At 58.3% G+C, this 57,671-nt stretch carries 43 protein-coding genes and 2 tRNA genes (2 of these 45 cut by a window edge); 21 read left to right on the plus strand and 24 right to left on the minus strand.

The features are described 5' to 3' along the window. The 10 genes from ASE71_RS30995 to ASE71_RS31040 form a co-directional block, all read right to left on the minus strand. Window positions 1-28, minus strand: a tRNA-Phe gene (locus tag ASE71_RS30995) (it extends 66 nt beyond the left edge of the window). 341 nt (window positions 29-369) lie between these two features. Continuing rightward, on the minus strand, window positions 370-582 hold the full coding sequence (gene yacG / locus ASE71_RS31000; RefSeq protein WP_034797000.1) for a DNA gyrase inhibitor YacG: 213 nt from the start codon (window positions 580-582) through the stop codon (window positions 370-372). 4 nt (window positions 583-586) lie between these two features. After that, the gene (locus tag ASE71_RS31005; protein ID WP_034797002.1) at window positions 587-1,207 is read right to left on the minus strand and encodes a Maf-like protein; all 621 of its coding nucleotides are present in this window, start codon (window positions 1,205-1,207) and stop codon (window positions 587-589) included. Between the two features lie 147 nt (window positions 1,208-1,354). Beyond that, on the minus strand, window positions 1,355-1,573 hold the full coding sequence (gene infA, locus ASE71_RS31010) for a translation initiation factor IF-1 (protein WP_004435948.1): 219 nt from the start codon (window positions 1,571-1,573) through the stop codon (window positions 1,355-1,357). Between the two features lie 271 nt (window positions 1,574-1,844). After that, on the minus strand, window positions 1,845-2,312 hold the full coding sequence (locus ASE71_RS31015) for a low molecular weight phosphatase family protein (RefSeq protein WP_034797006.1): 468 nt from the start codon (window positions 2,310-2,312) through the stop codon (window positions 1,845-1,847). Between the two features lie 14 nt (window positions 2,313-2,326). Next, window positions 2,327-2,803, minus strand: a complete 477-nt coding sequence (locus ASE71_RS31020) for a UPF0262 family protein (RefSeq protein WP_034797007.1) — start codon at window positions 2,801-2,803, stop codon at window positions 2,327-2,329. Further along, window positions 2,800-4,104, minus strand: a complete 1,305-nt coding sequence (gene hisD, locus ASE71_RS31025; RefSeq protein ID WP_060522280.1) for a histidinol dehydrogenase — start codon at window positions 4,102-4,104, stop codon at window positions 2,800-2,802. The genes ASE71_RS31020 and hisD overlap by 4 nt, the downstream gene beginning before the upstream one ends. A 43-nt stretch (window positions 4,105-4,147) precedes the next feature. Further along, complete coding sequence (locus ASE71_RS31030) at window positions 4,148-4,588, minus strand: DUF2948 family protein (protein ID WP_060522366.1); 441 nt, start codon at window positions 4,586-4,588, stop codon at window positions 4,148-4,150. Between the two features lie 106 nt (window positions 4,589-4,694). After that, complete coding sequence (murA, locus tag ASE71_RS31035) at window positions 4,695-5,987, minus strand: UDP-N-acetylglucosamine 1-carboxyvinyltransferase (protein ID WP_060522281.1); 1,293 nt, start codon at window positions 5,985-5,987, stop codon at window positions 4,695-4,697. A gap of 259 nt (window positions 5,988-6,246) precedes the next feature. Then, a complete protein-coding gene (locus ASE71_RS31040; protein WP_060644096.1) occupies window positions 6,247-6,498 on the minus strand; it encodes a hypothetical protein in 252 nt (83 codons plus the stop codon). Window positions 6,499-6,649: 151 nt separating this feature from the next. Between ASE71_RS31040 and ASE71_RS31045 the strand changes: the two genes are divergently transcribed. Both ASE71_RS31045 and ASE71_RS36310 read left to right on the plus strand, forming a co-directional pair. Further along, a tRNA-Thr gene (locus ASE71_RS31045) sits at window positions 6,650-6,724 on the plus strand. An 89-nt stretch (window positions 6,725-6,813) separates the two neighbouring features. Further along, entirely contained in the window at window positions 6,814-8,388 is a 1,575-nt protein-coding gene (locus ASE71_RS36310; protein ID WP_060522283.1) for a tyrosine-type recombinase/integrase, read from the plus strand. A gap of 215 nt (window positions 8,389-8,603) precedes the next feature. On the opposite strand, the gene ASE71_RS31055 is transcribed toward ASE71_RS36310, so the two are convergent. The 3 genes from ASE71_RS31055 to ASE71_RS31065 all read right to left on the minus strand — a co-directional run bounded on the left by ASE71_RS31055 (window position 8,604) and on the right by ASE71_RS31065 (window position 11,238). After that, window positions 8,604-9,980, minus strand: coding sequence for a hypothetical protein (locus ASE71_RS31055; protein ID WP_060522284.1), 1,377 nt, complete (start codon window positions 9,978-9,980; stop codon window positions 8,604-8,606). A gap of 132 nt (window positions 9,981-10,112) precedes the next feature. After that, entirely contained in the window at window positions 10,113-10,775 is a 663-nt protein-coding gene (locus ASE71_RS31060) for a DarT ssDNA thymidine ADP-ribosyltransferase family protein (RefSeq protein ID WP_060522285.1), read from the minus strand. Window positions 10,776-10,857: 82 nt separating this feature from the next. Continuing rightward, entirely contained in the window at window positions 10,858-11,238 is a 381-nt protein-coding gene (locus ASE71_RS31065; protein ID WP_060522286.1) for a hypothetical protein, read from the minus strand. 412 nt (window positions 11,239-11,650) lie between these two features. On the opposite strand from ASE71_RS31065, the gene ASE71_RS31070 reads away from it, so the two are divergent. Then, on the plus strand, window positions 11,651-12,604 hold the full coding sequence (locus ASE71_RS31070; RefSeq protein WP_060522287.1) for a hypothetical protein: 954 nt from the start codon (window positions 11,651-11,653) through the stop codon (window positions 12,602-12,604). After that, entirely contained in the window at window positions 12,597-13,523 is a 927-nt protein-coding gene (locus ASE71_RS31075; RefSeq protein ID WP_060522288.1) for a hypothetical protein, read from the plus strand. The genes ASE71_RS31070 and ASE71_RS31075 overlap by 8 nt, the downstream gene beginning before the upstream one ends. A gap of 244 nt (window positions 13,524-13,767) precedes the next feature. On the opposite strand, the gene ASE71_RS34725 is transcribed toward ASE71_RS31075, so the two are convergent. The 4 genes from ASE71_RS34725 to ASE71_RS31090 all read right to left on the minus strand — a co-directional run bounded on the left by ASE71_RS34725 (window position 13,768) and on the right by ASE71_RS31090 (window position 16,412). Continuing rightward, complete coding sequence (locus ASE71_RS34725) at window positions 13,768-14,343, minus strand: DUF2293 domain-containing protein (RefSeq protein ID WP_063978237.1); 576 nt, start codon at window positions 14,341-14,343, stop codon at window positions 13,768-13,770. A 343-nt stretch (window positions 14,344-14,686) separates the two neighbouring features. Beyond that, window positions 14,687-14,848: a hypothetical protein gene (locus ASE71_RS36095; protein ID WP_156400777.1), complete on the minus strand. Its 162-nt coding sequence runs from the start codon at window positions 14,846-14,848 to the stop codon at window positions 14,687-14,689. Window positions 14,849-15,195: 347 nt separating this feature from the next. Then, window positions 15,196-15,621, minus strand: a complete 426-nt coding sequence (locus ASE71_RS31085; protein WP_156400778.1) for a hypothetical protein — start codon at window positions 15,619-15,621, stop codon at window positions 15,196-15,198. 335 nt (window positions 15,622-15,956) lie between these two features. Beyond that, a complete protein-coding gene (locus ASE71_RS31090; RefSeq protein ID WP_156400779.1) occupies window positions 15,957-16,412 on the minus strand; it encodes a hypothetical protein in 456 nt (151 codons plus the stop codon). A 103-nt stretch (window positions 16,413-16,515) separates the two neighbouring features. Between ASE71_RS31090 and ASE71_RS31095 the strand changes: the two genes are divergently transcribed. Next, window positions 16,516-17,730, plus strand: a complete 1,215-nt coding sequence (locus tag ASE71_RS31095) for a hypothetical protein (RefSeq protein ID WP_244496981.1) — start codon at window positions 16,516-16,518, stop codon at window positions 17,728-17,730. Between the two features lie 409 nt (window positions 17,731-18,139). Here ASE71_RS31095 and ASE71_RS31100 read toward each other — a convergent pair whose 3' ends face one another. From ASE71_RS31100 to ASE71_RS31125, 6 genes are all read right to left on the minus strand, one after another. After that, on the minus strand, window positions 18,140-18,805 hold the full coding sequence (locus ASE71_RS31100) for a HEPN domain-containing protein (protein WP_226020656.1): 666 nt from the start codon (window positions 18,803-18,805) through the stop codon (window positions 18,140-18,142). Window positions 18,806-18,993: 188 nt separating this feature from the next. Continuing rightward, window positions 18,994-20,190 (minus strand): DUF4268 domain-containing protein, encoded by a 1,197-nt coding sequence (locus tag ASE71_RS31105; RefSeq protein WP_060522293.1) that lies wholly within the window; start codon window positions 20,188-20,190, stop codon window positions 18,994-18,996. Window positions 20,191-20,351: 161 nt separating this feature from the next. Continuing rightward, window positions 20,352-20,651 carry a hypothetical protein gene (locus tag ASE71_RS31110; RefSeq protein ID WP_060522294.1) on the minus strand — a complete coding sequence of 100 codons (300 nt, stop codon included), beginning with the start codon at window positions 20,649-20,651 and terminating at the stop codon, window positions 20,352-20,354. Window positions 20,652-20,684: 33 nt separating this feature from the next. Next, window positions 20,685-21,062, minus strand: a complete 378-nt coding sequence (locus tag ASE71_RS31115) for a hypothetical protein (protein WP_060522295.1) — start codon at window positions 21,060-21,062, stop codon at window positions 20,685-20,687. A gap of 68 nt (window positions 21,063-21,130) precedes the next feature. Continuing rightward, window positions 21,131-21,703, minus strand: a complete 573-nt coding sequence (locus tag ASE71_RS31120) for a hypothetical protein (RefSeq protein ID WP_060522296.1) — start codon at window positions 21,701-21,703, stop codon at window positions 21,131-21,133. A gap of 18 nt (window positions 21,704-21,721) precedes the next feature. Further along, complete coding sequence (locus tag ASE71_RS31125) at window positions 21,722-21,958, minus strand: hypothetical protein (protein ID WP_060522297.1); 237 nt, start codon at window positions 21,956-21,958, stop codon at window positions 21,722-21,724. A gap of 273 nt (window positions 21,959-22,231) precedes the next feature. Here ASE71_RS31125 and ASE71_RS31130 point away from each other — a divergent pair, with 273 nt between their 5' ends. From ASE71_RS31130 to ASE71_RS31200, 15 genes are all read left to right on the plus strand, one after another. Then, entirely contained in the window at window positions 22,232-23,212 is a 981-nt protein-coding gene (locus ASE71_RS31130) for a helix-turn-helix transcriptional regulator (RefSeq protein ID WP_060522298.1), read from the plus strand. A 73-nt stretch (window positions 23,213-23,285) separates the two neighbouring features. Beyond that, on the plus strand, window positions 23,286-25,847 hold the full coding sequence (locus tag ASE71_RS31135; protein WP_060522299.1) for a PD-(D/E)XK nuclease family protein: 2,562 nt from the start codon (window positions 23,286-23,288) through the stop codon (window positions 25,845-25,847). Next, on the plus strand, window positions 25,840-28,995 hold the full coding sequence (locus tag ASE71_RS31140; protein WP_060522300.1) for a UvrD-helicase domain-containing protein: 3,156 nt from the start codon (window positions 25,840-25,842) through the stop codon (window positions 28,993-28,995). The genes ASE71_RS31135 and ASE71_RS31140 overlap by 8 nt, the downstream gene beginning before the upstream one ends. Next, window positions 28,995-30,161 (plus strand): DUF6361 family protein, encoded by a 1,167-nt coding sequence (locus tag ASE71_RS31145; RefSeq protein ID WP_060522301.1) that lies wholly within the window; start codon window positions 28,995-28,997, stop codon window positions 30,159-30,161. The genes ASE71_RS31140 and ASE71_RS31145 overlap by 1 nt, the downstream gene beginning before the upstream one ends. Continuing rightward, on the plus strand, window positions 30,151-32,019 hold the full coding sequence (locus ASE71_RS31150) for a phospholipase D family protein (protein ID WP_060522302.1): 1,869 nt from the start codon (window positions 30,151-30,153) through the stop codon (window positions 32,017-32,019). Before ASE71_RS31145 ends, ASE71_RS31150 begins: the two co-directional genes overlap by 11 nt. Then, window positions 31,956-35,129 carry a C-terminal helicase domain-containing protein gene (locus ASE71_RS31155; RefSeq protein WP_244496982.1) on the plus strand — a complete coding sequence of 1,058 codons (3,174 nt, stop codon included), beginning with the start codon at window positions 31,956-31,958 and terminating at the stop codon, window positions 35,127-35,129. Before ASE71_RS31150 ends, ASE71_RS31155 begins: the two co-directional genes overlap by 64 nt. 285 nt (window positions 35,130-35,414) lie before the next feature. Further along, a complete protein-coding gene (locus ASE71_RS31160) occupies window positions 35,415-38,612 on the plus strand; it encodes an AAA domain-containing protein (RefSeq protein ID WP_082620429.1) in 3,198 nt (1,065 codons plus the stop codon). Then, entirely contained in the window at window positions 38,581-40,029 is a 1,449-nt protein-coding gene (locus ASE71_RS31165) for a hypothetical protein (protein WP_060522305.1), read from the plus strand. Before ASE71_RS31160 ends, ASE71_RS31165 begins: the two co-directional genes overlap by 32 nt. Window positions 40,030-40,054: 25 nt before the next feature. Then, the gene (locus tag ASE71_RS31170; protein ID WP_060522306.1) at window positions 40,055-42,238 is read left to right on the plus strand and encodes a hypothetical protein; all 2,184 of its coding nucleotides are present in this window, start codon (window positions 40,055-40,057) and stop codon (window positions 42,236-42,238) included. A 15-nt stretch (window positions 42,239-42,253) separates the two neighbouring features. Next, on the plus strand, window positions 42,254-43,837 hold the full coding sequence (locus tag ASE71_RS31175) for a DUF2357 domain-containing protein (RefSeq protein WP_060522307.1): 1,584 nt from the start codon (window positions 42,254-42,256) through the stop codon (window positions 43,835-43,837). A gap of 9 nt (window positions 43,838-43,846) precedes the next feature. Next, a complete protein-coding gene (locus ASE71_RS31180; protein ID WP_060522308.1) occupies window positions 43,847-46,234 on the plus strand; it encodes a hypothetical protein in 2,388 nt (795 codons plus the stop codon). A gap of 1,380 nt (window positions 46,235-47,614) precedes the next feature. Then, the gene (locus tag ASE71_RS37225; RefSeq protein ID WP_244496983.1) at window positions 47,615-48,142 is read left to right on the plus strand and encodes a hypothetical protein; all 528 of its coding nucleotides are present in this window, start codon (window positions 47,615-47,617) and stop codon (window positions 48,140-48,142) included. 70 nt (window positions 48,143-48,212) lie between these two features. Further along, entirely contained in the window at window positions 48,213-52,742 is a 4,530-nt protein-coding gene (locus tag ASE71_RS31190; protein ID WP_244496984.1) for a RecQ family ATP-dependent DNA helicase, read from the plus strand. 94 nt (window positions 52,743-52,836) lie between these two features. Continuing rightward, window positions 52,837-53,622, plus strand: a complete 786-nt coding sequence (locus ASE71_RS31195) for a DUF429 domain-containing protein (protein WP_060522310.1) — start codon at window positions 52,837-52,839, stop codon at window positions 53,620-53,622. Further along, window positions 53,612-54,367, plus strand: a complete 756-nt coding sequence (locus ASE71_RS31200; protein WP_060522311.1) for an NYN domain-containing protein — start codon at window positions 53,612-53,614, stop codon at window positions 54,365-54,367. Before ASE71_RS31195 ends, ASE71_RS31200 begins: the two co-directional genes overlap by 11 nt. A 752-nt stretch (window positions 54,368-55,119) precedes the next feature. Here the strand turns inward: ASE71_RS31200 and ASE71_RS37230 are convergent. Beyond that, on the minus strand, window positions 55,120-55,389 hold the full coding sequence (locus ASE71_RS37230) for a transposase (protein ID WP_320410646.1): 270 nt from the start codon (window positions 55,387-55,389) through the stop codon (window positions 55,120-55,122). A gap of 773 nt (window positions 55,390-56,162) precedes the next feature. Here ASE71_RS37230 and ASE71_RS31210 point away from each other — a divergent pair. Then, window positions 56,163-57,671, plus strand: partial view of an SNF2-related protein gene (locus ASE71_RS31210; RefSeq protein WP_244496985.1) — the 5' portion only. It continues 1,395 nt past the right edge of the window; the window shows 1,509 of its 2,904 coding nt (coding positions 1-1,509); its start codon is at window positions 56,163-56,165; its stop codon lies off the right edge, out of view.

The following is a 57,671-nucleotide window of genomic DNA, read 5'->3' on the forward strand; positions in this document are numbered from 1 at the left end:
GCTGCTCTACCAACTGAGCTATCCGGGCATCCTGCCGTTTCGGGCATCGGCTCCTTTCGGAACCATCGGGGCGCTTGTGTTTGCCCCGGGAACGAGCGGGGTTATAGCATCTTGTTCGGCGGTGTCCAGCGCCAAATGAAAGTTTTTTGACCGAAATCCTGTGGACAATCGAAACGCCGAAAAAGCGAGGAGTTTCAGAGAGATCGCATCCTCTCCCTGGTCCATTTTTCGTGGAAAGTGGCCGTTGGAAGCCGAAAAAGATGATCGCACGCATCCGGTGACGCGCGAGGATCTTCGAGGCGTCGTTCGCGGCAAAGAGGATGTGGGGAAGGAAAAGCCGGACCGGCCGGTCCGGCCGCAGCGGTACGCCTAGCGGTCGTCGCCGTCGTCGGCCTTCGCCTCGTCGTCGGCGACCGGAATAGCGTAGGAGCCGGAGAGCCAGCGATTGAGGTCGACGTTGCGGCAGCGGTCGGAGCAGAAGGGATAGTGTTCCCGATGCGACGGCCGGCCACATTCCGGACATGGGCGCGGTGCGCGCAGGGGCGCAACGTTCGAAGCGCTTTTCTTCGTTTCGTCGGTCACTCGTTCAGCCTTCCAGCCAACGATTGTGCACGTCATAGCCTTCGCCGACAAGCAGGCTGACGGTTTCGTAGAGCGGCAAGCCAACGACGTTGCTGTAGGAGCCGACGAGCTTGACCACGAAGCTGCCGGCGATGCCCTGGATGCCGTAGCCGCCCGCCTTGCCGCGCCATTGGCCCGACGCGAGATAGCTTTCGATATCGAAGCCGGACAGGCGCTTGAAGCGCACCTTGGTGTCGACGACCTTCTGGCGCACGGTCTTGTCCGGGGTGATCAGGCAGACGCCGGTGTAGACGCGATGACTGCGGCCGGAAAGAAGATGCAGCGCGCTCGAGGCTTCGCTGACGAGTTCCGGTTTCGGCAGGATGCGGCGGCCAACGCAGACGACCGTATCGGCTGCCAGAATGTAGCTTCCGTCCCAGCCGGCCTCGCCCTTGACTGCAGCAAGCGCCGCTCGCGCCTTTTCTGCCGACAGGCGCCTTGCGAGCGAACGCGGATGTTCGGCACGCTTCGGCGTCTCATCGAGATCCATCGGCATCAGGCGCGCGGGCTCGATGCCGGCTTGCGCCAGAAGCTCGACGCGACGCGGCGAACCGGACGCAAGTATCAGTTTCTTGGCCACTGTCATCGGAACGAGCCGTCACTCCAGAGCAATTCCAGCAAAATGCGAAAGGCGGTTTACGTCTGGAATTGCAATCCAACCAAAGGTTAGAGCGTTTTCGCGATTCGAAGAAGAAGCGGAAATGCTCCAGGAATTGCTAAGAGCCGGAGCGGCTTACTTGAAGCGGTAGGTGATACGGCCCTTGGTAAGGTCGTACGGGGTCATTTCAACGAGAACCTTGTCGCCGGCAAGCACGCGAATGCGGTTCTTGCGCATACGACCAGCAGTGTGAGCGATGATCTCATGCTCGTTTTCGAGCTTCACGCGGAAGGTCGCATTCGGAAGCAATTCGGTGACCACGCCCGGAAATTCAAGGACTTCTTCTTTCGCCATGTAGGACTGTTCTTTCTATCTTTGTTTAGGGAACCGTCAGGTATCCCGAAAAATTCGCCGGAAACTACACAATCGACGAGGATTTGTGAACCATCTAAGACCGGCTTTTGCGCTTTTGTGACGGGCTACTGTGCCGCGCGTCGGATCAGAAGCGCGAAGCCGCTATAGCACTTCGTACCGCTCCATGTCTCTAGTCTTAAATCGATCGAGATTTACGCCGGCATGGAAGCGACGGAGACTGCAGACCGCGCGGGGATTTTTCGCAACACTCTCAAGCGTCTTCCGACTTCCTGGAGCCGATCAACCGATGATTGATCAGCGTCGACAGGTGATCGCGCACGGCGCGGTAGGCATCGACGATCTGCTCGCGCGTGCCGGCAGCCACCGTCGGATCCGGCGTCGGCCAGTAGACCACGTCGACGGCCATGGAGCGCGTCAATTCGAGCGCCTTGTGATGCGCCTCCGGCGCCAGCGTGACGATAAGGTCGAAATAGTCATCCTCGAGTTCATCGAGCGTATGCGGCTGGTGGCGACCGAGGCTCAGGCCCACTTCGGCCATGACCACGTCGACGAAGGGATCGCGTTCGCCATGCCGCACGCCGGCAGAGGCGACATAGGTTCCGGCCGGCAGCGCCGCCTTGGCGAGCGCTTCGGCCATCGGCGAGCGAATAGCGTTCATGCCGCACATGAAGAGGACCGAGCGGGGCATTTTCAAGCGCTGAGCCTCGGTTCCCGCCATGCCGGTCGTCGCCCTCACCCGCGCCAGTAGAGCACGCAGACGAGCGTGAACAGGCGGCGGGCGGTATCGAAGTCCAGCCGGATCTTGCCGGAGAGGCGATCCATCAGCGTCTGCGAACCCTCGTTGTGAATGCCGCGGCGCCCCATGTCGATCGCCTCGATCTGACTCGGTGTCGCCGAGCGGATCGCTTCGTAGTAACTCTCGCAGATCATGAAGTAGTCCTTCACGATCCGGCGGAACGGCGTCAGCGACAGAATATGGGTGGCGACGTCGCTGCCCTTGTCGGTCGAGATCGCAAAGACGAGCTTGGCGTCGACGAGCGAGAGATTGAGCTTATAGGGGCCGCCTGGATGGCCGACCGGCTCGAACAGGTTTTCTTCGAGCAGGTCGAAGATCGCAACCGCGCGCTCATGCTCCACGTCAGGGGTCGAGCGGCCGATGGTCTCGTCCAGAACGACATCGCAGAGACGCTGGTTGCGGTCCGCCTTCATCCAGCGTCCCCGAGATTGAGGCGAATGGCGACGGAGCGCGCATGGGCCTCAAGGCCTTCGGATTTTGCCAGCACGATGGCCGCCGGTCCGAGGATCCGCAATTGTTCGGCATCAAGCCGCAGGATCGACGTGCGCTTCATGTAATCCAGCACGCCAAGGCCGGAGGAGAAGCGCGCGGAGCGGGCGGTCGGCAGCACGTGGTTGGAGCCGCCGACATAGTCGCCGATGACCTCGGGCGTGTGGCGACCGACGAAGATCGCGCCGGCATTGCGGATCTTGGCCACCATCGGTTCGGGGTCGGCAAGCGCCAGCTCCAAGTGTTCGGCAGCGATGCGGTTCGCGAGCGGCACGGCCTTCTCAAGATCGGGCACGAGGATGACGGCGCCGAAATCGCGCCAGCTTGCCGACGCCGTTTCGGCGCGTGGCAGCGTTTTCAGCTGCCGCTCGACCGCGCTCTCGACCGCCTGGCCGAAATCCGCATCGTCGGTGATCAGGATCGACTGGGCGCCGACATCGTGCTCGGCCTGGGCGAGAAGATCGGCAGCGATCCAGTCCGGATCGTTGTGCTTGTCGGCAATAACAAGCACTTCGGAGGGGCCGGCGATCATGTCGATGCCGACCGTGCCGAAGACCTGGCGCTTGGCCGCAGCCACATAGGCATTGCCCGGGCCGACGATCTTGGCAACCGGTGCAATCGTCTCGGTGCCATAGGCAAGGGCGGCCACAGCCTGCGCGCCGCCGATGCGGTAGATTTCCTCGACGCCGGCAAGGCGTGCAGCAGCCAGCACCGCCGGGTTGATCTTGCCGCCGGTTGCCGGCACCACCATGACGATGCGGGACACGCCGGCAACCTTTGCCGGCAGCGCGTTCATCAGCACCGAGCTCGGATAGCTCGCGGTGCCCCCGGGCACATAGAGGCCGACGGCATCGACCGCCGTCCAGCGCGAGCCGAGGCCGACGCCCATGGCGTCCTGGTAGATATCGTCCTTCGGGCGCTGGCGGGCATGGTGCGCCTCGATGCGGGTGGCGGCGACCTTTAGCGCGCCGAGAACTTCCGGCTCGACCGCCTGGATCGCCGCATCGATCTCGGCGGCGCTGACCGCCATCGGCGTTGTCTGGAAATCGACGCCATCAAAACGCTTGGAGTATTCGGCGAGCGCCGCGTCACCGTGTGCCCGCACGTCGTCGATGATCGCCTTGACCACCGCATTGACGTCCTCGGACACCTCTCGCTTGGTCGTCAGGAATGCCGCGAACTTTTGTTCGAAGTCACCGTCGAGAAAATTGAGCCTGATTGCCAAAGGGGACGTCCTCGTATGCCAGTGTCGGTCGGGTCGATCAGCGTCAAGCGCCTTCGGGATGCTTGGGCTTGAAAGCGGTTTCCCACGCCCCGCCAGTATCCGCAAGCTGCGTTTCGATGCATTCGACGTCAAGCGCGATCGAGGCGTCGCCAGCCAGAACCAACTCCAGCGTGCCTTCCGGCCCCTCGCCCTGCAGCGCGAACTTCAGCGTCAGCAGATCGAGCACCGCCTCGTCGTCACGCCGATCGAAGCCGACGGAGCGCACTGCATTCACACGTTTGAAGAGGAGAGCCGCACGCCGGCGCTCAAAGGAGCGGCGCTTGCCATCGGCCGTCTCCCAGACGAAGCGGTTGACGATGAGAGAAAACTGCTTGCGACGCGCGTCGTATTCCAGGCCCGAAACCTTGAACACGGCATCCTGGACGTGGGCGGAGACGACAGCGAGATCCTCCTCGTCGAGCGCCAGCAGCTTCAATCCGGTCATGCCATCCATTCCTTTCGTTTCGCCGCACATCTTGCCGTGCCACAATTGAAATGGACATAGGATGTTGCGCCTGAAACCGCAACGGTATCAGGCGCAACCGTTCAAATCAGTCGCTGACGCGCTCGACGTGCGCGCCGCAACGGGTAAGCTTCTCTTCGAGCCGCTCGAAGCCGCGGTCGAGATGATAGACGCGCGAGACCATGGTCTCGCCTTCGGCGGCAAGGCCGGCGATGACGAGCGAGACCGAGGCGCGAAGGTCGGTCGCCATGACAGGCGCGCCCTTCAGGCGGCTGACGCCCTCGATTTTCGCCGTCTGGCCGGAAAGCGAGATCTTGGCGCCGAGACGGGCGAGTTCCTGTACGTGCATGAAGCGGTTCTCGAAGATCGTCTCGGTGATGTGCGAGGTGCCCTTCGCCATGGTCATCAGACCCATGAACTGCGCCTGCAGGTCGGTCGGGAAGCCCGGGAAGGGATCAGTGACGATATCGACCGGCTTAATGCCGGCGCCGTTGCGCACGACGCGGATGCCGCTGTTGGTCTCGGTGATCTCGGCGCCGGCGCGGCGGATCGCTTCCAGCGCCGTGTCGAGCAGCGCCATGTCGGTGTCTTCGAGAATGACGTCGCCGCCGGTCATGGCAACGGCCATGGCGTAGGTGCCGGTCTCGATGCGATCAGGAAGAACGCGGTGACGGGCGCCGGAGAGCGAGCGAACGCCCTCGATGGTGATCGTCGAGGTGCCCTGGCCGGTAATCTTGGCGCCCATGGCGTTCAGGCAGTTGGCGAGGTCGACGACTTCAGGCTCGCGCGCGGCGTTGCCGAGCACCGTGGTGCCGTTGGCAAGCGTCGCTGCCATCATCAGCACATGGGTGGCGCCGACCGACACCTTCGGGAAGGTGTAGCGCGCGCCGATCAGGCCGCCAGCCGGCGCCGTCGCGTTGACGTAACCGCTGTCGATCTCGATGTTGGCGGAAAGCGCCTGCAGGCCTTCGATGAAGAGATCGACCGGACGCGTGCCGATGGCGCAACCGCCCGGCAGCGATACCCGCGCCTTGCCTTCACGGGCAAGCAACGGGCCGATAACCCAGAAGCTCGCGCGCATCTTCGAGACCAACTCGTAAGGGGCGGTCGTGTCGACGATGTTGCGGCAGGTGAAATGGATGGTGCGGGCGTAGCTCTCGCCCTGGCGCTCGCGGCGACCGTTGACGGAGATATCCGCGCCATGGTTGCCGAGGATACGGATCAGTTGCTCGACGTCGGCCAGATGCGGCACGTTTTCGAGCGTCAGCGTGTCGTCGGTCAGAAGCGACGCAATCATCAGCGGCAGGGCCGCATTCTTGGCGCCCGAAATCGGGATGACGCCGTTGAGCTTGTTGCCGCCTACAATCCTGATGCGATCCATGAGGCCTCTCGAACGGGCTTGGCCCGCCTTTCCAAAATAATCCGATGTTGTCTGAAGGCGCCTCTTTAGTGGAGACGCCGCGAAATTAGAAGTGCCTTGAACGCCGCGCATCCCTTCGGACGCCTGGCGCTGTAACATTTAGGTCGCTGCACGGCTTCCCCCGCGATCGGTCCCGATTTACGAACCTGTGCAATCGAACGCCGATGGAGATGCCACCGGCAAATTGAGAACGAAGCGGCGATGCCGCTTCCTGCCCGTACTAATCTTGGGATTCGTCCGTTTTTGCGGCAGGAAGACCGCTGACGTCATCGGCAGCGCCAGATCGGCGCGCCCGCATCTGCTGCTTGCGGCGCATGAGGTTGTCGCGCAAGTTCCTGGCAAGACGCGCCTTTTTCAAGTCCGCCTCGGTCGTATCCTTTATCTTTTTCTGGCGCACCTTGCCATCCGCCTGCCGTTCGTCAGGCGGAGGCACGGCTTTGCCGCCTTCTTCGTCGTCTGTTTGCATGCCCATGCCATAGCGCAAAACCAGGGTCTTCGGAAGCACCGGTGACTTTTCTCACAGCTCTTCGCGAAAAACTTCGAATTGCGGCTTGCACTCGCCGCTGAGCTATGGCAATAGCCCCCTCGCTTGATGCGGCTGAGACACGAACCGGCCGCCAGATGCTGCTATAGCTCAGGGGTAGAGCACTCCCTTGGTAAGGGAGAGGCCGAGAGTTCAAATCTCTCTAGCAGCACCATCTCTTCCCATTGAAATCATTGAAGCTCTTGCTTTTCAGGGGTTTCCGTACATTCTTCCGTTACAAAGCTTGTTACAAACGGAAGTTTCATGGCTCGCCAACCCCGCTATCTGCTGAACCGCGACGGCCGCTATTTCGCTCGCCTTGTCATCCCCAAGGAGCTCCGGCCATTTCTCAACAACAAGACAGAACTGCGGGAGCCGTTGGGCCCTGATCGGCGCACCGCAATCGCCCGCCTTCATATCGCGGTCGCCAGCCTGCAAGGGAAAATTGCAGTAGCTGAACAGAAATCACAACTAGCCAAGGGCGCGCCGATCGAGCCGGGGCGCTACCCGTTGCCGTTAGATCAACTTGCGCTCCGCAACTATAATGAAAGGCTAGAGTTTGATACCGAGTTGAGAAACACGTCACATCTTTACGCGCGCATTGGTGTAGACGATCGGATGGTTGAACTTTTGCGCGAAGGCATTGCCGGACGGCTAGATAACAATGCCTTGAACGCAATCATCGGCAAACGCATTGAGCGCTACCGCCGACTTGGCAACACAACGGTGGAATTTGGCACTCCAGAATGGCGAGAAGTGGCTCGCGTCCTCTGCATATCAGAGTACGAAGCATACGGGCGAGCAATGGAGCGCCACGAGGGCGACTTCACCGGAACGCCGGAACATCCTTTGTTGGCCAACGCGCAACCGCCCCTCGAGGAGGAGGTTGCGCCGGTCCTGATACGCGATCTTTTCAAGCGCTATGTCGCGGAGCTCAAGGCAAACGGCAAAGGCGCAGAAGCCGAAAAGCGGTGGCGACCAATCATCGAGGACCTGGTGTCCTTCGCCAGGACATCCGATGCGCGTAAGCTGACAAAGAAGACCATGCTTGACTGGAAAGACGCCAAGTTGAAAACCTTGGCTCCTCGGACTGTGAAAGACGTCTATCTCACTGCGGTCAACGCTGTCTTCAACTGGGCCGTTTCGAATGATCTCCTCGAAACGAATCCAGCCAGCACGGTCAAGCTTCGGGTGGCACCAAAAGTGCTGACGCGACCAAAAGGCTTTACGCGCGATGAGGCGACTGAAATCTTGAAATTTGCCTTAGCGTACAAGCCTAAGCAATCAGACAATCCGCAAACACAGGAGAAACCCCAAACGAGTGCGGCCAAGAAATGGGCCCCGCTGATCTGCGCGTTTACCGGCGCCCGCATTTCCGAGGTCACACAGTTGCGCAAGGAAGACATCCGCTCGGAGGGCGACATAGCGGTTATGCGCATCACGCCGGACGCCGGAAAGGTCAAAACACGACAATATCGGGATGTGCCGTTGCATGACCAAATCGTTGCGAAGGGCTTCCTGGAGTTCGTTGCTGCATCGGCTGATGGCCCACTTTTCTACCCGGCGATGAAGGGGAAGCGGGTTGCTGATCCGGCTCAGACTGTCTCTGGGCGAATTTCAAATTGGCTTCAGAAAGCGGGAGCCATTCCTGAGGGGGTTTCGCCCAATCACGGCTGGCGTCACGCGTTCAAGACAGTTGGCCGAGAGGTGGAGATCGACGGCCGCATACTTGATGCCATTGCAGGGCATGCTGCTCGCACAGCAGGCGATGACTATGGAGATGTCACGATCATCGCCAAGAAAAAGGCAATTGATCGATTGCCTCCGTTTGCGATCTAGCGTCCCAATCCCAATCTCGGCGGCGGGACATACGAAGTGCCGGCCTCGGCGCCGGTTCCGGCCGACGAAATGACACTCGTTCACACGATATGAATATTGGCTGGCCCCCTCAGAAAATAGCCGCTGGACAGGCTCCTTGCCGGCGCCAAGGTTCAACCCTTCTGCGATGCTGTGGCGGCCAGATCGAATGCGTCACGCTGGAATCCTATCTGCAGCTACTTAAGCATGCTCAAGTCCTCGCGCTTGAATTGCAAATTGATCGAATCCTGCAGTTTTCCGAGCGTACCATCCTTTCGAAATCGCGTGCCGTTTACGACGAAGGTGACGTATTCGTCGCTGGCGTAAAGAGTGATTCCTGTTACGGATAGGCGCAGAAGTCGGCCGCGGTTTTCACTTGTCACGATGTCCCCCGCCTCGATCCCAAGAATTGCCTGCGCCAACATGGAGCGTTCGCTCTCGAGCTCTCCTTCCCAGCGCTCCAATTCCTCCTCGATCAGGCGCCATGATTCACGCGCTGATGAGAATGGGCGCTTTTCCCCGAACCACAGCCGGTCCGCGATGGCCAGCGTTTCGTTGGGGACTTCACGTTCGATTGCGTATGCGGCGTTGAGCATCATCTCGTTCACCCGCTCCGCCTCGAGCAAGGCGACAAGGCGCTCGCGATACGGTGCTACTGACGCCCTCGTGATGGTCGGTGAAATCGACAGCTCACGCTCAGGCATTTGGTCAATCGGCATGATCTCTTTCAGTGCCAGCCTGCCCGTCATGTATCGCTCAGGCGGATCTTCGTCACGCCAGGCCTTACGGGTGTATTCCACCCACAGCTCTGTTGCCGAAACGCAAAGAGTGCTGTCCAGAAAGAGACGCGACTCGGGCGTGAAGACGTGGCGAACAGACCAGGCATGATCGGTCGCCATGAGCGGCATGACCACATGCTGGAGCTTTTGGTCTCGGACGAAGCGGACAAGAGCGGCGATCCGCTCCTGGAGATTTGAAGTCAGGCGCACGAAGACGACTGGACCATCTGAAGTGGACCAGCTTTTCTTATATGCGTTCTCAAACACCAGTAGCTGTGGCCGGGCCAGCGGCAGCAGCCTGCCGACGAGACCTGCCAGGCTGTTCTGTGCCGGGTGCGCCCAAGTCGCGACGACTTTCCCTGCATTAACCCACTCATGCCCACGGTCTTGAATGGCAAGCAGGACCTGTGCGGCGACATCAGGACTTACCTCGGGGAGCCGGCCTCCTCGTAGCTCGGCTCCGCTCACATCGACGCCGCGACCTTGCAAGTCGGAGAGCGCCGCTCGAAAGAACTTTTGCTGAAGTTTCGACAATAATTCCGCTGATCTGACGCGAGCCACTTCCCGGCGGCTACGTTCTATTTCCTCACGGAAAGCGGCCAGCGGTGGACGACGCAAGATTTGACCTGCCTCCACTTTTGCCCAGTATCCGCGCGGGGGCTTCGGAACCTGCAGGCGCGCGCATAGCTTACCGACCGCAACATCGGATAGGCCGAGGTTCTTGGCCACCTCTTGGGTCGGCTTCTCCCAGACCAAAGCAAACAATTCCTCTCGGGACAGGTCGCGTCGGGTCATACGATCTCCTTTGTCAGCTGAGAGCCAAGATGGCCACGATCTCCGCCGACGGCGATTCACCTCCAGGACCTTGCACCTCATCCAGCGGGATGCAGCCATTTACGGCGTGTGCGGACGACCGGTTTCGCGTACCTAACCCCACACCGCGTAGCCGTTGGAGAATCGGGGCTGAAACTCTTGCACGGAAACGTGGCGCTTCGGGCCGGGCAACCGCCACAACTCCGCTTGAACGGCTTCGCTCAGGTCGCTTCGGTCGACCCACGCGTGAGAGATGGTTTCGGGCGCGATCGGCTCCAGCACCTGCACTTCCGCGTCAGGACAGGTCGTCAGAAAGTCGGGAATGCCGGTCTCCAGGCGGTAGGACCTTCCCTTGAAAAGCGGCGGAGGCAAGTCATCCAAAAACATCTGAAAAAAGCCCCAAGGGCCGCCCAAAAAGCCTCTGTGCTCCTTTATTTCCCGCCTCGCTGCGTTGCGGGAGAGAAAACGGCAGTTGTGCGTCCATAGGATGCTCGGATCAAGCAAGAGGACTACCCATGCGGACCCTCTCCACGCCGCTTGCTTCGCCTTAAACATGTCGAGGTTGATCGCAGAAATAGATACCGAGATGGCCTCGTCCTTCTCGTCGAGCCTTTCGCTGGCGCTCACAAAAGCTCCGAGGCCACGTTCAAGCAAGTGCTCGCGCGAAAGAAGGCCGTGCGTGACAATGCTGGCCAAATTCCGGACTTGGGTGAAATGCACCAAATATGGGATGCGGCGCTGCACTGCCGCTTGTCGAATTTTTTCCCTGAAGTCCATTCCTGCTTATCGCCCCTCCGTTGCGCCACAAACTGTAACAACTTTTCAGGGTAGTTAGAAAGCAGCAACCCCAGAGGTTATCCTATCCTCCGGCCTGAACCAAGGCGTGCACCAGCCGCTTGACCATGATGTTCGGCTCAGCAAAGGGACCTTCAGCCGTCGATCGAATTTCATGGAGCCACATCTGCTCTTCATTCGTCATAGGCGTGCCAAGCATCCGTTCGAAAAGGCGAATTGCTCCCTCATCGTAGAACTGGCGCGCGGCTAAGCGGAAGAGCTGCCGTGCGTCACAGCCCAGCGCCAAGGCGACCTCTTCGACCCGATCAAGGGGAAGCCTGGCGTCGCCTCGAAGGATTATTTCGAAAAGCTTGCTATTCAGAAAGCTGCCTTCACCCACAACAGTGGCCGTTTTCAAGAGCCTTTCCTTCAAGAAGACGGCAAGCGCGCTTTCTCCGATATTCATTGAATTTACTCCTTCTATTGATTGTTATTTAAATTATAGCGTGACAGCATTGGTGATTCTCATGCTCCAAGAGGTATTACAGAGGATATTTCATAATGTACTTTGGTATCGTAAGTTATCTGCGACGATTTGATGATCATTTATTTTGTTATCTCGGCGCAACGGATGTGCTCGCAAGGGCGTAAACGCGATTTTCTCCGCACCTCCGGCACCGTTGCGGCTCCTTGGCTCCAGCATTGCCGAACCCGTATCAGCTACTCATTAGATGCTTTCGAGCTATCCACGCATTTCGTTCCCAATGAGCATATGGCATTTCCACTTTAACGCTCATTCATACAGGGTTATCTTGATGCGATTTCTTTTAAAATTGCGCATGGGAGCGCATTGACAGAGGCATGCGAGGGGAGCGCCGATGTTATCTCGCGTTGAAGAAATTGTCGCCGCACAGCTTGAGGGCCAGCCGATTGAGTGTATCCCGAACGGCTACCGCTATACGGTTGGGTCAGGAACGACGGAGCTCACCTTTCGACCAACCGCAGGTCCTCCAGGCGCGTTCGCGCTCTGCGCGATCGCTACGATCGAAACTCAATTTGTACAGGGCATCCCCAATTTTAACCGGGCCGAGATTGCGCGACTGAACCGTCGATGCGCCTTTGGTAGCTTCCACCCATCAGACCACGGCATTCGAGGCAAACTAACGTTCTCGATTTACAGGCAAGAACCTGCTGCCCAATGGGTGGCTGAGATTCTTCTAACGGCCCTCAGTCATCAGTTCGCATTCGGAATAGCTGCTGCCCAAGCCGAGGTTTCCGAAGAGCTTCTTCGCGCGAACCGGGCGAACCTCGAATATCCGCGGCAATGGACCTACTCAGTGACTCAACGGGAGATTGCCGCTTGCGCCGCACAATTTCGGGAGAGAGGGCTCGTCTCGACCGCCGGGCCACATGGCCTGGTATTAGAAGTACCCCTCGCAAAGGGGGGAAGATCACGTATGCTTGATCCCACTTCGGAAACGGCCCTGATCCATACCTCCACGGACATCCGACATCCGACGGCGGGGGTTGGGTATCTGGGCACGATTGCACTTCCATTCGATCCCTCGTCCAACCAAATCACATGGTGGTGCGAGCACCTCAACACTCAGGAACACAAACAGGAAGATTTCGTGCCACGGCTGGGCGCGTGGGGAGTAAGGGGCATGAACGATCAACTGGTCTATAGTCTTTTCTGGCCAACTAACCACGGCAACGTGAACGTGCTTTCGAATATCGCTAACTGGCTTATTCAGCGGACGCATTGGCTGAGGGAAAACTATTGGGCCGCGGGCACTGGGCTGCGCCGAGGAATGGCGACGAACGATGGCTAGCTCACCATTCCCCGACCACGTAGAGGCGTTCGTCAATGCCGTTAAATTCTTCGTCGCCAGTTTCGATTTGGAATTGCGTGACAGTTACGATGCGGATGCCACGACCGCTCATTCGCGAGCCTATGAGCTTTCAAATGGCAACTACAAAAGTAGCCTGGTCGTTCACCGCACTAGCCGATCGATCGACTCTACGGTCGGCGAATTTCGGGCTCGGGCCCTGATAGAGCTTCCGGAGCAAGTTCAATCTTCAATGGCTGGCCTGGAGGACATCGCGAACCAGTATGCGAGCGTTGGAGCGTTGGTGACATTCGAAGGAGGCAACTGCGTAATGTGCCAATGCCTTATCCAGCAGGAAACGTCTGGAACAACTGCAGGCATTATGGCAGCAGCCCTCGTACATGCGGCTCCATCCATCATTCAAAGCATGGGAAGGGCGGTCGGCGGACCGCCAGACGAGAAAGTCACAAATTTAAGCGCTTGGAGCGACCTGGATTTTGAACAGATCCATTACGACTACGCTCATTTAGGCATCGGCAGGATCGCCAGTCGCAGATGGTCACAGACTTATCTTGGTGGCAGCACCCTTACGATCGATGCCGTAGACAACAATCCGTATTGGGGAGGTGGCCTGCTAATCCTACTTCAACCGGAGCCTGAGTATTTTCGCACAGAACAACCTCCGATATCAACTAACGAGCTCAACACGGTGGCCCAACTGGCTGATGACATGCCAGCTTTCGGCGGGTGGTGTCGGCGGGAGAGTGAGTTCTGGTTCGTTTCCTTTGCGCCCAATTTTCTGAAAGCGCTACCGGGTTTTACTGATCTGACAATCGAGACGGCGGTTAGAAGACTACGATCAACCCCCGTCTTGGTCGAGACTGTTTTGGCGACACGAAAACCCAGTGAGGGGAAAGGTTAAGATTCGGTCGACGCGGGTCAGCCGGTCCCGCGAAATGGGAAGCGTGCGATGCTGCCGCTCCCTTCAAAAGAGTTTCCTGGGTTTGACTATCTTGCAGTGCACCGCATGTCCTTTGCCTCAGGCGGCAGCGATAGAGTCCAGAATGCTGTCGCACTTCGTCCGAACTGCCACGTGACGCTACCTCATGCTGTGGATGCAGCCACGCAGATGCGACGTCTCGTTTCGGCAAGGCCTGATAAATACCTTACTTCTGTTCACGCTCCCACGCGGCGAAGCTTTCGATGAGGAGTTGGCGCATGTCCATGCCGAGAGAGGCCGCTGTTATTTTGAACTTCGTGTGCCAGTCGCGGTCCATGTTGAAGGTCATGCCGACGCGCTTCTTGGAGCGCATAGAGTCGGCAAACACTGCCTTTTCCACTGTCGCTTCCTCGGACGTCAGTGCTTCGTCCTTCTCGAGCTCTGGGCGCATCTTCACGTTGCTGTCAGTCATAGGGTTGCGCATGTTTGCGGTCTCCGAACTAGTGGGATCAGCCGGACGGTTTCGTTTCCTGCGCCAGCTGTTGATTATCGCAGTAATTCGGGGCTGTACGCGCTTACGAGCCTCCGCCCTTTCCATCCCATGCAGCAGCAGCGTGTCGTAATCCGTCATCTCATGACGGAGGAAAGTCTGCATGGTGATGCCGACAGCCTTGCCTATCGTTGCGCGCTTCCAGTCTCGATTAGCAATTTCGTTGGCAAAGAAGGAGACAGCAAAATCGGGGCAGCCCGGATGATTGTGTCGGATGTGCTGCTCGATGGCAGCCAAAGGGAATTTCGCCATGTTGCCCTCCAGTAAAGAGGACATCTATATATTATGATGTGCGGGCGATTGATACGCATGTAAGTATTTACTTAAGTAGCTTGTCCACAGATTTCGCCATAACAGCCTCATTACTTGGGAAGATAGCTTTCAGGCGTTAGATCAGCGCCAACACACCAAGCATGAAGTCCTAGATAAAGTCCCTTTGCGCGAAGGGGATGCCTTCCGTATCGGCGAACTCCGGGCGTCCTATCCTCCTCAGCCGACGAGAGGATTGCGCCTTTTGGTTGCATTATTACCTTTACATACAATCACGTGACCTTTACATAGGTAAAGGTATGGAGCGAAAATTCCGCAAAAATAGCTATTCGGAGGGTGAAAATGTAAAGGTGCGACGGGTGAAGAACCCTGCATTTCCCGGCGCAACCTTGACAGAACTTTCCGCAAACTTGACGAAAATGGCATTTTTCGCAGTTTTTGGAAAAACGTAAAGGTCACTGAGCTTCAGCACCTTGATGACCGGCATGCATTCGTCGTGAAAACGGGACTGCTTCAACAATAGCTTTGAGGGATGAAACGCGGACCCGTTCAGAGCGGGCTACACGCTTATGGAAGGCCTTACCAGGCCAAGCCGAAAACATATTCACCGGTCCGGTGGGATACGGCTTCGGTAGCGAGTCAAAAGAGCGAAAAAGCACTGGTCGCTCGCATTGACGCAGCGACCGTGGCCTTCGTGTTAAAATCGGCCACGATATGTCCGCTGGTATTCAGAGGAGCATCGGTACAGAAAAACGTCTCTGTCTCGCTGCGATCCGCCACGCCGGTCCTCCTGCTGTTGCTGGCCGGTTCGGAAACCGGCCAGCCGAGGGTCAGCTAGAGTGAAATTTCGCTGAGTTCACGCCGGACGCGCGTTACGTCCTCGCTAGTGTCGTAGTAATACGCGGCCTTCTCCAATTCGTTGCGAAGCCAATCGAGTGCGGCGATTGCAGCGTTGGCGTTTCCACGGTGAATCTTCTGCTCGTCGGTCAGTTCATCCCAATCGTTGGCATCACCGACCCAATTGCCGCGGCTGTCCCGTTCCATGATTTCTCCCTCATAGAGCTCCGGGTAGTAATCAGCGATCTCGCGCAGCTGGGCTGCCCACTTCGGATCGGTGCCGTCTGCCTCGCGAGCGAGGAGCAGGTAATGCTCCCTAATCGAAAAGATCATTCCGTCAGAGCCGGTCTTCTTCGCGATCTCCTCCGGATAGGGAAGGATGAAGTTGGCGCAGTTCATGTTGGGGACGAGAGGTTCAGACATGTGAAATCCTTCAGATACTAAGGTCCGGCCCAATGCCGGAATCCTGTGTGGCTCCTCCAGTGTTGATTGCCACCTGCACGTCGCGTGCGATTAGCTGGGACTAGGTTCGAAAGCCGTTCGTTGGTCATAGTAGGATGGTCCATTCGTCGTGTTTGTATTTATAGCGAGGCAACTCTGTGGATGCAGTGAAATCTGTGGCTTTTTGGTCACAGTGAGCGATCACATCCACAACACTCGTCCCAGCGGCTTTCAAGGATTTCAGGTCAAGTGCGCCCCTGTTTCGGCCTGATGGCGGTGTTAACTGAGCACCGCCTGACCATCATCGCGCGCGCCCGCTAACTTGCGTGCTCGCAGTGGCGATCTGCGATCCGGTTAGCCACCTGTGCCATTTCCTGATCCTGCTCCAAGACATCCCCTGACAACAAGTAGAGGAGGTGGTCTACTGAGATCAGCGTTCCATCCAGCCCGAGCTCGCGCGCCTCATCTGACGAAAACTCAACGACTGCCAAGCCACGGCCACAGGCGCCCGGAGCCACTTTGTGGAGAGGACCCTCAAAAGGGGCGTTGTCATTCGCTGCGAATCCTTCGTCGCTCAACATCATCTTGCTCCTACGGTTGGTTGGCATGGCTACCTGTTTGGAAAGAAGGCAGCAGCGTGCGAGCTTCGTCCGCGGGTGTAATTTCTGACGCTTCGTTGCCATGTCTGTTGTCCCCTTGCTGTTGTGGTGACTTTTAGCAAAGCGACGATGGCGATGCACAGAAATATGTGCTTTTTCTGCAACACTGTTCACTTTCGAGACCTCAACGCCCTCGGGCGGCCTGCTGTTTGATCCGAGGAAGGAATCAGCATACCCACCCATGTATTGTTGGACGCAGCGACAGCGGAGTAATGCGTTGATACATGATGTCACCCTCTATCGGGAGAAGGCCAGAAAGGATCCGGTTGTCCTGACATACGTCGAAAAGACTCTCAGAAGCTCACAGAAGCGCTTGGTCGGGCGGACGACCCTGACCCCGCAGATCGATCTCGAAGCCTACCAGTGTCGCGCTGTGGTCGATTGGATCGACATTCATTTCGAGCTGTCTCGGCGCACCCAATATTGGAAGCTCAATGAACGCATTGAAAAGCTGACGAGCCGAAAAGAGTATCCCGAGGCTTTGGATCTTGGCGAGGGCAAGACAGCAACGCGATACAAGCTTCGCGTCCAGGAGCCGGATTTTCAGGCTGTCCGCAAGGTTCTTGACGATATTGAGAGGGAATACGGCTTCGTTGCGCCCGCCGAGATCCGTGGCATCGAAATCAGCATCGACTTCTATCCTAAAACACCAAGCGAGGAGGCTCGAGCGCGAATGCATGGCGTCCTCGTCCGGCACTTTTTCCCGACCACTCGCGTCTTGAGGAGCAATAAGATGTGGCCGCGGTTCATGCCGGGTTCTGTCGAGATGACCGACTACACAGTCGGCCGTAACGATAGTGATGACAGCCTGGACATTGTCGACCGCATGACGCCAGGAATAGACCGTTCCGCGCTCTATGGCTCGACATATTACGTCGGGGAGCGAGACGATAAGCGAGCCCTCTGGCGCATCCAGAACAAGGTCCTGGACAAGCAGAACGTGGCTGCAGGCACCCGGGATGAGCTACCTGATGACAAGAAGCGCATCCGGATCGAGGTTACGCTTGGACAGGAAGGCTGCCGCGAAATCGGATTGGAAAACTTCAACGACCTTGAAACACTGATGATCACGCGCCTGCAGAAAGGCTTCTTCCAGGTCATGAAGCCAACGTTCGCGATCGTCCGGCCGGGAGGTGTTCGATCTGGATCAGAGGCAGTCAAAAGGAAGGTCGAGGAGTACAGAAGGGAGCGGTTTTTGAACGCCGGCGTGCTTGGGCTTCAGATCCGTGAGGATGCGAGAGAAGAGCTGCGTGCGCTTCACCTTCCTGGCATCAAGAAGTGGCATCGGAGGCGGGGTGGCAAAATGCCGCCTAAGGCAAGAACCGGTGTTGGTCCGTACGGAACGATGGTTGTCTATGAGGACCTGGCGCGGGTCGTCGAGCGGGCACTGGCTGGGCTGCAGAGGAGAGTGAGGAAAGAGATGGGCGTGTAGGGGGATGGATGAGAATCTCAGGGGAGTAGAACGTCCGATAAACAAGTTATTAGGTGTCATCCGGCAATTGATGCCTTTTTCTGCGCAAAGCTTGGCTTTTTGCCGACGACCACGGTGATACGTCTCCGGGAAAAACCTGCAACTTTGGGACGGACGCCGCATCCTCTGATTACCGAGCAGGGTCGACTGATTCCGTACGTAGCGCCAGCGACGGTCCATGAGAGTCAATTGCTATCGTCACGCTTTTCAAACTCAGCCAGCAGCCTATCGCGCTCGCCTGTCGTTCGGTGCAAATGCGGCGCGCAGGGCGTCATCCAGGGGACAGCCGCGGCTGTTTCACCTGGCGCCCTTCTCGTCAAGAAATTTCACGTCCATGTTCTCGTAAAAGTGCCTATGCTCCTTCTTAGTATCACTCGCTGACAACTGGGTAGAAGGGCACGCCCCAGTCCTCGTGAGGATTGTCCATCATTAGGTCGACAAAAACCGGCATTAGAAATCCAAGAATTGCAGCTCCGTCGCGCACTTGCTGTCGGTTCACCTTACCGCCCCATGTGGAGCCGCCGTGAACGATCTGATTCCGCAGCACATACATGCGATCGAACACGAGGCTGAGGATTTTCACCGTGTCGCCTGAAGTTAGGGCAGATGCCACGACTTTCTGAGCTGCGGCAAAACGCCTTTCCCAGTCTGCATACCCTTCAACACCGTTATGGAACTGCCAGAAAGGGCTGAAGACGTACTTGTTCGCGAGAAGAAGGCGAATTGGTCCTGAGAACTGGTGCCAGATGGCCTTATAGACGCGTTTCTCCTGGTCGAGGTAAACCAGCCTCGCGAAAAAGTCTGCATACGTAGCTTTTTCTCCGGCAGCAATGCCAGCGAGAGCACGTTCATCCGCGTACGCTGCATTAAAGGCTATCCAGAGGAAAACAAACTGGGCATCCGTGTCGTCATCCTCCTTCTCAGCCCGGCCGATCCAACTTATCGACCGATGTACGCGAAGGCTCATAGTCGGTGGAAAGGCGCCCCGAAGCGCGCGCTGCTTAGTTTTCAGGATATCGTATCGGTTTGAGCTCATTGGTGCTCCAGAGAAAGAATGCGGCATACTTGGCGCGGTGTGATGAGGTTCGGATACGTGGCGGGAAGGCACGCAGATGCCCTCTCGCGCATATATTAACAGGAGGACGTCACCTCTAGGTAAGCGGCGGCGGTAGACTATTTCATTGCGTCAACGGGCCGTGTTGAACCCGCTAGCGGCCCCAACGGTCAGAGCTCCGCAAGGTAGCGCGCCAGTCGCGGCCTGAACACGTTCACGAACTGATTGGCTGTTAAGGAGAACCACCTGATGGCGCGTTGACGCTCGTTGTCGTCAGAAAGGTCGGAATACTGCGAACTGATAGCAACCCTGTGCCTGCCGTCTTTGCTTTCCCAGGTTGTGCCCGAAGGAAGCTCAGCCTCGATTTGATCGCGCTCGGTCGTCAAACGATTGTAGAACGAATCGCCTGGTTCGCCGCGATTAAACGCTAGGAACACTCTCATCAACCGGGGGTTCTTCAAGAAATCGAGCGTGACCCAGGCACTCGGCGATGGCATCCGAAGAGACGTGTTCGCCGCCTTTGCAACCGTAATGGGCGGCTGGCTTGCATCATCGAGGGCCATTGCCCTTTCAAGATCCTTCCAAAACTGCACATAAACTACTTGCTCTGCTGATAATCTCTGCTCCGGTTCCTCGGCATCTTCTTCCTCGATGACCGAATAATTGTTGCTCTCAATTCGGAGGACCTGTCGCCTGATCGTCACCGTCTTCGCCAAGACTCGCGGTAATACCAGCTGCCGACGGTCTGACGTACCATAAATAGCAAGCTCAACGAGACCGAACGTCAAGTCCAGGGTCGTGGACCGATCGAGGAACTCCGCAATGCTTGTAAGTTCTTCACGAATTCCGTCACCGCAGATAAGCAGGAGAAAGCGGCCCTGCCTCAGGCTCTTGGACACATTGTCGACGAATTCGGCTTCATCGATATTGGGGTGCTTCGCACGCACTAGCGAAAATAAGGTGTCCGACGTTAAGCCGCGCCGCTTTGCAACTTCTCGCTCAAGATCGGTGTATGCCCAGCGAGCGAGTTCGGCCGCGTAATCGATAATTTGTGCAACTACCTTGCGCCGCGCCTCGGGGTTCCGCCAGAGCTTTGCCTCGACGATAACTAGGCGCCCTTCCGGCGTCACATACAAGACGTCCAAAGAGCCTACCCGCGTCGACAGCTGCGTACAAATCGGCACAGGGTGAGAATACGTGGAATCGATCTCGCGGATGGGCAGCGCGGATGGTTGCTTAAACAACAGATCCTCCACGAATGCCTCGTCGTACCGCACGCCAACTTCGCTGTCAGTTAATGGGATGCGACGAAGGACTTCCGCCTTGTCATCGGCCGAAAGGAGCAGCGGCGTTGCATGTTGGTTCATGGCATGGACCTTAAAACGGGCGTGTCACGAATCATTTTTATTCATGAACTCGAAGATGAAAACGGCGCGCGGCAATTGTCCAGAGCGCCGGATACCGGTGTCGGCAGAACCGTTGATTTAGCGGCATCGGCGCCTTTCAGAATCCGAGTCTCATCAATCCTTCAACCCGCGACCAGGGAGTCGAAGGAGGCTTCCACCGTGTCCTCCCAGAGGAACTCACATAAAAGGCGATCGCGACCAAGTGCTCCAGCGGTCACATGGTAGCGGACAATCGACCGGAACTGCGATGATTCAGTGTTGATAAGCACACCGGTTCCGGCCGCAATTCGCGAAAAGGTCCTTGTTGGCGCATCCACGCGTTGAACGGTGTGATCAGGATGAAACTCGAACACGTCGATCTGCACGACGACGTCGAGAGTGTCGTGCTCTGCCCCGTTGCCGAGGTAGATATGCCAGCACACGCCCTTCGCTCCTTGCAGCCTCCATAAAAACAGCTACTGCTCATTGAGCGCACGCAAAGCATCAATTTCGCGAGGCGGCGTTACGGGAAGTTCCAGCTCCCAGAGAATACATTTCCACCGGTCCGCCTTTGGTACAACGAACGGTTTGCCGGATCCGATTCCAGCGGAAACGGGGACGAGCACCACGCAGTTAAGACCCGAACCAAGCTCGTCAGCCAGTTTCATCGCCTGTCGCCATGCCGCACGTGAGCGGCCGGACGCATCCTCTTCGACAAGCTCGGCAGCAAGCACATGTTTGAAATTCCGGAGCGCGGCTGCCGCCTCCGCTCGCTGATAGGCGAGTGTGACGGCTGAGAGCTCCGGATATTTGGCATCCACTCGATAGTAGATGATGACGTTCGGAATCGACATTTTTTCTTCCGCTAAGAAGCCACGGACCGCATTCGACTGGCCGCGGCAATGTCACGATTAGCTCAAGGTCACCCCGAGTGCTGGATGCACGGAAGCGCCACCGCTATTGCCGCTCGCAGGTGTTTGCCGTCAGCGCCTTGCGGATGGCGCAAGCGATAGATCTCGGATCTGACGGGATTGGTTAGGGTCGCGGTGACAAAACCTTGGAGAGGCGCGGCCATAGGCGAGAATCCGAGATCAAGCGCGCCCAGTCGGCTTTTCCTGGTGAAGACGAACACACAATCAGGCGCGTACTCTCCGAGAATTTCCAAAAACCGCTCGTTCGCTCTAGTCACCTGCTGATCGCTTGCCCACTTGTAGCGGTCGGAAGCCGGGCCGATCATCTTCGGGATGTAGTTGAAGAAAAGAACCCGGTTCCAGAATTCAGCATGGCTCGAATAGCCAAAGGCGTTCCGGATGACCGTGAAGAATCGAGGCTTCCAAGTACCTGAAATCACTTGACGTATCGTCAGGCGTGTAAACTCGCCATCATCACTCGGCGAATCGTGATGGTGGGAATACCCCACAATCGCAATTTTCTTCCCGCAGATTCCGTCGGCATAGCATGCTCCCTTAAATGGTAAGTGTTCTGCATTACCCATTCACGTCACCCTCGTGCTCTAACCCGCCTTACGACCGTGCACTTCCGCGTACGCCAGAACCTTCTCCTTGATCCGACAAGTATCTCGCGCCAATTTCGCCGCAAGCAAATCGTCACGCACGGTGGCATGCGGCCAGTGTGACTTCGAGATTTTGATGAATTGGCTTACTCCATCCAACCAACGTGGAAGATCTGAGAGAATCTCAGCGAGGGCGGCGTCCTTTGTTTCAGCTAGATCTGACACGGCTTTCTCCATTCAATGGACCTCCATTCTGCCTGCAGCGGTGTGACAAAAACGGTCACCCCCATTGAGTCACATTGATGCGTGGAAATACATGAGCCCCTATAAATGTACTGGACTAGTCACATAGGATCGGCAACATTCGCGCAAGGGTTGATTCCTCGCTAGCGTAGGGGAAATGCGCTTCAAGATATATCGGAAAGCCAAGGAAATCGGCGGGAACAAAAACCAGGCGGTGCTTCGTCGTCGGCATTGTCGAAGCTCTGAATTCGCCGTCGGGGCTACCTAATGTCCTTCGAGAAAGCCCTGGATCTACTCGAACTCGCAGAAATGGCCCGCGCCAGTCATGAAGGCATCACCCTCGGACAGATCCGCGACCGCTTCGACGTTTCCCATCGCACCGCGCAGCGTATGACTGATGCCCTCGAGGCAGCTTTTCCTCATGCAATCCTTGTCACGACTGACGCTGAGCGCCGCAATCGCTGGCGCATCCGCGGCACCACGCTAGCTACACTTGCGCTCAAGGGGGACCGCGAGCTCGCCGCACTCGACCTGGCGATTGCACAACTCGCGGGATCGGGTGATAAAGACACGGCTTCCAATCTACAATCCCTGCGAGACCGACTGCTTGCTGCGCTGCCCGAGCGCACGGCACTGCGTGCAGAAGCTGATGCAGAAGCGCTCATCGCGGCCCATGGGTTGCTAGCTCGTCCAGGTCCCACCGCGAAGTACGACCCAAAGATATCCGAAATCATCTCCGAAGCGTTACGCGGCCCTTTTCGGTTGAAATTTACATACCGAGGGAAACGCCGGACCGTCGAGCCCTACGGCATCCTCGTGGGGACAAGACGCTATCTCGTTGCCCGTGATCCCGAGCGCGCCGACGAGAACCTGCGGCGTTTTCGAATTGATCTGATCGAAGAGCCGCGAGTCGTTCCCGAGTCCTTTCCTGTGCCACGGGACTTTTCACTGCCTTGCCACGCCATGCTTGGCTTCGGCTCATACCATGCCCCGAAAGAACATATGGAAACGATTTGGCGGTTTTCGGCAGAAGCTGCTCCCCATGCTTGCGATTGGCGATTTCATCCAGGGCAAACAGCCATTGAGCTCCCCGACGGCAGACTCGAAATCCGCTTCTTCGCGTCGGGATGGGTCGAAATGGCCTGGCACCTCTTGCAATGGGGTTCTCATGTCGAGGTCCTCGCCCCCGAAGGACTGAGACAGTTACTCGAAGAGGTGAGAAGTGGGGTTGTCGAGGTCTTTCCCTGACCATGCCTGAATCTGACACCCCTCTTCGCTAAAACACTAAAGACTTGTTAAGACCACGCCATCCGGAGTTCAGATGCGCCTTTCCCCACTGGAGACCCGATCCCCGACAACCGGCGCGGAACGCCCGGTTACTACCGATCTCCTCGCTGCGACTTTCCTGGTGCCAAGTCCCTCGCCCTACCCTCTCGAGGATGTGCTTAAGGATTTTGTCGCGCCGTGGAGCAGCAGCTACCGGATCGCCGCTGAAGAGGTAAGCCATCTTGTCTCCCTCGCCCTACGGGATCTGGCGGTCGCCACGCCGAGCCTTTCCGTCCAATCAGTTAATGTAGCTACGCTGCCCGATGGCCGGGCGCGCGACCATCTCGCGGCTCTGAAGTCACTCTGGGAGAGGATGAATGACGCCCTTCCCGAAGATCTCCATATAGTTCGGCACATACTCTCCTGTTCCAACGAAGACGCCCTGGAACCGCTGCCCATCATCGGCGCTCCCTGCCCTTTTGAATCTCGTGCTGAAGCCGACCTGCGTTCTCATCTTTCTATGCTCTTCGGCGCACTCCCTTCGTCCACCACCGGCCCTGTGGCCGCCGGGGCGCTCGGTCACGTCCAGCGGCACCTCCTCGACAACAGTTCCCCCACCGCCTCGGATGAGACACTGCTCGCCTTCGGGCTGCGCGACCCACGCGAGGAAGTAGCCTTTGCGGCAGCGCGCGCGCAGGCCCTGATAAGGGCTGGTTACCAGCCACAAGAGATTGGCCTGCTGGTGCCTGAGGATCCAGCCTACCTTTTGCCACTGGAACCCGCCTTTAATCGTGTGGGCTTACCGCTTTCCGGTCTTCCCAGCGAACCATCTCTGCGCGACCACGCGGGGGAGTTTCTAACAAACCTCCTAGCGATCATGCGCGGTCCTGCTCCCCGCCTGGCACTTGCAAGCCTTTGCCTTTCGCCGCTAGCGCCCTGGTCGATCGACGAGGGCCGCGTTTTCGCAAACGAGTACGCCGAAAAAGGTTGGTCACCGTCCGCTCGCTCATTCGAAGGCCGCGGCGCCAAGATCTTCGACGAACTGCGCCCTGTCAGTTCACCCGCGCAGTTTATCGGCAGGTTATACGCGGTGGCTAAGCTTGTGGATGCCGCCTCGCTTGTTCCGCGCATTAACGCGCTCAGGCCGCTGCTCTCCGGTGATAGCATTGATTGGGGCTTACTCAGTCGTGCCGCTGCCCCCTCTGCTCTCGTTCCGGACTCCGAAAAACGCTTTGTGGAGGGTGTCTCCATCTTCGACGAGACCGCGCTTCCCTGGCGCCCGGTCCGACACCTCATCGTGATGGGACTCGCCGGCACGAACTGGCCGCGGCCTGTCTCCTCCAATCCGTTTTTCACGGAAAGCGAGATCGCCCAGATCGAGGCGGCAACCGGTATTAAATTGCCGTCGCGCCGCCGCACCCTTGCTCGCCGGCTCGAGCTCTTCCGCCGCCAGCTCTGTTCTGCCACGGAAGGCGCCACACTCACCGCCTCCGTCCGCGATCTCGAGGGCAAACCGCTCGCTCCGGCGACCGCGCTTTCTTTGGTATCCCGCGCCCTTGGTGCAAAAAACGCTCGAAGCCTCCTCAAGTCGCCGTTGACCCTCGATCAAACTTCGCGTCCGACCAACGGCGTCGTGACCTCGCTCGCCAGCTGGCACGAACGAAACGCCCGGGCGGACCTGCCCCACGAAGGCGAGGTCGCCATCCCTAGCAATCCATTCATGCTCCGGAAATCGGACGGCGGCGCGGTCAGTCCGCAATCGCCTTCACGGCTCGAAACTTTGCTCGTATCGCCGTTTGCGTGGCTCCTTGGCGAGATTGGCGCCGAGGATCGCACTTGGACCCCGGAGACCCTCGACGTTCTGACCCTTGGTAACCTTATTCACGGCACGCTCGAGGGGCTCTTTCCAGAGGGTGCACATGACCTGGATGACGCAACAATCCGAATAGGCTTTCCGGCCGCTTTTGAGGCCGCGATCGCCCGAAACGCGCCGTGGCTAGCGAGCGAGGGATGGGTAGCCGAACGGAGAAATCTTGCACGCGAAGCACTTGAGGTGGCTCTCGCCTGGGGGCGTTTCCTTGCTGACAACGGAGCTCAAGTCCGCCAAGTCGAGACGTCGTTTGCCGGCACCTATCACTTCGGTCTTCCAATCCATGGACGCGCAGACTGCTTGCTCGATCTGCCCGATGGCCGCGTCATCGTCGTGGACCATAAGCGCTCGAGCTCTTCCTCCCGCCGCAAGCGGATGGAAGCGGGAGCTGACCTGCAGGTAGAGTTATATCGTCGTATGATCGCAACGACGCCGGACTTCGCTCATCTCTCGCCGAGTTACATAATTACTGCTTATCACTGCACAATCGACGGGCGGGTCCTGACAGGGCCCGAGGGCGCCGATCTCAAGAGTGCGCGCCCGGTCCCAGGTCCGATCGGGGCGATAGCCGATCAAATTATCGCCGAACGCATAAGCGCGCTCTCTGCCGGCCGACTTTCCCTCAACCGTGCCTCGGATGCCGAGACTTTCGAAAAGACGCTCGGCATCAAAGCCTATGCACTTGATAACCCGCTGATTGCCGGCTTTCTCATCCCCGGCATGAGACTGGAGGAAGCTGATGTCTGACCGCCTCACTCTCGTCCCCGCCGGCGCCGGCTCCGGGAAGACCTATCGCATTGAAACCACGCTCGCCGATCTGGTCGTCAACGGTGATATCTCGGCCGACCGCATACTCGCCGTGACCTTCACAGAAGCCGCTGCGTCCGACCTACGCACCCGGATCCGCGGAGCATTGCTCGATCGGGGGAGAATCAACGAGGCTCTGGCGATTGACCGTGCCTACGTCGGGACAATTCACGCGCTTGGGCTGCGGCTTCTCACTGAACACGCCTTCGCCGCCGGTCGCTCACCTGCGAGTCGCCTCCTCTCAGACTCCGAACGTGACCTACTGATCCGTCTCCAGGTCGGCCGCGGTGCTGCCCTCGCCCCAATCCTGAATGCGCTTCCTCGCTACGGGTACGAGTGGAATCGCAACACACTCGAAACAGGCGAAGAACAGCTGCGCAAAAAGGTGATGCACACCATAGACCTGCTGCGCTCCCTGGGGCAGCGCGGCTTCGCAACCGAGATCATCGATCAAGCTGTTGGCAGGCTGCGCACAAACTACAGCCCGACCAAGGACGCGGCGCGTCTCGAAAAGGCCTTGTCCCGTGCTGTGGGCGCACTGCTTACCTCATTTCCCGAAAGCATCGCCAACACTGTACACGCCAAAACCGCCAAAGAAGCATTCGACAAGGACTTTGACACGCTCCGGCACGCGTCGCGAGCTGATAGTCTTACCCATGACTGGTCGCTCTGGCAAAGGTTGCGGGGGCTGAGGCTGTCAAACAGCAGAACTAAAACGCCGGAGGGCTACGACCGCCTTGCCAGCGCGGTTATCGCCGCCGCCGATGAACTTCGGCACCATCCTGGCCCTCTAAAGGACGCCGAGATCCACTTTACAGCTCTTGTGCACGGTGCTCAGGAGATCATGGCGGCCTATGAAGCTGAGAAGCGCACCCGTGGCCTGATGGATTACGCGGACATGATCGTTGAAACCGAGGCACTGCTCTGCGCGCGCCCCGACATTCTCAATGCGGTGCTGGCCGAGATCGACTGCGTGGTGATCGACGAGTTCCAAGACACAAACCCGGTGCAATTCGCCATGCTCGGGCGTCTCGCTGCCCTTGCGCCGCGCGCGCTGATCGTGGGAGATCGTAAACAGGCGATCATGGGCTTTCAGGGCGCTGACCCGCGTCTGTCGCAGGCACTTGACGCCGCCCATGCTAGTTGCGTCGAGCCCCTAACTCAGAACTGGCGATCCGATCCGAGGATAATGTCTCTCGTTAACGCGATCGGTCCTGCGCTTTTTCCCGAGGGCTACGATCCACTCTCTCCAACCCGAAGGAAAACGGGTCAGACAGCAATCGAATTTATCGAATTCGAAGGAAAAAAAGGAAAAGTCTTCGAAGGAATCGCCGCTCATGCCCGCGAGTTGCTCGACGGTAAAACCCTAGTTGCCGATCGAGAGACGGAAGGACTGCGCCCTATACGGCCGGCGGACATCGCGGTTCTAGTCTACACGCATCTAGATGCCGCAGAGGTCGGCAAGGCACTACGCGATTTCGGGCTTCCCGTGCGCCTGCCGGAAGATGGCTGGTTCCTCTCTCAAGTCGTCCAGGTTGTTAGGGCAGCGCTCGCCGTTGCCGCCGACCCGACGGACCGCTTCGCGACTCTCCTTCTGCTCTCTCTTGGTCCCAGTCGGATGCCCCTGGACCTCTCATTGCCCGCTGCGATTGACAACAAACTCCTTCAAATCGACTGCGTTCGCAGACTTGCCGATTTCGCCGATAACGCTCGTAACCTTACTGTCTCAGCCGCCCTCCCTCATATCCTCGAGATCGCCGGCATCGAGGACTGGATCGCGACGCTCCCCGAGCGCGCGGCGGCGGAGGCTGACCTCGGTCGTCTTTTCGCCGAAGCCACATCGTTCGATCGTGCTGCGGCTGGACTGCGTGAAGCTGCGGGTTTTCACGGTAATTCTATTCAATCCTTTCTCGGCTGGCTTGCCGATCAGGCCGAACGGGGACTCGACTATCGCCCCGACCGCGAAGGATGGGAGGTCGAAGGCATCGAAGTCTCGACCTGGCATGCCTCCAAGGGACGCGAGTGGCCGGTTACGATCGTCGGAGGCATGGATTTCGTCATCCCGGCACGCGGCAATATGATGCGTGCTGAGTTCGCATCTTTCGAAAAGCTCGACGCCGTGCTCGAGGGCGCCGGGCTAAGCTGGTTTCCGGCCTTCGACTGTCCCGAGGCGCAAGCTGCCTTCGCCGAGAACCGCATCGCAGAAGATGAAAGAGAAGCGGCCCGGGCTCTCTACGTCGCACTGACACGTGCTCGCGATCGGTTGATTCTGGCATTACCGTCCAAGCAGGGCAACGCTGACGAGCGTCCAAAGACCATGGCCGATCTACTACGCCGTCGCACCGGTCTCAGCTTTGATGCTGGCACGCTCACGGTTTGCGGCGTAAAGCTCCCCGCGATCTGCCGCATCATTCCAAAGGACACCGAATACAACTACCCCGAGCTTCCAGAGCCATCCGGCGTTCACCAGATTTGGGGCCGTCGCGCGCCCTTGCCGACGGCTGAGCGCACGACCTGGCGCACAAGCCCTTCAAGCCTCGCTGCCCAGAACGGTACTTCGATTTCGGCCTTGACCCATATCGATCTTGGTGCCCCTGCCGGCAGACAGGTGTTTAAATCCGCCACGGACCGAGGCACGGCCTACCACCTCGCTTTCCGCACCCTCGCGGAAAGACCCGATCTTGCCATCCGACTCCCAGCTGCTACGGGTCTGTCGAACGAAACGATTACTGCTATCGATAAGCAGGCCCACGCGCTCCGCGCCTGGCTCGAAAGCCTGGGCTTCAATCGCCTAAGCTTCGAAGTGCCGCTTCAGGTTCGCGCCGATGACGGTTCAGAGAACAACGCCATAATCGACCTCCTTGCGGAAAGCCGAGATGCGCTCGTCATAGTCGATCACAAGACCGGTCCTTGCCCCGATCCCGAGGCAAGGTTTGGAAACTACCTGCCCCAGCTTGAGGCCTACGCAAGAATGCTCGCTGCCAAATACCCCGACAAACCCGTCCGCTTCCTCGCCATCAATTGGATGGATGAGGGGCAAATCAGCTTTGTCAGCACGGCCAACCTAATAACAGAGAAAGCCGCCTGATGTCTTACCTTGCCTGGATCGACTTCGACCCCGAGGAACGCCGTCGTGCCCAAGCTCTCATCGACCTCTTCAAGCAACCGGAGGCGCGCGACGAACTAGGCCTGAGCACCGTCCGGGACGGAATTTCTGACCTTCTCTTCCCTGGGACCAGCACCATCCAGACGAGACTGCGCTATATGCTTTTTATTCCATGGATCTACCGCGAAGCCCAGGGACGCCGGATTACGCAAATTGAACGCGCAAAATTCGTTCGCGAGGCCGAATTCCGGCTCAGTGAAGCTCTTCTGAAGGGCGGCGAGACGATTGGTGTAATCGGGCGCGAAGCAGGACGTGGACTCAAGCGATTGCCTTCGAGCGTCTATTGGGCGGGGCTGGCCGCCCTCGGTATTCGGCTCATGAGCGGCACGCAGCGAAGTTGTCTTGCCTTTGGCCCGGACGGCTTGAGCGATCGCGATATGCCAATTTGGTCCCCGAGCCTTCCCGAGCGGCCTGCTGATCTTTACGAGGCAACCACCTTCAATCTTACCACCGAGGAGGCCGAATTTCTTCGTGATCGGATTGCAAACCGCGCCCGTGGAAGCCTGTTCGCAGAACTCGCAGGCACAGGTGAAACCTTCCAGCAGGACTGGGTCTGGAGACTGACGCACAAAGCCATTTCGAAGGCAAATCGGGAAATTCTCCGTCATGCTGAGCGTTTCTCGACCATGATGTATGGCGCCAGCCTTCTCTACAACCTCATGCTCGCAGAGCGAGCAAAAGGCCGTTCAAAAGCGAAAATGCACCCAGCGGCTGCGGGACTCTTTGATGAATATGAGGATGGCATTCGTCGATGGAGCGCCGAGATGGAATCGCTCGCTTTCGACGACTGGGACCTAGGGGAGCTGTTTAGTCTCGTCGGCCGAACCAGTCACCGACTGCATGAGCGCACGCGCAGTTTCGTGATTGACTGGGCCACAATCGCGATCCCAAACGCTCAATCAATCGCAACACTACCGGAAGCTCGCGACCTCCTGCGTCGCCGAGAGCGCTCACTCAAGGGTTCCAAAGCGCGCCTCACAGAGGATGCACCTCTCGATCGCTGGTCGGGCGCTTCGGCGAATTATCGCCTCGGGTTCCGCTGGAACATGGCGCGCAGCTATCTTGGAGAACTCGCAGATGCCGGCTGAAGGTTTTTTCGACCCGGACCATCGCCAACTGTACACTGATCTCCTGCGTCCGCCGGAGGGCTATCGTTTCGAAGATGCCATCGCTACGACCTACTCGCTCGATTTCGAAACTGCATTGGTGATCCCAACATCGATCGTATTCCGCGATGCCGAGAACCGCGAGGAGATGCTGGCAAATCCAATGGCCCTCCTTGAGGGGGTCGAACGGATGGCTGGACGCCTGGCAATTTACTGTGATCGCGGCATGATCAAGGGGGCCCGGCCCGACGCGGCTCGCCTTATGGCTCTTTACGAGAACACGATCACCGAGGTGAGCGCTCCAGGCGGAGGCGCATTTCATCCCAAAATTTGGTGCGTGCGTTTTCGTTCTGATACGCCTGACGACTTCGTCCGGATGCGCCTCGGGATTCTTTCGCGCAACCTTACAAGCGACCGCTCTTGGGACCTTTGTCTCTGCCTCGACGGCGTCGTAGGCAGCACCGCAAATCCGTCGAACGCGCCGCTCGAGCGATTGTTACGCAAGCTCCCGGAACTTGCGAATGTGGCAACTCGTCCTACTGCGCCTGTCTTCTTGCCAGCCCTGCTTAAGGACTTGCAACGATGCCATTGGGAGCTACCACTTGGCGCTACCCGCGTGGCCTTTTCGGTCAATGGTCTTGGTGGTGACACCTGGTCGTTGCCCAAGGGTGAACGCCTCGCCATTCTCTCGCCTTTCGTATCGGACCAGGCACTAACGGCGCTCCGAGATGGAGTCCCAGAAGAAAACCCATGCCACCTCATCGCCCGCTCGGAGGAACTCGATTGTCTGTCGCCGGAGGTGCTCGGACGCTTCCGTGTTCACACCCTGGATGAAAGGGCCACCGAAAACGATGGCGAGGACAATGAGGCTCGGCCGTCTGTTGACCTCGAAGGACTACATGCGAAAGCCTATGTCGTGGAACGACGACAGCGGCTGCAGATCAGCATTGGCTCGGCCAACGCGACGACTCCCGCTTTGTTACCACAGACAGCCCACAAATCGAATATCGAGGTGATGGCCAGCCTCGAGGGGCCGATCAGCCGCATGGGGGGGATCGATAACGTCCTGTTTTCAGAATCATTCAGCAAGCTTCTCGCTGAATATGTGCCCTCCGATCCGCCCGTCAACGACGACATCCGTGTGGCCGAACGTCTCCTCGAGAAACTCAGATATGAAATCGCTCGGCTCGCCTTGGAGCTTCATTGCCGGGAAGAAGGTGATTTGGTCTGTCTCACTCTCGTTTCGGCCGGCCAAGCGCTTCCAATCGCGCTCCCCGACAATGTGACCTGCAGCATCCGGCCGCTGACACATGAGAATACCGTAGGGTTCGATGCGAACGCATTTCTCCAGGGCGAAAGTGCGAGCCTTGATCTCGGAGAACTGGCGCTCGGAGATCTCACACGATGGCTTGGCCTCGGGTTACGGCATGAGCCCTCAGGAACGCAACTGCACTTCACGCTCGGTGCCCGGCTCATTGGGCTGCCGGAGGGACGGGATGCTGCTGTCCTGAGAGCGATGATTGCGAATTCTGAGAATTTCTTTCGCTATCTCAGTCTCCTTCTAGGTACGCTTGGCGAGGGAATTTTCGGAACCGAATCCACCGGCGAGGGACAATGGGCGCGGCAACTTGGCCGACCTGGCTCATCGCTTCTGGAGCCACTCGTGCGGGCCCTTTGTCAGGGCGGCCCGGAACTCGAACAAATCGACCGCCTGCTCCAGCGACTGGAAGACCCCACGGGCGGCGCCAGCATTGTTCCCAGCGAATTTCTCGAACTATGGGAAAGCTTCGTACCCTTCGTGAAGACGAACAACAAAAAGAAGAAAGGACGAACGCGGTGAAATATCGGGCCGACGAGCATCTAAAACTTCTCAAACCCTTCCAGCGCGCGACGACAGACTATGTCTTCCGGCGCCTCTTCACTGACAGCCATCCTACCGGGCAGTTCCTCGTGGCCGATGAGGTCGGGCTTGGCAAGACCATGATCGCGCGCGGCGTCATCGCCAAGGCCATCGAAACGCTCGTCGGCAAAGTCGAGCGTGTTGACGTCGTCTATATTTGCTCAAATCAGGCAATTGCCGAACAGAACCTTAAGTCGCTCAACGTAATCGGCGCGGATGTCAGTCCATTCAACACTCGTCTTACGCTGCTGCCGCTGCAGCTGGAAGGCAAGAAGGGTATCGCCGCCCGCAAAATCAACCTGATAAGCCTCACTCCCGGAACTGCGCTCGACCTCAAATCCTCTCTCGGCACCGCGGAAGAGCGCGCACTCATCTTCGAGATGCTACGCAAGACCATCGGTCTCAGGCACGTCGGAATCCGTCGGATATTCCGCGGTGGCGTCACCGACGAGAACTGGCAAGGATGGATGGCGCGAATGCAACGCCGAGACGATATCTCGCAGACTATCCGCACTGCTTTCGTGAATGCCGTGAGCCCGGAAATCCTCGGCCGTATCCGTGAAGCCGCGGCCCTCGCGCGCACCCGCGTGAAACCGGACTACCGCGACGATCTGCGTCCCGCCCGCCTCATTGGCGAGCTCCGACGCATCTTGGCGCGGATCTGCGTTGACGCCCTGCAGCCCGACCTCATCATCCTCGACGAGTTTCAGCGTTTTGCCGAACTTCTGCACGAGCACGACGAGACACAAGCACCCGAGAAGGCGGCTGCCGCGGAACTGGCGCGAGCGCTTTTTTCTTATAGCGACAATTGCGGGAACTCGGCTCGCCTACTCCTCCTTTCGGCCACGCCCTACAGGATGCTCTCCCGCAGCACTGACGACGCTGAGGAAGGCGACCATTACGCCGACTTTCTTCGTACTATGCGCTTCCTCTTTGGCGATGCGGAGGGTGCAGCACGCGCTGAAGATCTGAGGCGAGAGCTCGTCGCCTTCCGACGCACTCTACAATCTTTGCCCGAGGCTCACGCGGCGGCGCGCGATAACCGCGACCGTGTACAGACGATATTGCGGAAAGTCATCGCCCGGACAGAGCGCGTGCGCCTTACTGAAGATGGAAATTCCCTCATCCTGGAACACCGCCCCAAACTTGCGATCGATCCAGATGATCTCAGCGAAGCGAAAGCGGTGGCACGCGTGGCTCGCCTCGCAGATGCGCCGGGCCTCGTCGAATTCTGGAAGTCAGCCCCTTACCTTCTGAACTTCATGCGGGATTATAAGCTGCGCACAAAGCTGCAGGAGAGAAAACTCGCTCCCGCGGCGGAGCTGAAGCAGGCGCTCCGCGAAGCGCAGCCATTCATGATCACAAAAGAGCAGGTAGAAGGCTACGAAGCGATCCCCCCGCGTAACGCCAGGATGCGGGCGCTTCATGAGACAACCTTCCGCGATGGGCTGGAGCATGAGTTGTGGCTTCCTCCATCTCGTCCTTCCTTTGGTTCCCCGAAGGCTGCAACCAAAACGCTCGTCTTCTCCGACTGGTCGATGGTTCCCGAGGCCATTGCCGCGCTCCTTTCTCACGAAGCAAGCCGCCGGATGGGCATGACCAGAGAGATGGCGAGCCGGGCCAGTCGTCCGATCGGCCTTGAAGACATGCTTCCAATATTCTATCCAAGCGCGACTCTCGCGGCGCTTATCGACCCCCTTGAACTTGAGGCTCACTTCGGACGCGCTCATAGCTCCCTCGACCTTCGCGACCAAGCGCGTCGCGCCCTTTTCGAAACACTTGAACCGGCCCTACTTTCTCACCTCGCTGAGGATCGACGGCTTGCTGTCCTTCGGCTTGATCGAGAAAAGGGGTGTGACACGGACTGGCGACAGGTTCCAGCTCTCGAGTCGGACGAAGAACAAGACGAGCGCGCATCGGCTCGCGCTATCAAAGCGATCAGCGACGCGTTCAAAGCCGAAGTGGCGCCCGGCCACGCCGAGCCGGCTATTGTCGACCTCCTAATCGACCATGCGCTTGGGTCACCTGCAACGTGCGCGCTGAGAGCGCTTGGTCGCTTCGCGCCTGAGCTCCCCCTCGACGATCCGGATCTCATTGCCGCAGCCATCGGTATCGCTCTCAGCTTTCGCAGTCTCTTCAATCAGCCTGAGAGTCGCGCACTACTCGCTGAGACATCCCCCACCAACTACTGGCGTGACATCCTGTCATATTGCCTCGACCATGATCTTTCCGCTGTACTCGACGAATATATCCACCTCATTGTCGAGAGCGAACGCCTTCAAGATGTCGCCCCGAAGGATCGAGTACGTTCCATCGCGAGGTCGATCATCAACGTGGTCGCCATGCGCCCTGCCCAGATCATGCTAGACCATTGGAGCGCCGGCCGTACACGCTTACGCGAACACAGTTTTGAGGTTCGTGCGCGCTATGCCATGCGCTTCGCTACCAAGACCGAGGACGAGAAGGGTATTCGCCGGACCGGGATCGTCCAGGCAGCGTTCAAATCCCCATTCCGTCCGTTCGTCCTAGCGACGACTTCGATTGGACAAGAGGGACTTGACTTTCACCCTTATTGTTCCCGCGTCGTCCACTGGAACCTCCCCCGTAACCCTGTTGAGATCGAGCAGCGCGAGGGTCGCGTTCATCGCTACAAGAATCACGCGGTGCGAAGGAACGTCGTGTCGGCATTCGGCACGGTCGTTGGTCAGCAAGGTGGTTCGAAGCACGACCCATGGAGTGTCATCTTCGAAGCCGCGCGCCTTCAGGAAGTTGCCAACGGTGAGACGGGCGATCTCGTTCCATTCTGGCTTTATCCAGGCGATGCCAAGATCGAGCGTGTGGTTCTCCTTCCTCCTTTCAGCCGTGAAATTGAGCGCTACGACGAGCTGAAGTCCTCAATCGCGAACTACCGTTTGGCGTTCGGTCAACCTCGGCAGGATGAACTGCTCGAGCTTTTTGCCAAGCTGCCGCAAGAGGCGAAAGACAAACTGGCCGAGCTGCAGATCTCCCTCAGGCCGACGTCCCCTGAATCTGTTGATGGGGTTGGCTGATCCCCACGCCAGCCTCGGCCTAGCTGGGTAATATCAACTGGGCGGTAATTCACTTGTCACACGGTCACAACCCAGATGAGGTGATCGGGAAAAATTATAACTGTGCATACACAAGCTGATCTCCGAACTCCTGTGTCTAATGCCAAGTGATTTTGTTAGCGTTCTCAAAATTCTGGGCTGGTGGCGACCCGTGAATCAACTTTTAGTTTAAGCGTGCACTTTGGGAGGCATCGAAGAATGTCGCACAATCACAGATAGATCTTCTCAGGGTATCCTGGAACAAATTTGTACACGGTTCTGCGCCGGGATCTCGACGGGCAGGCGGGTTGTTCGGGCCGAATTTCAATGCTTCCGGAAACGGTAAAAAGACTTCTCTCTCTGTCGGTAAAAGGAATGTCCAACGCACAAATACTTGGGCGTATTCGGCATGCTGGACTGCCCGTCAGCCCGGACGAAATCATGCACTCTCTGGTCGAGCTGCAACGCAACGGCGAGGTCATTCTGACAGAAGGTCGCCGGTGGGTACTTTACCGCGGAACCAATGACCATACGGCCGCCGCCGCTAGCACCCTTGGTAGATCGGGAGGAGCAGTTGTTGGCAATGTACTCCAATCGGTGACTTTCACATATTTTGCACGCCAAGCTGAGGTGCAGTCCCCCTTGGAGATGCCCGTCACCAGCAAGGGAGCGCTGCCGGCCTGGTCCGACCTGCTCGGTTACTATGAATCGACGCAGAGGCTCGATCCCAGGGGCCAGGTCGAACAGTTTGCGGACCGGCATGGCATTCAGTTCCAGCTCATTTTCTGCGAGGGCTCCTGGTGGCAGGAAGGAGAGCTTACCGTCCACGAAGATCGTCTGCCTGCAGCGTTCAGGGAAGCGTTGACCAAACGCGGTAACGAGACTCTTGCTCTAGGATATGGGACGGGTGTTGTTACGCTCCAAGGCGTCCCCACGTTCATGCCGGCGTTGCTGCTGCCGGCTGTCGCTAAGTTCTCGTCGGGCAGTCTGTCGATCGAACTCACCTCCTCACAACCCGTCTTGAACCCCAAATGGCTTAGCCACTTTGCGAAGAGAAGTGCCTATGCCACGGAGGATTTCAAGGAGCGGCTGTATGCCAACGGAGAAGACTCCAGTCTTTCCGAGATCGCCAACGTGATGCGAAATGCACTGGCGACGCAGATCATCGGCCATTTGCAACCAGCCAGACTGTCCAGTGCCCTGCATCTGGACCGGGCAGGCATCTCCAACACACTCGCCATCTATCTTCCCGACGATAGCAGTTTCACACGTGCCACCGCATCGAACCTGTCTACATTGCGAGGATGGGTACAGGACTATCGGGCGCCGACTGCACTTTCACATCTGTTAGAGTATCAGCACTCTGGTGACACACAGCAAGCCGTAGAGGTAATCAATCCTTTGCCGCTTACTGCAAACCAGCTCGAAGCAGCAAATATCGCATTACGCTCCAGGCTGACTGCAATCCAGGGCCCACCGGGCACGGGGAAGAGCCAGGTCATTGTTTCTCTGATCACATCGGCAATCCTGCAGAACAAGAGCGTACTGCTAGCCTCACGGAATCATCAGGCCGTTGACGAGGTTGAGCGACGGTTAAATGCGCTGGCCGAGGGGCGCACGGTGATCGTGCGTACACGCGATTCGGAGGGAGAAAGGGATGTTAATTTCCTCCAGGCTCTTAGAGAGATCGCATTCGGTCACGCATTGCCGGTCGCCGCGTCGAACTTGGCGAACGATCTTGGCTCTGTCGAAAAAGCAGCGATGCACCGCCGGAAGACGTTTGAGACAGTTGCGGAACATGAAGCCATAAGCCTAAGGCTTTCCCAAGCGATCGAGCGACTATCCGCCATTCAGGACGAACTCCCCGGCATGCAGGCGCCGAAAATCGGGTGGCTTCGGCGGCTTGCATTTATTCTCAAAAAGCTCGTGCTTCCATCCCGTAACCTGGGATTGGAAGGCTACGATTACTACGGGCTTCGCCTCGCCATCGATGAAGATCTGCGTAGCCTCAAGAGTATAGAGCTTATTCCGGTCCCGGCCGGTACGGAGGAGGAAGCGTTATCCGAGGAAGTGGCGCGCCTTTTGCCGGCGAAGCTCGACAGCATCATGAATGTCAGCGAGGAGGAGCGACTACAGGCGGCCGCATGCGTTAAATCGCTCGACTTCGACGGTGTGAAATCGGTTGACCGCATTGCGGAAGAAGAAGCCCGGCTTATAGTCGCAAAACGGCCGATCTGGGCATCTACGACCCTCTCGGTCGCCAAACGCATCCCGATGATTCCGTGTCTATTCGATTACGTCATCTTCGATGAAGCGAGCCAGTGCGACATCGCCTCCGCGCTGCCGTTAATGGCGCGGGCGCGCGCAGCAATCATCGTAGGCGATCCGGAACAACTTACATTCATTCCCACTCTCAGCCTGCATCAGGAAAATGCGCTGATGGATGCGGCCACTATTCCTAAGTCGAGTCGCCCATCGATAGCCCAAAGCATCAATTCGCTTTTCGCTTTTGTTTCAAGTCAACCCGGGTGCAGATCCATCATGTTGCGCGACCAGTTCCGTTCCGCACCTGAAATCGTCACCTATCTGAACGATGTCTTCTACAGGGGCAAGCTTCAGGCGCAACGTGCCGAAGCCGATCTTCGCGCGCCGTCGAGCTACAGGCCGGGACTGCACTGGGAGGACGTCCCCGGACACGTTCGTATTTCAGCAGATGGCGGTGCAGTCAACACGGCCGAGGCCGACGCAATTACCCATAAGGTTCTGGAACTCATCGGCGGCGGCTTCCAAGGAAGCATCGGCATAGTTTCCCCCTTCAATGCCCAGATTGGGCTGCTTAAAGCCCAAATTCATGCCGCGATCCCCAAAGGGGACCGGCAAAGAACTGATATCAAAATCGCGACTGTCGACAGCTTCCAGGGCGGAGAGGCCGACGTCGTGCTTTTTTCGGTTGTCGTCGGACCGGGAGCTCCGCAGTCGCAGGCCGTGTTTCTGCGTCGCGACAAGCGTCGGTTCAACGTGGCGGTGAGCCGAGCGCGCGCGGTCTGCATTGTGTTCGGAGATCTCGCTTTCGCCCGCTCATCCGATATTGCCCATTTGCGAATTCTGGCCGAACGGGCGACCGCCCCTCCGCGCCAAGCCTCAGACCTCTTCGAAAGCCAATGGGAGCGCATAGTCGACGCGGCGCTCAGGCAGCGCGGTTTCGACCCACTTCCGCAATATCCCGTCGGTCGTCGCCGTCTGGATTTCGCGCTGTTTAACAAGTCCAAGAATATAAAGCTGAATCTGGAGATCGATGGCCGCCGTTGGCACGTCGATCCCGACGGGATGAGAAAAAAATCTGACCTTTTGAGGGACCTGGAAATGCAAGGGCGCGGATGGAAAGTCCGCCGATTCTGGGTCCATGAACTTGACACTAATTTGGAGGCATGCCTTGACGCCGTCGAACGAGACCTTGAGCCCTGAGCTGCCGGTCAATCGCAAATTCACGCTCATTACATGGCTGACGGTGCTGGTCGGTCTGGCAACAATTGGCGTCTACATCGCGGTTTTTCTGCAGGTGCAAGCGAACCTCTCAGAAATCAAGGAGGTTCGGCGGCTCTCGACGGACCTGACGAACCGTGAGGCCAGCTTTCTGCAACTGAAGAACTCGACACCCGGGCTGGAAGAAAAGGTTAAGGAACTCAACAGTGCGATTGCCGCGAAGGGATCGGACCTCGCCAACCTCACAGAAAAAGTGGCGTCGGCAGAAGCATCGCTGAAGAAGTCGCAGGAGGCGATGGCCGAGGCAGAGGCCAAAACCGCAGAGCTAACCAGTGCCGCTGATAAAGCTCGGCGCGACGTTCAGGCTCTTCGGAGTGACAAATCGGACCTTGAGGCCTCGCTGGCCAAGCTCAAGAATGATACGCGCAACGCCCAAACTGCCGCTGATCGAGCTGCCAGTGAGCGGCAATCACGCGAGGGCACCTTAGAGGACATTAACGACAAGGTTGAAGCTGCCGAAAGACAGCGCGAGAGCAAAGAAAACCAGCTTGACGAACTCGATTCCGACGTCGCCAGTCGGAAGAAGGAAGTTCAACGTTTCGATCAGGATATTCAGGCTGCGCAGGAGAACCTTGCCAGGATAAAGGCGGATCTAGCGACCGCTCAAGGCGCACGCGATGGAGCAGACCAGCGACGCGCGGAGGCCGAGAAAGCAACTGAAGATCAATTATCCAAACAGGCCGACTTAAGTACAGTCATCGAGGATCTCAGGAAACAAAAGGAAGGTCTTTTGCCAGCTCGAGCCGAATACGAAAATCTGGTCAGTGACAAGGCGCGGCTGAATGGAGAGCTCGGTGGATTGTCCGAGGCGATCGCTGCGTTGAAGCAAGAGCAATCGGACCTTTTGGACGTGTCCGCCAAGCTTGACACAGCGCACAAAGCTCTTGCCGAGAAGCGGGTGGAAGTTTCGAACGCCACTGCGGCACTCGAGCCGCTGCGCAAGGAAGAACAAGGCCTCGTGACCTCCGTCGCCGCCCTGAAGTTGCAGCAGGAGAAGCTCATCTCAGTAAACGACACTCTTGCCGCACAGCAGCAAGACCTTGTCAGCATGGAAGAGCGGATTAACTCAGCCAAGAGTGAAATACAGCAGAAGTCTAAGGATTTAACTGACCTTCAGTCGCAAATCGCCGCCGCGGCTGCCGCTCGCGACCAGGCGGAAGCTACGGCTGCAAAGCTCGAGGGGCTCAAACCCGAAATCGCACAGCTCGAGGCTCGCAAAGTGAATCTTAACCAGCAGATCAAGGACCTCGCTCAGGCGGTCGAGGTCGCGCGTGCAGCGCTGCAAGAACTAGAGCGGTCCCAGCCTGTTGATCAGGCTACGCCAAATCAAACGGAATAATAACTGAACCTCTGGAAGAGTTATAATGACATCTCTTTTCGCGGATACCGGTAGTCTGCTTGTTCTGACATTCATGTTGCTGCTGGCATTGATCGCCGGGCATTGGATCCACGCACTTTCCTATGAAAGACGCTCAGCCAATCTTCCGCTGGCGACGAAAGACCACAGTCTCGGCCTCAAAGTTGCTGAGAAGCGGGCGGAAGTGCTTGCGCTTGAGGAAAAACGAAGCAAGCTGGACCAGGAGATCAGCGATCGAGACAGGCTGGTCGCCGAAACGGCTTCGCAGAAAGAGCTGCTAGATCGCCTCCGGTTGGAATATGACCAGCTCCGGGAAGCCAAGGAAGAAATCGAAAAGACCCGCCTAGAGGCGGCCGAGATGGCCGCTGAATATGCAAAGGTGTCGCAGAGCCTTGAGGCGGCTCGCGAAGAGATGGCCGCGATCGATCGCGCAAAAACCGCGCACGAGCTTGAGAAGCTTGATTACCAGCGGCGCCTAGAAGAATACTCGGGCAAGCTCGAAGAACTCAAACACGAGGGCGGGCAAATCGAGTCTGGCCTCGTAGAGCTACGCTCGGAGCGAGACTGGCTGCTTGGCCTGCGCAATGAAGTAACAGCGCTGGAAGCGAAAAAGGCCATTCTTGCGGACGAACTCGCGGATCTTGAAACGAGACTGCAAGCCTTAGATGAAATGCAAACTCAGCATGCCGAACTTACGGCGTCGATCAGAATGCTGGGCCAACAGATTGGTGAAAAGGAGGACGAAGGGCAGCGGCTTGCGGCGCGCGCTGACGCTATTTCAACACAAGTTGCCGAAGCGGAACGGCAGCTATCGCGGCTCGCAGACGACAAACAACGCCACGACCAGTTGCGCCGCGAGGTGGATCGCATGGACGAGGAGCTCCAAAAGGGGCTCAGTCAGAAGTCGAGACTTGAGGCTCAGATCGCTGTTCTTGAGCAAGAGGCCAGCAAACTCGCCGACAGCCTAGGCGGCACCTCCTCATCCAGTGAAACGTCGGAGGAAATTGCGAGGGACCTTCTAGTGGTGCCTGAATCCCTCAAGACGCCGCCGACGGTCGGCAGGGCGCATAGGACCGAGGATGAAGCGCTCTACAATGTCGCGAGTTACCTCGATAAACGCGGCCTCAAATTCTCCGACCGCATTTTGCGGGCCTTCCACACGTCGCTGAAGATTAACGATCACGCCCAGATGACGGTTCTCGCCGGCGTCTCGGGTACCGGTAAGAGCCAGCTTCCCAGGCGATACTCTGAAGCGATGGGCATCCACTTCCTTCAGATCGCTGTTGAGCCGCGCTGGGATAGTCCGCAGGATCTTCTTGGATTCTACAACTATATCGAGAAGAAATATCGTGCGACCGATTTTGCTCGCGCCCTCGTGCATATGGATCCCTACAACACGTCCGGGCTATCTGATCGCTCCTTTGAAGATCAGATGCTGCTGATTCTCCTGGATGAAATGAACCTCGCACGCGTAGAGTACTACTTCTCGGAGTTTCTCAGCCGCCTGGAAGCGCGCCCTCAGTTCAAGGAGGTCGGAGAAGCAATAAAGCGACGGGACGCACAGCTGCCTATCGATATCCGCGCTACGAACGCTCTGAAGACAACTCTCTCCGTGTTTCCTGGCCACAATGTGCTCTTCGCCGGCACGATGAATGATGACGAAAGCACGCAATCACTTTCGGACAAGGTGCTTGATCGCTCGAACGTGATGCAGTTCAGCGCGCCAGTCAAATTCGAGCAGCTGAAGGCCGAGGACCGGGTTGAGCAGGCCGATAAGGCCTTGCCCTTCGCACAATGGCGGAGCTGGATCAAACCATCCAACAGTATGGGGGATTCCGACAGGACCAAAACCGAGCACGCGCTCCAGAATCTCGCAGACATCATGAAATCTTGCGGGCGACCGTTCGGCTTCCGCCTTCATGAGGCGGTCATGGCGTATGTCGCCAATTATCCGCGCAGGAACAATCTTGTCGAAGAGATCAACGCCGCAATTTCGGATCAGATCGAGTTCCGTATCCTGCCCAAACTCCGTGGAGTGGAAGTCGAACCGCACGATAGTGATCTCAGGCGCCTGGCCGAAGTCGTCCGCCAGGATCTCGGCGACCAAGCCTTTGGCGATGAGATCGAAGCCACTATCGACCGGGGAACAAATACCGGTCTCTTCTCCTGGCGCGGCATACAACGGCGATAAAGACGGGAAGCGTTCATGGAAGTTTGGACCCGTCCGTGGTGCCTGATGCAGGGACTGAATTCGACGCAGCGGCTCAAATCTCATCAGGATGCCGCCTCCCAAGCCGTTGTAAGGCTTGGAGACCATCTAACCGACCCGATCTACGTCTATTCACGTTCCTCGGAGACGCCGCGTGTCGACCACCATGCCGGCCATACCGTCGCCCACGCCGTTTTCAACACGACTGATGGAGCAACTCAGACACTTTGGCATATCGCCCGGCCGCTACGGATCTCCAAGACTTCCCATGTAACACGAGCGGCAACCGGTCTGCTCATCGACTGGCACGGCTTTCCAAATCGCCCGTTGAAAGACCAGGACGGGAATTTGGAGGACGAGCGGATCGGGTCCGATCTTATGCAGAGAATACAGTCGATCTGGGCTAGGCTGAAGGATGTCAAAGAGTCCTTGGCCCACCCCATTGACCTTTGGCCGAGCGTAGCTGCCCGGTGGATGCAGGAGGATGAGGCAAGACGTCCGGAAATGGACGTCATCGTCCGCCATGCACGTGAGCTTTCGCGGGAAATCGATGCTATTCAGAAATCCCCGCGGCGCATCCTGAAGCGTGTTCAGAAAAGCTTGCCGTTGTCACGCGTACAGGAGGTCGACCGCAGATCGCTTCTGTCGCTCACGAAGCAGCCCGGCAATACGATCGCCGAACGTGCCGGACCTTCGCAGCGTATCCTGGCGATCGCGCGCGAGGAGTCTTTTGATACGCTCGAAAACCGGGTTCTACGCAGCTATTGCGATCTGGCGCGCAAGACTGCGAAGGACTACGTAGCCCGCAACAAATGGGCGCGACAAAGCAATCGCGTCCAACTAGTACGCTCCTTCAACACAAAATCGCGACATGTCGGGCGCTCGCTCGCTGAAAGCAATGTGCGGATCACCGCGCCTGGAGTGGTTCCCAATTTCGTTCTCCAGAACAATCCGCACTATCACGCCATCTGGAACGGGTGGCAGGAACTGCTCCAGAAGGAAAAAATCAAGGACGAGCTATGGCGTTGGCAAGCACGTTCCTGGGAGGAGTATTGCGCTGTCGCCACTATTGTCGCGTTGCAAAGGATAGAGGGTGCTCGCATTATCGCGGCCGCGCCTGTGACCTTCATGGACGAGCAGCAATGCGGGCAGTGGCTGCAGCATGACAATCCACTCGCTGTTTTCCTGCTGGAAAAACAGGATGTCGTTGTGGAAGTCCAGTATCGGTTCAGGATCAGTGCGCGACTCGCGCAGTTCGGAGCCCCGATATGGCTCAGGATAGGCCATCTGCAGAACTGGCAGACAGTACAACGCCGCGTTCCAGTCTGGCCGCTGCATGCCGTGATCGGCGGCCTTAGGGCTAATGATGCTGAAGAGATCGCTGATATCGTTCAGCGTCATGGGCGTGCGGACAATCTTGTGGGAGGCGTCGTCTTGCGTTTCGGTTCCAGTGACCTTCCCGAGACCGAGTACGCTGAGAAAAGCAAAGCGCGCACCATGGCATCTACCTTGGGTGTCGAGAGCCAAAGCCTGAAGGCAGGTATGGAAACGTATTCCGCCTTCCTCTCTTCCTTTGTGTGAGGTGCTGTCATGCGGCATCTCGTGGGATTGGACATAAATGGTTGGCATGATTGGGCGGCCCGCAATTGGTCCGCATCCGAAGATCACCAAGTCGACTATGAAGTGGTGGATGGCGGCATCGCATCCGTCGTTATTTCTGAGATGGGCGCGCAGGCGGAACAACCGATCGGTGGTCCACAGGCGCATCTGGCTCCGCACGGGCGTGGGATCGGCTGGGGTCCTATCGGCAGTCCGGATAAACGCGCTCGAGTACGCGATCTGCTGGACCCGAATGGGACCGTTGAACAGAAATCGACAAGTGCGGCGCTCCTCTCCGTCGTCAACGCACTAAGCCTGGATGCAAAACGAATCGTCTTTGCCGTGTCGGACACCGAGGCAGGCATGAACGAGGCGCGGCAGACAGCGTTGCTGGGGCTTCTTCGCCACCCGAAGCAGCCTCTGCCCGTCCTCTTGTGGAAGCCGGTGGCCATTTTGCTGCAGGCGATCACGGAAGGCCGCTTTACGGAGTTGGATGTTGGGCGAGATATCGACATCATCTGTCACGAAGGAGAGGGCTTGTCGGTCCAGACGCTTCGTATCGCTAGTCCAAAAGGCACGAACCAGCTCCTTGCGCCGGAAAGGCACGGGTTCGGAAAGCTAGTTGTTTCAGACCTTGGGCTTTTGCCTCTTCAAGAAGAGATTGCCCGCCAGTGGGTCAGTGCTAATCCAGATCTGACCGGTCACGGGATCGGCTGGCATTGTGAGGCCGAGAGGTGGTTGTTGGGTGCCGCTGAGCGTAGAAGGGATCACATTCTACGAAAGGCGAATGGCGACTGGGTGAAGATAGTAGAGCCTGCGGGGTTGCAGGTCTCCGATTGGAAGCTCGACACTCTCGACAGCATGTCGAAAGGCTCTGGACCGATTCTACTTCACACGCCTTTGCATAAAGACCTCGCCCAGAAGCTTTCAGAGCTCGTCAGCAAAGCGTCTGGGCGTCCGGTAAACCTATGTTCAGTCGACAGTATTGCTCGTGGATGCCTGGAAGCGGCGAAGCGAATTGAAAAGGGCCACCCGCATTATCTTGACCGCTTGGAGCAGATCTCAGTGGTAGTGATGGAGCGGGGCGAGCCTATCTTTAAGGATCTTGTTCCGAAAGATGCAACCGTCCCTGCCAACAGGGCCTTCGTATCGGAGCCCATCCGAAATTTGGTCTGGCCGCAGGGCTCTTTCGAACAGGATTTTTACGTATGCAAGGGTGACAGCGAGATCCGCAAATGGATGATCCGCGATTTCGAGGCGCCCCACGAGAATCAACCGGTTGTAATGCAGCTCACCCAAATGCCTGCACAGGGCTGGGCGCGGGTAGAAATCAGCTCGCTTACCTGGCCCGCCCTGCAACAAAAGCCCATACGGCTCGACTGGGAATCTATGCCCATAGAAACGCGCGCTGCCGACGATATTTTGCGCGAACTGAGAACCCCACCACCAGTTATCCCTGTTCGAACCTGCTATCCTTATTCCGAAGATCTATGGACGGGTGTAGATAGCCAAGCAGGCCTGCTGCAGGAATTACAGAAATTTAACGCCTCGCGATATCCGGTTCCGGGAAATGTGCTCGCCATCGTCACAAGGCAATATCGCCCTATTGGCTCAAACCAGACATATTTCGCGTTAAGTACTGACGGTGATCTACCAGCAATCCCCGGGGCAACGGAAAACTTTGATGCCTGCATCAGCACGGTGGCGGGATGGCTGCTCGAACACGCGAAGCGGAATAGCTCGCCCACTTCCAACGACCTGATGCGCCTGCTCTCCTGGTGTTTTGCGCGCTGTCCCTTAGAAATTCAGGATGAAATGATCAGGGCGCTCACGGAACCTCAACATCCATTCCTGCGGCCGACAGCAGGGCGAACAGTTCTCTTACAGGGGCTTGGTCGGACCATTACGGACGAGAAAAGGCTTCAACGGGTCCTGGATCTCGTCAGCCATTTCGAACAGAACATGCATACGCGCGCCTGCATTGCCTTTTTGCTTTCTCGTAAGGCCGCGGCGCCTAGGGCCCTCACGGAAGAATCCATCAGTCGCATCGCGCGTATCGCTAACGACTCCATAGAAGCGGCCATTTCTGCGAAGAAATACCAGGTCGATTTCAGTTACTCTCTGCAACTGGTTGCCGGTCTCCTTCGCTACAGGGAGATTGAGCCGTTCGCGCTCTTAAGTGGAACCAGTTCGGACGCAGCAAAACTCGAAGCGACGCTTTCAAGAGCACAGAATGCCATGAGGCCTTTTGCCACTCGTCTCGCCGCAAAGCTGAAGATCGTTGAGGAGCTTCGGGAGATGTTGGCCGGCACAGGCGGGAACAGAAACGTGCTTTACGCAATCGAAGGCGCATCTTCGAGTGATGAGGCCGCGGTCTAGGTTGCAGGAACTCGCCTGGTGATTACGTTCTTCAGCCCAGATCGCATTTTGCCGCCTCCCGGCACGCAGGCTACCCCTCCCGACAATCTCGGCAGCCGGTGATGCTATGTCTCGATCCGGTGCCAATCCTGATGGAAAGCGTCAGATGCGGTTTCGGTCGCGAAGACTGATGCCATTGAAGACTGATGCCATGACCCGCAGATCTATCGCGCCGGAACGGCCGACCCTGCGTCAGGTTCCCAGTCACCTGGTGGATCGGTGCATGCGCTTTGGCCTTCAACGACGAGGGATGCCTTTTGGGTCGACCGATGTCCGGGAACGGAAACCTCCCATATGGCGCCGCCAGTTGACATTCCAGTTGGCGTTGTGTCTGCTTTTTCCGGGCGAGAGAGGGATCAGGCACTGTGGGAAAAAACACCTACAATGGGGGCGGAACTATTGTGCACCCTGGAAGCGGTTTTTTCAGCCATAAGGGTGGGCCCGGACGGAAGCGGAAACCATCGGACGGAGGCGACAAGCCTGGGCCGGCAAAGGCCGGAAGCATATGCGACTTCGGGCCTTTGCCATCAAAGCGGAAACGGATAGTTGAATTTGACCTTAAGAGGAAGAGACAAGGCGCCGAGGATCGCCACGAGGTTGAAACGAAACGGCTGAGGGCTACTGCAAAAAGCCTTGTCAGCAGCGCCGAGAATTTGGCGAGACAGAAGAACGCTCAGATTGGGGATCTTAAGGTACAGTTGGCGAGAACGGAGCGAGAGCTCGAGACGTTGAGGGTCGCACTCACTTTGGCACGTACCATTGATCTTGGTGCCGACCAATTGAAGGAAGCAACAGCCAAGCTCGATAGTCTTCTGCGCCCGTTAGTCACTTCCGCTCCGAAGCGAAAAGACAAATCGCCAAAGAAACCAGCGAAGCGAAAGAAATCGGGGTCTGCGCCTCGAGCCAAGTAATGAAATGAAGCTCGCCCCTTCCGGCTGTCCCCGGCTGGTCCTCAGATGACGAAGAGTCAGGCAGCGCGCCAAATGACCAAGACTTTTGCTACCTTGGATTGTTTCATTAATCTTACATACAAGCATCTCCAGGGCGCGAGATGTAACTTCAAAATTAGACGAAAATGCCAACTTCCGACCGCTCGGCCGCGGACGTGCCCCCTATTGGATGTCGGCGGGTAAGGCAACTCTGTTCAAGAGAGGATGATCGAGCAGTTTTCCGGCCACAATCTCGACCGTCAGTATTACCTCGCTTCGCGTCACAATTTCCTGAAATAAAAACAACCATGCTCGCTCTGTGTAGCAATATTTTCATCTCTGGTGTGCTCTCGTCTGCTGTACATACTTTGAAAGATCAGGAACTCGGTATCGCTGACAGAAGACAACCGATATGGATGGAGCCGAGATCGGCCACGTTAAAGGATCTCTCGTTAGTCGTTGCCTATCGATCGACCTTGAGGTTGATCCGGGTAAGGCGCGGATCTTTCGATTTGCCGCGGTTCGCTACCGTGGGGAGAAGGTGGTTTTCCGGAACGGCAACCTGGAAGCCGCCCTTGACCGTCTCGAAGAACTCGCCTCCGGCGCCGACTTCCTGCTTGGCCACAACATCATCAGATTTGATCTCCCACACCTCGCGGCAGTGAGGCCACGCCTTGCAGGGCTTTCGTCAAAGCCAATAGATACGCTTTGGCTGAATCCGCTAGCTTTTCCGCGCAATCCTTACCATCATCTGGTCAAGCACCATCACGACGGTCGCCTGCAGGTCGGGCACGTTAATGACCCGGAACTCGACGCGCACCTCGTGCTCGAGGTACTGGCCAACCAGTTCGCAGCCTTTGCAGCCCTAGCGCTGGAGACGCCTGCCGCTCTTACCTCTTACCGCTTACCACTACCTGACCACCTGCATGCCGGGGAGTGATGGGTTCGATGCGCTGTTTGCCGACTTACGCAGAGCGCCCCGTCCCAGCGCGGCACAGGCCACAAAGGCGATGATGGAGCTGCTCGATGGTCAGGCCTGCACCTGGCGTATCCAGCAAACACTGAACCGCCTGTCCTCACCAGAGCTTGGCTGGCCGATGGCCTACGCACTTTCGTGGATCTCGGTCGCAGGCGGAGATTCAGTCATGCCGCCGTGGGTGCGGGCGCAGTTCCGTGAGGCTTCGCTGATCGTTCGGCATTTGCGCGACCGCGCGTGCGACGACCCAGGCTGCCATTGGTGCCGCGAGAAGAACGACCCGAAAAAGGCACTCTCGCGCTGGTTCGGCTTTGACAGTTTCCGGCCCGAGCCAAAGGACGATGCCGGCCATCCGCTGCAGGAACGCATCGTCGCAGAGGCGATGGAGGGAAAATCTATCCTCGGTATTCTACCCACCGGCACTGGGAAATCCGTCTGCTACCAGATCCCGGCGCTAGCGCGATTCGACAAGATCGGCGCGCTTTCCGTCGTCATCTCGCCGCTGGTCGCACTGATGGCCGATCAGGTGCATGGCCTCGCGCGACATGGCATCAGCGGCTGCGTCACCATCAACGGGCTTCTCTCGATGCCAGAACGCCATGCCGCGCTGGACCAAGTGCGGTTGGGCGACGCGGCCATCTTGCTCATCTCACCCGAGCAGCTTCGCAGCCCGTCAGTGCGCTCAGTCCTCGCACAACGCGAGATCGGCTACTGGATCCTGGATGAGGCGCATTGCGTCTCAAAATGGGGGCACGATTTCCGGCCCGATTATCGCTACGTCTCGCGCTTCATCCGCGAGTATTCGGGGGATCAAGAGCCCGCGCCGGTGGTCTGCTTGACCGCTACGGCAAAGCCGGAGGTGGTGCGCGATATCCGCGATCACTTCAAGTCCCGCCTGGGGGTGGAACTGCTACTGCTCGACGGCGGTGCGACCCGCCAGAACCTCGCCTTCGAGGTGCATGAGACCCACCGCAGCCGCAAACTCGCTGACATTCTCGATACGATCGAACGCGCGCTGCCGAGCGATGGTGCGTCAGGCGCGGTGGTCTATTGCGCGACGCGTGCGGCGACTGAACGTGTTGCGGAATTTCTGCAACTACAGGGGTTAGCAGCGGACTTCTTCCATGCCGGCCTGACGCCCGAACGCAAGCACGAGGTGCAGGAGCGTTTCCGTGTCGGGGAACTGCGGGTTATTGCCGCCACCAACGCCTTCGGCATGGGGATCGACAAACCCGATATCAGGCTAGTGGTGCATGGCGATATTCCAGGATCGCTTGAAAACTACCTTCAGGAGGCGGGCCGGGCCGGACGCGATCGTGATCCGGCGGTCTGTGTGCTTCTATTCAATGTCGAGGATGTCGAGCGGCAATTCACTCTCAGCGCCCGCTCGCGTCTGGCGCGCCATGAGATCAGCGCGATCCTGAAGGCGCTACGCCGTCTGGATACTCGCGGAAAGCAAAGCGGCGAGGTCGTCGCCACGCCTGGCGAGATAGTGCGGGAAGAGACGGCGCAGGAATTCGAGCGCGATAACGCCACCGACGACACGCGGGTTAAGACCGCCGTCGCCTGGCTGGAAGAATCTACACTGCTGAGCCGGGAAGAGAACCGAGTGCAGGTCTTCCCTTCTTCCCTGCGTATCCGCACCATGGAAGAGGCTGAGGCGATCCTCTCCAAGACTGAGGTCACCGGAACCCGGCGAAAGCAGCTTTTGAACCTGGTGCGGCATCTGATGACGGCCTCCCCCGATGCAGGGGTCTCGACCGACGAGCTTTCCGGCGCCAGCGGCTTGACCGGCGGGGCACTTCGAAAGGCGTTGTCCGATCTCGAGGCCCTTGGCATCGCGACGGACGACACAGCTATCACGATCTTCGTTCATGTCGGGGTCGAGGGGGCGTCGAAACAACGATTCCTGGTCGCTACAGCATTGGAGACCGCGTTGATCGCAGCTATGCGCGAGGCCTCGCCCGATGCCGAGGGCGGCGAAGCGCAGCCTCTGCATCTCGCCGCAACCTGTCAGGCTCTGCGCGATCAGGGTCATCTCGAGGTGCGCCCGGATCTGATTGAAGCGCATCTGCGCAGCTTCGCGCAGGATGGGCGCGACGAGGATGGCGGGCGCGGCAACATCCATCTGCGTAAGTTGAACCGGAATACCTGCCTCGTGCGCTTGCAGCGGTCCTGGGACATGGTGAGCAGGACGGCGGAGGTCCGGCGTCGCGGGGCGGAGCTTTTGCTCCAGCATCTCGAAGGGATCGTGGAAAAAGGCACGCGCGGCAAAGATGTCCGGGTCGAGACCACGATGGGCAAGATGCAGGCGGCCATCACGGGGGATGTCTTCCTGAAGGACTCAGTCCGGGATGTGACCAAGCTGCTCGGCCGGGCGCTTATGTGGCTGCATGAACAGGGCGTGATCACCCTTGGCCGAGGCCTGACGATCTTCCGCCCTGCGATCACCGTTCACCTGCGCCCCGGGGGCGGACAGTTTACCCAGAAGGATTTCCTGCCTCTCGAGGATCATTACAGCGAACAGACCGTCCAGACCCATATCATGGCGGCCTATGCCGAGCGCGGTCTGGCCTCCATGAAGGAGGCCGAGCGGCTCTCGCAGGACTATTTCCAGCTCGACAAAGAAGCCTTCCTGAAGCGGTGGTTGCCGGATCGAGCTGGTGAGTTGCGCCGGCAAACCACACCGGAAAGCTGGCGGCAGATCGTCGAGAGCCTCGGCAATCCGGTGCAGTCCAAGATCGTCGCCGATGATCGCGAACAGACGAATGTGCTGGTCCTGGCAGGACCCGGCTCCGGCAAGACGCGGGTGCTGGTGCATCGCGTCGCTTATTTGATCCGGGTGAGGCGTGAAGATCCGCGCGGTATTCTCGTGCTGACCTACAATCGCCATGCCGCGGTCGAAATTCGCAAGCGACTGAAGGGGCTGGTCGGCGAGGATGCCAGTAGTGTGACGGTCTCGACCTGTCATGCGCTGGCGATGCGACTGGTGGGGGCAAGCTTTGCAGGTCAGATCGAAGGCGATGCCTCCTATGACTTCGACAAAATAGTGATGGAGGCGGTCACCCTGCTAAAAGGTGAAGGCCTGTCGAAGGTCGAAGCCGAGGCCCTCCGCGAAACCCTGATTCAGGGCTATCGCTGGATCCTCGTCGACGAGTATCAGGACATTGGCCCAGAGGAATATGCCCTGATCGCCGCCGTGGCGGGCCGCTCGCTCGGCGACCCAGACCAGCGTCTCAGCCTTTTTGCGGTGGGCGATGACGACCAGAACATCTACGCCTTCGCAGGTGCCTCGATAGAGTTCATCCGGCGCTTCGAAGCGGATTACTCGGCCAAGCCCACCTATCTGATCGAGAACTATCGCTCAACAAAGGCGATTATCGATGCGGCAAACCGCGTGATTGCGCCGGCCGTCGACCGGATGAAGACTGGCCATGACATCGCCATCAATCGGGCCCGTGCCCAAGCTCCCGAAGGCGGCACACTGGCGTCGCAAGATCCGGTCGCGCAGGGCCGGGTTCAACTTTTGCGCACCGCGCCAAGCCCCGCGGCGCAGGCCAACGCCGCCGTTGATGAACTGATTCGGCTGTCGCAGCTGGTGCCGGGCTGGTCCTGGTCAAAGGCCGCGATTATTGCTCGGGAATGGCGGCTCCTGGAACCAGTGCGCAGCCATTGTGAGGCTCGCGGCATCCTGGTGCAACTCGCAAGCGAGGCAATGCCTCCGTTCTGGCGACTGCGCGAGGTTCAGCTGTTCCTCGCATTCCTCAAGGCGGAGCCCGCGAAGATGCTGACCGCCGAAACCATGCATGCCTTCATCTCCGAGCAGCCTACGAACCGTTGGTGGGTTCTGATCTCGGAGGGTATCGCGGCACTCGGGACTGAACTCGATGGGAAGCCTGTTCCCGTCGCAGATATTATCGAATGGCTGGCAGAATGGATGCGGGACACTCGCCAGGAGCAGCATGGGTTACTGCTTTTGACCGCTCATCGCGCCAAGGGGCTGGAGTTCGACGATGTCGTCATCCTTGACGGAGGCTGGGACCGGGCCTCGAGGGGAGAGGATCGGGACTCGCCGCGGCGACTTTTCTACGTGGCCATGACGCGGGCAAAGCGCAGCCTCGCGATCGTCTCGATGCAGAAGAGGCATCCGCTCCTGCATGAGGTCGCGACAACCTTGTTGGAGCGGCAGGTTGGGCCGAACGCGACGGTTCAGGCAAATAGCGGACTGCGCTACCAGACCGTAGAACCGTACATGGTGGATCTGTCCTGGGTAGGCAGGCAGGCAGCAAACCATCCAGCTCACCAGACGCTCGCGAGGCTGCAAACCGGCGATCCTGTCGACCTGATCGAGATCAATGGACGCTGGGAGATTCGCAACCGTGAGGGGGTGACCATCGGGCGGATGGCTCAGAGCTATCGGCCACCGGACGGTTTGCGGTGCATACGAGGCGAGGCCAGCGCAATCATCCGTTGGCGCAAGGTCGACAATGCCGAACAATTCCGTGGCACCGTTCGGCGCGAAGCCTGGGAAGTTGTCCTCCCCGAGTTGGTTTTCCGAGATTGAGTAATCGGATCAGGTCTTCGACGTTGGAAAAGACAATGAAGCTGGTCGTTCTGATCAGAGAGACGAACAAGAACCCTACAGGGGCAAATCGCCGATGAAGGATCTAGACGGTGTAGCGCTGCTCGGTATCGACGTCGGGTTCTCGAAATCGCGACCGACGACCGGCATCGCCTGGAGCAAAGGCGGGGCATTTATGGCCGCCAAAACACATACAGACTGGCCGCGCCGCAGCCAGCATATCCCCGCTTCGACGACGTTCTTGGTGATCGCGATCGACGGGCCGCTCGTCCCGTTAGGCTCGGATGATGGTCTCGATCGACTATGCGAGCGGATGTTCATCCGCGGCGCCTTTCAGTCCCGATGCAAACCCGGTTTGAGCCACATTGGATACGGTCGTGACTTGAGGCGTGCCGCTGCGGAGACGGCGGAGCAGGTCGTGCATCTGGCCGATCACAGTGTTGCGATAGAGAAGGCTGTCAGAAAGGGCGCTTCAATTGTTGAGGCATTTCCAAACGCGTTCTTGGGTGTTCTCTTGCCCGAGGCGCGCTTTGCGATGCCGGCAGCGGGTAAACGCAAGAAGTTCGATTGGCTTTATGAGCATGCGGTCGATAGCGGCGTCCTCGAAAACCTGTTTCACACTATCGGATGGCTGAACCGTGAGCTGATAGACGCGGTGTTGGCCGAGAAGGATCACGAGAAGCGGGCCGCATGGATCTGCCTTCTTACTGCAGCTTGCGTCGCGGCCGGAAAATCAGAGGTCGTCGGCGATGAGCCTGGCGGGTGGTTTTGGCTGCCCCCCATGAAACTCTGGGCTCAATGGGCCCGCGATGCTTTGGCCCACAACACGATTGAGCTGCGGAGACAAAATCATGCCAGGTGAACCTCGCTTGCCGCGCCTTGCCGTACTCATTGACGCTGACAACGCCTCAGCAAAGATCGTCGACGGTCTATTCGAGGAGATCGCGAAGATTGGAGAGGCAAGCGTTCGCCGAATCTATGGCGACTTCGCCAGCGCACGCTCGAAGGCCTGGATCGACGTGCTTGCTAAGCATGCGATCATTCCACAGCAGCAGTTTGCTTACACGACAGGTAAGAATGCGTCCGACATTACTCTCGTCATTGACGCTATGGATCTGCTGCACAGCGGACGCTTCGACGGTTTCTGCCTCGTCTCATCCGACAGCGATTTCACTCGCCTGGCCGCTCGCATCCGCGAACAGGGCGTCGACGTCTTCGGTTTTGGCGAGCAGAAAACGCCAGAGAGTTTTCGACAGGCATGCCGTAGATTTATCTACACCGAGAACCTGCTTCCGACCGCAACGGCCAACGGCAGCGACGCGAGCAGCACGGCAAGGTCACTCCAGCCGCCGAGTGCCGCCACGCCGATCATCAAGAAGGTCATCGGGCAGATGGAAACCGAGGATGGCTGCGTGCCGCTCGGCGCTGTAGGGACTCAGCTTGCCAACCTCGCATCGGACTTCGACCCGCGAACCTATGGCTTCCGCAAGCTGAGTGACCTCATCCGCAAGACTGGAGCCTTCGAGTTCGAACAGCTTGAAGGTAAGCCACTTCGAATCCGCGTGAAGCCGCCCGGGAGCAGGAACGCTTCCAGCGTAAGCGCGTAGGTCACCCCACGTATCTTTAAGGCCGCTGAACGCGCATTCTCTGCATGAATCATGCGGAGAAACCTATGAGTGACAGTGTGAATCATCATCGAACATTCGAGGTCCTGACTGCCGAGCCGGTGCGGTCTAAACGCAAGCCACGTCATTGGTCGGACGAAGAGAAGGCGCAGCTTGTCGCCGAGGCGCTCTCGCCGAGGGCCATGTGTCGGCGATTGCGCGGTCTCAGAGATTGAACCCGTCGCAGCTCTCTGCGTGGCGTCGTAAGGCGCTTTCGTCGGGAATGGTCGCGCCATTGGCCACGCGCCCAACTCCTGCATTCCGGCTACCCCATCTGCGTGCCCCGCAGCTGAGCGCAGCCGGCCCGCCGAGCTGAGTTTCGCGCGCCGCATTCGAATAACTCTCACGATCTTCCGGGTTGAAAAACACGTTCCTGCAAGCTCCGACGAGGTATGGACGGTATCGGAATCGTATAATAATTTCGGTGCGGAGCGCCACTTAGATTTAATTTCAAGAATATTTTGCAGTATGACTGATCCACCACTCCATGGGACATATTTTGGCGGTCAATGGACGGCGGTTTAAATCGTACGGCCATCTCCGCAACTTCTAGTGCCCGCTTTGACGGCAGCGATGATTTTGTCGGGATCGGCGGTCCAAGTGAAGGGCTTAGGTTGTTGTTGTGCTCTGTAAGGAAGCGGTTGATGGCGGCCTAGAGGTTAACTAGCGAATGAAAAACGCCGCGCTTGAGGCCCTCAACGCTGTCTGAGCCACGAGCAGGAGGTCGGCGTGAAGTGGAAGGTGAAGCGCTGATGGCGGCCGAGGGGATGCTTGTGGGCGGCATAATTGTCGAGGACGACGTGGACGGCCTTGTCGGCCGGCACTTTGGCATCGATGGCGTTGAGAAAGCGGATGAATTCCTGGTGCCTGCGGCGCTGCATTTTTCCTGCCGGTGACGGTGCCGTCGAGCACGTTGAGGGCGGCAACAAGGTAGTTGTGCCGTGTCGCTTGTAGTCGTGGGTCAAGGTACCGAGCCGGCCCTTTTCAGGGGCAGGCCGGGCTGGGAGTTGTCGAGCGCCTGGATCTGGCTCTTCTCATCGACCGACAGCAAGCTGGCGTGCGCCGGCGGGTCGACATAGAGACCGACGACGTCGCGCAGCTTGTCGACGAACGCGGGTCGTTGGAGAGCTTGAAGGCCCGCCAGCGGCGGGGCTGAAGGCCGTGCGCCTTCCAGATGCGTCTGACCGCGCTGGCGCTGCCCGCCGCGGCCGCCATCATGTCAGCGGTCCAGTGGGTCGTGTCGCCCTGCGGGTCTGGAAGCGTCAGCGCCACACGCAGGTCTTCGACTTGCCGGTCTGTCGCATGATTTCGACGGTGCCGACGCCATCGGCGCTCAATAGGGTGATTTCGGCGCGCCAGACGTGCTTCTGCGGCGCGTTGCGATCTCCAATGAGTGCATTCAGGCGTCGACGACCTGCAGGAGGCCATCAATCGCTTCATCAATGAGCACAGCCAAGAACCGCGACCGTTCATCTGGAAAGCTGACCCAGACGACATCATCGCTGCCGTCAAACGTGGGCACCAAGTGTTGGATTTTGGCGTCTGCAATGGTGCCGTAACGCGGTCAGAAACCCATTCATATTGCCCAACGCAAGCTTGGTTTCGCCGTGAACCGCACAGGATTGCAGGACGCCGATAATTTCGCTATCGACGCTTCCAGGGGCGGGCGTTCTGGACGTGCTTCACCCGTTCGTGCTGCCGATCCCCAGCTGATCGTGGCGCTTTAACCGACAGGAGATTGTTAACTGGAAAAAGCGCAAGGTTGAGTAGCAACAAAGGGGGGGCATCTGGAGTGATAACCGAGTACCACGCAAAGCTATTCGCTCACGAACTGAGCAGGCGGCATTCCGTGGCGGATGCCGAGAAGCTGGCCGGTGCTCTTCTCGATGCCCAGGTTGACCTCAACCCGCACCAGGTCGAGGCGGCATTGTTCGCCTTCAAGTCCCCCTTGTCCAAAGGCGCGATCCTCGCCGACGAAGTCGGCCTCGGCAAGACCATCGAGGCCGGGCTCGTGCTTGCCCAAAAATGGACGGAGGGGCGCCGCCGCATCCTCGTCATCACCCCCGCCAACCTCCGCAAGCAATGGGCGCAGGAGATCGCAGAAAAGTTCTTCCTTCCTACCGTCATCCTTGAGGCGCGGAACTACAACAAGATGGCGAAAGACGGCATCCGCCGCCCCTTCGAGCAGAAGGCCCTGGTCATTTGCTCGTTCCAGTTCGCCGCGCGCCACGTCGAAGAGCTGATGGTCATCCCGTGGGATTTGGTGGTGATCGACGAGGCGCATCGGCTGCGCAACGTCTACCGGCCGGACAACCGTATCGGCAGGGCGCTCAAGGGCGCGCTTGCCAATGCTCCCAAGGTGCTGCTCACGGCGACGCCGCTTCAGAACTCGCTGATGGAGCTGTACGGGCTTGTCAGCCTGATCGACGATTACGCTTTCGGCGACGCGAAAAGCTTCCGCGCTCAATACGCCCGGCTTTCCGGAGACGGCCAGTTCGACGAGCTGAAGGGTCGGCTGAAGCCGGTTTGCCACCGAACACTGCGGCGGCAGGTGCTCGAATATATCCGCTACACAAACCGCATCCCGATCACGCAGGAGTTCGTGCCGACCGAGGCCGAGCAGACCCTGTACGACATGGTGTCCGACTATCTGCGGCGGCCATCGTTGCAGGCTCTGCCCTCAAGCCAGCGCACATTGATGACCCTCATCATGCGCAAGCTGCTCGCGTCCTCGACCTTCGCCATCGCCGGGGCGCTCGATTCCCTGGCGCGCAAGCTGGAGCGCCAGCTTCGCGACGATACGAACCTTCGCCAGAAGCTCGAAGAAGAGATCGCCGAAGACTATGAGGAATTCGAGGAAGTCGCCGACGAATGGGAAGAGGACGGCGGCGAACAGGAACTTCTCACGGCCGACGACATCGCCAACATCGAGCAGGAAATCGCCGACCTGCGGGCTTTCCGCGATCTTGCGGTTTCAATCTCGGAGAACGCGAAGGGCCTGGCGCTGCTCAGTGCGCTACGCGCCGGCTTTGCGAAGGCGATGGAGCTGGGCGGCGCGGAGAAGACGATCATCTTCACGGAATCCCGCCGTACGCAGGAATATCTCGTCCGCCTACTCGGCGCGAACGGCTATGAAGACAAGCTCGTCCTGTTCAACGGCTCGAACTCGGATGCGCAATCCAAGGCCATCTATGAGGCGTGGGTGGAACGCCATAAGGGCACCGACCGTGTGACCGGCTCGCGCACA

The sequence above is a fragment of the Ensifer sp. Root954 genome, from assembly GCF_001429005.1.
GTDB lineage: Bacteria > Pseudomonadota > Alphaproteobacteria > Rhizobiales > Rhizobiaceae > Ensifer > Ensifer adhaerens.

Coding starts and splice junctions, on each gene's coding strand:
- ASE71_RS31030 (WP_060522366.1), bottom strand. CDS start 4,588: ATGACCGGATTGAAGCTGCTGGCGCTCGACGAGGAGGATCTCGCTGTC.
- ASE71_RS31065 (WP_060522286.1), bottom strand. CDS start 11,238: ATGAATATCGGAGAAAGCGCGCTTGCCGTCTTCTTGAAGGAAAGGCTC.
- ASE71_RS31120 (WP_060522296.1), bottom strand. CDS start 21,703: ATGGGTAATGCAGAACACTTACCATTTAAGGGAGCATGCTATGCCGAC.
- ASE71_RS31155 (WP_244496982.1), top strand. CDS start 31,956: ATGGGAAAGCTTCGTACCCTTCGTGAAGACGAACAACAAAAAGAAGAA.
- ASE71_RS31135 (WP_060522299.1), top strand. CDS start 23,286: ATGCGCCTTTCCCCACTGGAGACCCGATCCCCGACAACCGGCGCGGAA.
- ASE71_RS31105 (WP_060522293.1), bottom strand. CDS start 20,190: ATGAACCAACATGCAACGCCGCTGCTCCTTTCGGCCGATGACAAGGCG.
- ASE71_RS31130 (WP_060522298.1), top strand. CDS start 22,232: ATGTCCTTCGAGAAAGCCCTGGATCTACTCGAACTCGCAGAAATGGCC.
- ASE71_RS31055 (WP_060522284.1), bottom strand. CDS start 9,980: ATGACCCGACGCGACCTGTCCCGAGAGGAATTGTTTGCTTTGGTCTGG.
- ASE71_RS31115 (WP_060522295.1), bottom strand. CDS start 21,062: ATGTCGATTCCGAACGTCATCATCTACTATCGAGTGGATGCCAAATAT.
- ASE71_RS31190 (WP_244496984.1), top strand. CDS start 48,213: ATGATGGAGCTGCTCGATGGTCAGGCCTGCACCTGGCGTATCCAGCAA.
- ASE71_RS31140 (WP_060522300.1), top strand. CDS start 25,840: ATGTCTGACCGCCTCACTCTCGTCCCCGCCGGCGCCGGCTCCGGGAAG.
- ASE71_RS31175 (WP_060522307.1), top strand. CDS start 42,254: ATGGAAGTTTGGACCCGTCCGTGGTGCCTGATGCAGGGACTGAATTCG.
- ASE71_RS31070 (WP_060522287.1), top strand. CDS start 11,651: ATGTTATCTCGCGTTGAAGAAATTGTCGCCGCACAGCTTGAGGGCCAG.
- ASE71_RS37225 (WP_244496983.1), top strand. CDS start 47,615: ATGGATGGAGCCGAGATCGGCCACGTTAAAGGATCTCTCGTTAGTCGT.
- ASE71_RS31015 (WP_034797006.1), bottom strand. CDS start 2,312: ATGGCGGGAACCGAGGCTCAGCGCTTGAAAATGCCCCGCTCGGTCCTC.
- ASE71_RS31170 (WP_060522306.1), top strand. CDS start 40,055: ATGACATCTCTTTTCGCGGATACCGGTAGTCTGCTTGTTCTGACATTC.
- ASE71_RS31145 (WP_060522301.1), top strand. CDS start 28,995: ATGTCTTACCTTGCCTGGATCGACTTCGACCCCGAGGAACGCCGTCGT.
- ASE71_RS31075 (WP_060522288.1), top strand. CDS start 12,597: ATGGCTAGCTCACCATTCCCCGACCACGTAGAGGCGTTCGTCAATGCC.
- ASE71_RS31200 (WP_060522311.1), top strand. CDS start 53,612: ATGCCAGGTGAACCTCGCTTGCCGCGCCTTGCCGTACTCATTGACGCT.
- infA (WP_004435948.1), bottom strand. CDS start 1,573: ATGGCGAAAGAAGAAGTCCTTGAATTTCCGGGCGTGGTCACCGAATTG.
- ASE71_RS31150 (WP_060522302.1), top strand. CDS start 30,151: ATGCCGGCTGAAGGTTTTTTCGACCCGGACCATCGCCAACTGTACACT.
- ASE71_RS31100 (WP_226020656.1), bottom strand. CDS start 18,805: ATGAGCTCAAACCGATACGATATCCTGAAAACTAAGCAGCGCGCGCTT.
- ASE71_RS31020 (WP_034797007.1), bottom strand. CDS start 2,803: ATGAAGGCGGACCGCAACCAGCGTCTCTGCGATGTCGTTCTGGACGAG.
- ASE71_RS31085 (WP_156400778.1), bottom strand. CDS start 15,621: ATGTCTGAACCTCTCGTCCCCAACATGAACTGCGCCAACTTCATCCTT.
- ASE71_RS36310 (WP_060522283.1), top strand. CDS start 6,814: ATGGCTCGCCAACCCCGCTATCTGCTGAACCGCGACGGCCGCTATTTC.
- ASE71_RS31180 (WP_060522308.1), top strand. CDS start 43,847: ATGCGGCATCTCGTGGGATTGGACATAAATGGTTGGCATGATTGGGCG.
- ASE71_RS31125 (WP_060522297.1), bottom strand. CDS start 21,958: ATGGAGAAAGCCGTGTCAGATCTAGCTGAAACAAAGGACGCCGCCCTC.
- ASE71_RS31060 (WP_060522285.1), bottom strand. CDS start 10,775: ATGGACTTCAGGGAAAAAATTCGACAAGCGGCAGTGCAGCGCCGCATC.
- ASE71_RS31005 (WP_034797002.1), bottom strand. CDS start 1,207: ATGACAGTGGCCAAGAAACTGATACTTGCGTCCGGTTCGCCGCGTCGC.
- ASE71_RS31195 (WP_060522310.1), top strand. CDS start 52,837: ATGAAGGATCTAGACGGTGTAGCGCTGCTCGGTATCGACGTCGGGTTC.
- ASE71_RS36095 (WP_156400777.1), bottom strand. CDS start 14,848: ATGCCGGTCATCAAGGTGCTGAAGCTCAGTGACCTTTACGTTTTTCCA.
- murA (WP_060522281.1), bottom strand. CDS start 5,987: ATGGATCGCATCAGGATTGTAGGCGGCAACAAGCTCAACGGCGTCATC.
- ASE71_RS31040 (WP_060644096.1), bottom strand. CDS start 6,498: ATGGGCATGCAAACAGACGACGAAGAAGGCGGCAAAGCCGTGCCTCCG.
- ASE71_RS34725 (WP_063978237.1), bottom strand. CDS start 14,343: ATGGCGAAATTCCCTTTGGCTGCCATCGAGCAGCACATCCGACACAAT.